We start from the raw sequence: 57,671 nt of genomic DNA, 5'->3' as shown, positions 1-57,671 counted from the left end.
TTATCGGATGGTGAGAATATGCCATTGGAGTTTATCGCCACTCTTACCTAGCGTGCAGCTTTCTACAGCCCAGAGATGCCCTGCCATGCCGCTAACCCTCACCCCAGAAAACACCCTGCCCTGCGACGGCCTTGCCGGCACGCTGATCGGCCGCGCCTGGATGCCCGGGCAGGTGGCCGGCCCCTCGCCCATCGTGCTGCGCGCCGATGGCGTGTTCGACCTGTCGCAACGCTTCGCCACGTTGAGCGAGCTGCTGGAGCAAGACGACCCATTGCAGGCGCTGCGGGCGACGCCCGGCGCCTTCGTGTGCAGCGTCGAGGCACTGCTTGCCAACACCGGCCCCCATGCCAACCCCGAACGCCCCTACCTACTGGCGCCGCTCGACCTGCAAGTGATCAAGGCCGCTGGAGTGACCTTTGCCGCCAGCATGATCGAGCGGGTGATCGAGGAGCAGGCCGGTGGCGACGCGAGCAGGGCCGAGGCGGTACGTGCCACTGTGCGCGCCGTGATCGGCGACAATCTGCGCACGGTCAAGCCGGGCTCCGACCAGGCCATGGCCCTCAAGGCCCTGCTGATCGAGCAAGGCATGTGGTCGCAGTACCTGGAAGTGGGAATCGGCCCGGATGCCGAGGTGTTCACCAAGGCGCCGATCCTGGCGGCGATAGGCACTGGCAACCTGATCGGCGTGCACCCAGGCTCGCAGTGGAACAATCCCGAGCCTGAAGTGGTGCTGGCGGTCGACAGCCGCGGGCGCATCCACGGCGCCACCCTGGGCAACGACGTCAACCTGCGCGACTTCGAGGGCCGCAGCGCCCTGCTGCTGAGCAAGGCCAAGGACAACAACGCCTCCTGCGCCATCGGGCCATTCATCCGCCTGTTCGACGAAGGCTTCGACCTCGACGCGGTACGCCAGTGCGTGGTCGACCTCAAGGTGCAAGGCGCCGACGGCTTCGTGCTGGCCGGTACCAGCTCGATGAACCAGATCAGCCGCGACCCGCAAGACATCGTGCAGCAGACTCTCAACGCCAACCACCAGTACCCCGACGGCTTCCTGCTGTTCCTTGGCACCCTGTTCGCCCCCACCGAAGACCGCGACCTCCCAGGCGCAGGCTTCACCCACAAGTCGGGCGACCAGGTGAGCATCGGCAGCCCGCTGCTGGGCGCCCTGCACAACCAGGTCACCGGCAGCGACCAGGCCGCCCCCTGGACCTTCGGGGTCGGCGCGCTGATGCGCAACCTGGCCGAGCGAGGCCTGTTGCAACACTGATGACCGTATTCACGAGACTCACTCATAACAATAAAAGCGAGGCTTGATATGACCGCAAAGGTCTCCCCCACGCCCGAACCGCGCCAACTGCGCCGGGCGATCTACACCGGTGCCATCGGCAGTGCCCTGGAGTACTACGACTTCGCCATCTACGGGCTGGCCTCGGCGCTGGTCTTCGGGCACATCTTCTTCCCGTCGCTGGGTACCACCGGCGCGCTGCTGGCAAGCTTTGCCACTTATGGCGCGGGCTTTCTGGCACGGCCGTTCGGCGGTCTGTTCTTCGGCTCGCTGGGCGATCGCAAGGGCCGCAAGCTGGTGCTGCTGCTGACCATCGCCCTGATGGGCACCGCCACCACCCTGATCGGCCTGCTACCCACCGGCCCGGTGGGTGCGGTGCTGCTGGTCCTGCTGCGCCTGCTGCAGGGCTTTGGCGCCGGCGCCGAGCAAACCGGGGCGGCCACCCTGATGGCCGAACTGGCCCCGCGCGAACGTCGCGGCTTTTACGCCGCCCTGCCCTTTATCGGTGTGTTCAGCGGCCTGGCGCTGGCGACCATTACCTTCCGGGTTCTGGATGCCTCGCTCACCCGCGAGCAACTGCTGGACTGGGGCTGGCGCCTGCCCTTCCTGGCCAGCGTGGTGTTGATCGGCATGGCCGTGTGGATTCGCCTCAAGCTCAAGGAGAGCCCGGTGTTCCAGCAGCTCAGCCAGAGCCAGCATGTGATCGAATCGCCGATGCGCGAAGTGCTGCGCAATGCGCGTCGGCCGCTGGCCGCCACCACCCTGATGCGCATGGCCGAAACCGGCTGCTCGACGCTCTATGCCACGGTGTCCATCGCCTTTCTCACCGGCTTTGCCAGCAGCCACCTGACCAATGGCGGCGGCAACCTCACCAGCATCGGCACCAATGCGGTACTGGCGGCGAGTATCCTGAGCGTCCTCACCACCCCGCTGTTCGGGGCCCTGTCGGACCGCTTCGGGCGCCTGGCCGTGTACCGGGGCGGGGCGCTGTTCTGCGCACTGTGGGCATTCCCGTCGTGGTGGATGATCGACAGCGGCGAGCCGCTGCTGGTATGCATCGCCGTGGTCGGAGGCTTTGCCTTCGGCGCCAACAGCATGCTCGGCGCCCAGTGCGCACACTTCACCGAACTGTTCGGCAACCGCTACCGCTACTCCGGGGTCGCCCTGGCGCGGGAAATCGGCGCCATGCTGTCGGGGGGCCTGGCGCCGATCCTGGGGATTTTCCTGGTCGGACTGGCCGGTGGTGCCTACTGGGTACTGGCGCTGTACACAATGGTGCTAGCCTGCCTGACCCTGCTGGGCACCCTGCTGTCGACCGAAACCCGTGGCCGCGACCTGACCGACCTCAATGACGCCGTTGGCCGTGGCGCCAACCTTCAGCCCTGCGCCAGCGCCCCGGCCTGGCAACGCTGAAGCTGCGCCCTTCAACTACAAGAGAGACAATCCATGAGCCATACGCCCAAACGCCACCTGCGCAGCCAACAATGGTTCGACGATCCGAGCCACGCCGACATGACCGCCCTCTACGTGGAGCGCTACATGAACTACGGCCTGACCCGCGACGAACTGCAATCGGGCCGACCGATCATCGGCATTGCCCAGACCGGCAGCGACCTGACTCCCTGCAACCGCCACCACATCGAACTGGCCCAGCGGGTCAAGGCCGGGATCCGCGATGCCGGCGGCATTCCCATGGAGTTCCCGGTCCACCCGATCGCCGAACAGAGCCGCCGCCCCACTGCAGCGCTGGACCGCAACCTGGCCTACCTTGGCCTGGTGGAGATCCTTCACGGCTACCCGCTCGATGGCGTGGTACTCACCACCGGCTGCGACAAAACCACCCCGGCCTGCCTGATGGCCGCCGCCACCACCGACCTGCCGGCCATCGTGCTGTCCGGTGGGCCGATGCTCGACGGCCATCACAAGGGCCAGCTGATCGGCTCGGGCACCGTGCTGTGGCATGCCCGAAACCTGCTGGCCGCCGGCGAAATCGACTACGAAGGGTTCATGGAGATGACCACCGCGGCGTCGCCGTCGGTGGGCCACTGCAATACGATGGGCACCGCCCTGTCGATGAATGCCCTGGCCGAGGCCCTGGGCATGTCGCTGCCCGGCTGCGCCAGTATTCCTGCGCCATACCGTGAACGAGGGCAAATGGCCTATGCCACCGGCAAGCGCATCTGCGAGCTGGTACTGCAGGATGTCCGCCCCTCGCACATCATGACCCGCGACAGCTTCGAGAACGCCATCGCCGTGGCCTCGGCCCTGGGCGCTTCGAGCAACTGCCCGCCGCACCTGATCGCCATCGCCCGGCACATGGGCATAGAACTGTCGCTGGAAGACTGGCAGCGGGTCGGCGAGAACGTGCCGCTGCTGGTCAACTGCATGCCGGCCGGCAAGTACCTGGGCGAAGGCTTCCACCGTGCTGGCGGCGTGCCTGCGGTAATGCACGAACTGCAGAAGGCCGGGCAACTGCGCGACCACTGCGCCACGGTCAGTGGCAAGACCATTGGCGAGGTGGTCCGCGATACCGTCACCAGCAATGCCGAGGTGATCCTGCCCTTCGAGGCGCCGCTCAAGCACCGTGCCGGTTTCATCGTGCTCAGCGGCAACTTCTTCGACAGTGCGATCATGAAGATGTCGGTGGTAGGCGATGCGTTTCGCAAGACCTACCTCTCCGAGCCGGGGGCCGAGAACAGCTTCGAGGCGCGGGCCATCGTCTTCGAAGGCCCGGAGGACTACCACGCGCGTATCGACGACCCGGCGCTGGATATCGATGAGCGCTGCATCCTGGTCATTCGTGGCGCGGGCACCGTCGGCTACCCCGGCAGCGCGGAAGTGGTGAACATGGCGCCACCGGCGGCGCTGATCAAACGCGGCATCGACTCGCTGCCCTGCCTGGGCGACGGCCGCCAGAGCGGCACCTCGGCCAGCCCGTCGATCCTCAACATGTCGCCGGAAGCGGCGGTAGGCGGTGGCCTGGCCCTGTTGCAGACCAACGACCGGCTGCGCGTCGACCTCAATGCCCGGCGCGTCGACCTGTTGGTGGACGAAGAAGAAGTCGCCCGCCGGCGTGCCGCCTGGCAGCCGAACATCAAGCCCTCGCAAACCCCGTGGCAAGAGCTGTACCGCCAGTTGGTGGGCCAACTGTCTACCGGTGGTTGCCTGGAACCGGCGACCCTGCACATGAATATCATCGCCCGCGAGGGTGGCATGCCGCGGCATTCGCACTGAGCCATCGCAGGGCACGTCGCACCGCCGCTCCCACTGGTTTACACAAAACCTGTGGGAGCCGGCTTGCCAGCGATGACGCCAATACATCCAGCAAATCTGCAGTTGCCTGGAATCCGGCCGCCATGCGGCCGATCACGGGCAAGCCCCGCTCCCGCAGGATTTGAGCAAGACAGTTGCTTGCACAGGATCCGCGAGTTCCCCTCCGTCGAAAAAGCCGATCCCCCACCCACCAGACGAAATCCGCTCTCTGACCTTTCGATTCGGGCCAAGTGAAGGCACAATGCGTGTCCTTTTTTTGGCCGGCCTTGCCGGAGGCCTCGAAATGATCAAAACGCCGTACTACCTCATCGACAAAACCAAGCTGCTGCGCAACATGGAGAAGATCGCCTACGTGCGCGAGCAGTCCGGGGCCAAGGCCCTGCTGGCACTCAAGTGCTTCGCCACCTGGTCGGTATTCGACCTGATGGAGCAGTACATGGACGGCACCACGTCCTCGTCGCTGTACGAGCTCAAGCTCGGTCGCCAGAAGTTCGCCGGCGAAGCCCACGCCTATAGCGTGGCCTGGGCCGACGACGAGATCGAGGAGATGCTCGAGAACTGCGACAAGATCATCTTCAACTCCATCGGCCAGCTGCAGCGCTTTGCCGAACAGTCCGAAGGCAAGGTCCGCGGCTTGCGCGTCAACCCGCAAGTCAGCAGCTCCGACTACCTGCTGGCCGACCCGGCCCGCCCGTTCAGCCGCCTTGGCGAATGGGACCCGGTCAAGGTCGAGCAAGTCATCGAGCAGATCTCCGGCTTCATGTTCCACAACAACTGCGAGAACGGCGACTTCGGCCTGTTCGACCAAATGCTGTGCACCATCGAGGAACGCTTCGGCCACCTGCTGCACAAGGTCGAGTGGGTGAGTCTTGGCGGTGGTATCCACTTCACCGGTGAAGACTATGCCCTGGACGCCTTCTGCGCGCGCCTCAAGGCATTCTCGGAAAAGTACGGCGTACAGGTCTACCTGGAGCCGGGCGAAGCGGCCATCACCCAGAGCGCGTCGCTGGAAGTCACCGTGCTCGACACCCTCTACAACGGCAAGCACCTGGCCGTGGTCGACAGCTCCATCGAAGCCCACATGCTCGACCTGCTGATCTATCGCCTCAACGCCAAGCTGGCGCCAAGCGCGGGCGAACACACCTACATGGTGTGCGGCAAGTCCTGCCTTGCCGGCGATATTTTCGGCGAATACCAATTTGATCGTCCGCTGGCCATCGGCGATCGGCTGTCGTTTGTTGACGCAGCGGGCTACACCATGGTCAAGAAAAACTGGTTCAACGGCCTGAAAATGCCGTCCATCGTAGTGAAACAACTCGACGGTACAGTCGAGGTGGTTCGTGAATTTGGGTTCGAAGACTACCTGTCCAGCCTCTCGTAAGCTGACAGAAAGGAGAGATAGCGAAATTGAAGAAGAACGTTCTTATCATTGGTGCAGGAGGTGTCGCCAAGGTGGTGGCCCACAAGTGCGCGCAGCACAACGACGAACTCGGTCGTATTGCTATCGCGTCGCGCAACATCTCCAAATGCCAGGCCATCATCGACAGCGTCAAGGCCAAGGGCAGCCTCAAGCAGCCCGCCGACATCAAGGCCTTCTCGCTGAACGCTCTGGATGTCGAGGCGACCAAGGCGCTGATCCGCGAGACTGAATCGCAGATCGTCATCAACGTCGGTTCCGCCTTCCTCAACATGTCGGTGCTGCGTGCCTGCATCGATACCGGCGTGGCCTACCTGGACACCGCCATTCATGAAGAACCGGGCAAGATTTGCGAGACGCCGCCCTGGTATGGCAACTACGAGTGGAAACACCTCGAGGAATGCCAGCAAAAGAACGTTACCGCCATCCTGGGCGTGGGTTTCGACCCGGGCGTTGTCAACGCCTATGCGGCCCTGGCCAAACAACAGTATTTCGACCGCATTGATTCGATCGACATTCTCGATGTCAATGCGGGCTCTCATGGCAAGTATTTCGCCACCAACTTCGACCCGGAAATCAACTTCCGCGAGTTCACAGGACAGGTGTGGAGCTGGCAGAACAGCCAGTGGACCAGCAACACCATGTTCGAGGTCAAGCGTACCGACGACCTGCCGGTCGTTGGCTCGCAAAACCTGTACCTGACCGGCCATGACGAAGTGCACTCGCTGTCGAAGAACCTCGACGTGCCGAACGTGCGCTTCTGGATGAGCTTCGGCGAGCACTACATCAACGTCTTCACCGTGCTGAAAAACCTTGGCCTGCTCTCCGAGCAACCGGTCAAGACAGCCGAAGGCCTGGAAGTGGTGCCGCTCAAAGTGGTCAAGGCGGTACTGCCCGACCCTGCCTCGCTGGCACCGGGCTACACCGGCAAGACCTGCATTGGCGACCTGGTCAAAGGCACCAAGGATGGCCAGCCACGCGAAGTGTTCATCTACAACGTGGCCGACCACGAAGAAGCCTACGCCGAGACCGACAGCCAGGGCATCTCCTACACCGCTGGCGTGCCGCCAGTGGCTGCAGCGCTGCTGGTCGCCCGTGGCGAGTGGGATGTACAGCGCATGGTCAACGTCGAGGAGCTGCCAGCCGAGCCGTTCCTCAAGGCGCTGGACGTGATGGGCCTGCCGACCCGCGTCAAGGACGAGAACGGTGATCGTCCCTGGAACTGAGTTGCTTCAGGTTCCGGTAAAACAAAATGCGCCCTGACGGGCGCATTTTGCTGTCTGTAGGAACCGGTTTGCCCCGCGATAGCGATCGCTCGGTCGCATCGCTCGCGGGGCAAGCCCGCTCCTACAAGGCCGGTGTACGCGGCGGGATCATCCGCTTGCTGCCGGTCGACTCGAAGGCCGATGCCAGGCGCAGCAGGCTTGAGTCGTCATAGGCTCGACCGGCAAAGGTCAGCCCTACCGGCATGCCGATGTCCGCCATCACGCCCATCGGCACGGTGACGGTCGGCACGCCCAGATGGCGAATGGCCAGATTGCCGTTGGCCACCCATACACCGTTGCTCCAGGCGATATCGGCCGAGACCGGGTTGACATCGGCATCGGCCGGGCCCACGTCGGCGACAGTCGGGAACAGCACCGCATCCAGGCCCAGGCGATCCATCCAGTCTTCCAGATCGATCTTGCGCGTCTTCTCCAGCCCACGCAGGCCATCGGGCACGGTGCTGATCTGGTCCCACGGCGTGATGCCGCGCTCGGCCATCTTCACGTACTCGTCCATGCCCGCGGCCAGGTCGCCTTCACGGTTGGGCAGCGTGCCCGGGTCGTGAGGAAAAATCAGCGGTCCGTCGACATCCACCAGGCGGTTCAACTTGGGATCGCCATTGGCCTGGAGGAAGTCGTCGAATGCCCAGGCGGTGAGGTCCCACAGCTCATGGTGGAGGAACTCCTTGGACACCAGGCCGCGGTTGTACACCGTCGGCGCACCCGGACGGTCACCCTCGCAGTTGGACACCAGCGGGAAGTCCACTTCGATCACTTCGGCACCTGCGGCCTCAAGCGCCTTGCGCGCCTGTTCCCACAGCGCGATCACCGTTGGGCGGGTATTGATGCGCTGGCCAGTCGGGCCACCGATACCCGGCGCCTCTGAGGTGCCCGCCTCAGGGTCGGCATTGATGTACATCTTGGGGATCCCCAGGCGCTTGCCCGCCAGCGTCTCGGCATTTGCCGCCAGTTCAAGGTAAGACACCGGGCGCACCGACTCCACACTCGGGATCGGCACCCAGGGTTGCAGGCGCCACAAGTCACCACGGCTATCCGGGTCGTGGGCCACGACAATATCGAGCACTTCAAGCAGGTCGTTCATGGTCCGGGCAAAGGGCACCACCACGTCCATGGTCGGCGTCAGCGGCCAGTTGCCACGCACCGAAATCACCCCGCGCGAGGGGGTGTAGGCACACAGGCCGTTGTTCGACGCAGGGCCCCGACCGCTGGACCAGGTTTCCTCTGCCAGGCCAAACGCGGCAAAGCTTGCCGCCGTGGCGGTACCGGCGCCGTTGGATGAACCCGAGGCAAAGGGTGCGGTGAGGTAACCGGCGTTGTACGGGCTCTCGGCCCGGCCATAGACACCACGCTGCATGCCGCCGTTGGCCATGGGCGGCATGTTGGTCTTGCCCAGGCAAATCGCGCCGCCAGCGCGCAGACGCTCGATGGTAAAGGCGTCACGGTAGGCAACCAGGTTGGCAAACGCCGGGCTGCCGGAGGCGGCGGTCAGGCCCTTGACCAGGTAGCTGTCCTTGGCGGTGTAGGGGATGCCGTCGAGTGGCCCCAGGGTCTGGCCCCTGGCGCGACGCTCATCACTGGCCCGGGCTTCCTCGAGCGCCTTGGGGTTACGCACTACCACCGCATTCAAGGCCGTGGCCGTGTCAGGGCCGTCGTAGGCATCGATCCGGGCAAGGTAGGCCTGGACCAGCTCTACTGCCGTTGTCTGGCCCGCTTCGAGCGCTGCGCGCAACTGGGCAATGGAAACCTCGGTGACCTCGATCATGCTGTTATCTCAAAATGGCTGTTCATGGCAGTTCTTGTTGCTTTGCAGTGCGCCAAAGGGCGGCGCGCAGGGCTGAGAGTGTAACGGATCAGCGATTGCGCTGGGCCCTGCTCTTTTCTGCACGGCAACGCGAATGTCAGGCCAGCCCCGCCCGGTTCTTGAGCAGCGCGATGATCCGCTGTCCAGGCTCCAGAAAGCCGTTGGCATCCAGTTGATACTCCTGAAGATCGCTGCTCATGGTCACCGTATCGCTGACGTTGCCACCCAGCACCCGCGCAACGTCCGGTGTAACCTCTACGACGATATCCGAGTGGCTGATGTACTGGCTGTGGTTCTCGGCATAGGAATACGTGAATGTGCCGGATTCGCGATTGCGCTGGATGATGTCGCCGATCTCGGGCTTCTGCTCGTTGATGCGATAACCCCAGAACGGCTTGTCCAGGCGATTGGTGAGGCGCGCCTTGATTGCATTGTTGACGAACACCGAGTGGCTGGAGGCGAATGCAAAGTTGGCGTAGGCCGGCCCGGCCTTGCGTACCACCCAGGAAATGAACGCCGCAGACCAAGGCACCTCGGTACCGTTGGCATAGCGGCTGCGACCGTCATAGGGCTCGCCGATGGCCGCCCACATTTCCCGCACGTACTTGTAATAGGGGTCTGTACGCTCATCGGCCTGGCCTTTTTCGAAACGCAGCCATTCATCCAGCGCGGCCCGCAGCAGCGCTTCGACTTCCGGGCGTACAGGCGCACGCAGGTATTTACCGAACACCACGCCTTGCTCGGCGCCGATCCCGACCTTACGCCAGCCGGCTTCAGTCGAAGCGCCCAGATCCACCACCCGCTCACCCAGGGTCAGGTCGCGCACGATTATGCCGTTGGGCGTTTGCCTGAGGCGCAATCCTTCAGTGGTAACAAGTCGGTCGGATCCGTCCAGCGCTTGGGCGACCGGCAACGACGGCGACCCGCCCAACGTTGCGTCCAGGTCTTCGTCCCAGGCCAGTTTCCCTACGCCGCTCTCATCGACCACAAAGGCGCCCAGCGCCTGGGCTGGCATCCGGATGATATTGCGGTCGTAGTTGACGCCTGAAGGTTCATGGCTGACATCGGGCGGCACCTGACGCATCGCCCAGCGATTGGCATAGAAAAACTGTTCGGTGCCAAGGAACGCCCGCGACATCGAGATCCACGCCACACTGATCAAGCCTTCGGCCAGCAGCTTGGAAAGCACCGCACCGCTGCCATAGGCACCGAGGGTAAAAGCGCTGCCGATCTCGTTTTTGACTGCCCGGAAGTAATCGAGTATCGGCCCATCGATTTGCTGGGGCCGGTAGTCGGCGTCGACCGCGAACAGGATCGTGCTGCCCTTGCCCTTGGGTTGCCCGATCAACTTGGCAAAATCGGCAGCGCTCTTGGCATTGTCCATGCCCTGCCGGGTGGAGAAATGGCTGATGTCCCGGCTGCTGTCCTGATACACCGGCAAGATCGCAAAACCTTCCTTGGACAGGAACTTCGCTTCGGCGACAGTGATGGTTTTGGGCCTGGCCGAGCTTGCATAGTAGCGAATGACCGTGTCGGCACCCTTGCTGCGCAAGAAGGCCAGGAACGCCTTGCCTGCGGTGGTGTTGAGCCTGGTGCTGACGTCCACTGCAGACCAACCTTCGGAGTTGGCGAAGTCTTCTTTGTACGACATACGTTCACCTCTCACCTACTTGGAGAAATCAACCGTATTCGCTCAACTTGAAGTCCCTGGTCTGCTGCAGCTTCGAGTTTTTCCAATCGTCTGCAGGAAAGTTGACAATGCAATCCGCCAGCGTGGGCCGGTCATCGTCCGTGGGTTACTGCTCAAAGGTGTTTTGCCATTCTCTTGACGATAGCCAATGAAGCGAGGAACCGACAGCCATTCAGCAATCAAATACCGGGTATTTCAACATTTAATTTGTGGATGGCACGGCCTTGTCTATATCGTGTCAATGCATCCCCACGCAGCGCCGGCCGGCGCTGCCAGGCACGGGGACACAACAACAAGTCGAGACTGTCCATGTCGAAATCTTCTTACTACGCCCCTCACGGTGGGCACCCGGCTCAGACCGAGCTGCTGACTGACCGTGCCATGTTCACCGAAGCCTATGCCGTAATCCCCAAGGGTGTGATGCGCGACATCGTCACCAGCCACCTGCCCTTCTGGGACAAGATGCGCATGTGGGTCATCGCCCGCCCGCTGACCGGCTTCTCGGAAACCTTTTCGCAGTACATCGTCGAGCTGGCGCCAGAAGGCGGCAGCGAGCGTCCTGAACTGGACAAGAACGCCGAAGCGGTACTGTTCGTCGTCGAAGGCGAAGTCGACATCACCCTGCAAGGCAAGCCGTACACCCTGAAAGAAGGTGGCTACGCCTTCATTCCGCCGGCGGCCGACTGGAGCCTGCGCAACACCAGCGGCAAGAACGTCACCTTCCACTGGATCCGCAAGCACTACCAGGTGGTAGAAGGCCTGGCCCTGCCAGAAGCGTTCGTGACCAACGAAAAAGACATCGAGCCGATCCCGATGCCCGGCACCGACGGCGCGTGGGTCACCACTCGCTTCGTCGACATGGCCGACATGCGCCACGACATGCACGTCAACATCGTGACCTTCCAGCCAGGCGGCGTGATTCCGTTCGCCGAAACCCACGTCATGGAACACGGCCTGTACGTACTGGAAGGTAAAGCGGTGTACCGCCTCAACCAGGACTGGGTCGAAGTCGAAGCCGGTGACTTCATGTGGCTGCGCGCCTTCTGCCCGCAAGCCTGCTACTCCGGCGGCCCAGGCCCGTTCCGCTACCTGCTGTACAAGGATGTGAACCGCCACATGAACCTGGTGCTGAACCCACAGCGTTAAGTCCAGGCTCGTTGCACAAAAGCCCGCCGTTACTGGCGGGCTTTTTTGTGTTTTCGGGGGAGGGTATGGCAGGGCTGACCTATGCTTGCACTATGAGGCCCCTACCCCTTTGCATCGCCCTTCAGGTCTTGCTGCTGTGCAGCAGCGTCCAGGCCGACACCTGGCATCTGGCCAAGGATGAGGACGGCATTCGGGTGTACCTGGATGACGTTGCAGGTTCGCACTACCAGCGTTTTCGCGGCGTGGCGCTGATCAAGGCCAGCGTGCGCACCTTGAGCGACCTGCAGGAAAACCTGCGGGTGGCCTGCAAATGGCTGTATGGCTGCGCCTCGATGCGTTTGCTGGAGGTCGACGGCGACAGCACCTGGGTCTACCTGACCACCGACTTGCCCTGGCCGGCCAGCCCCCGCGACATGGTGATCCGGGTACAGACCGAGCGCACCGACGACGGCGGGATGATCCGCCGCCTGAGTGCCGAGGCCGACAAGGCCGAGCAGGTACCGGGGCTGATCCGCGTCACTCAGCTCAAGGGCCAGTGGCTCCTGGTCCCGAAGGGCGAGCAATTGACCGAAGTGACCTACCAGCTGGAGGCCGAGCCTGCCGGCGACATCCCCTCATGGCTGGCCAACCAGTTCGTGATCGACGCACCGATGGTGTCGCTGCGCACCTTGCGCGCGGTAGCCGAGCGCCAGGGCGTGCGTGAACCGACCAGCGACCCAGGCGACCTCAAACCTCGTGCGCCTCAAGCAGACTCGCCAATACCCCCGCCAGCTCCTTGACCATTGGATCGGCCGTGGGCCGATGGACGATGACGATTTCATAGCTGTCGATCTCCGGTAGCCCGTTCTGTTGCCCCAGCACAACATGCTCGCGGGTTGCCGCACGCGGCGGCAGCAGGCTGATGCCCATGCCGTCGGCCACGGCCGCCTGGATACCACTCAGGCTCGAGCTGGTAAAGCTGATACGCCAGCGCCGGCCCATGCCTTCGATGGCGTTGATCATGTCATCGCGGTACAGGCCGCGCGGCGGAAAGGTCACCAGCGGGATCGGGTCGAGGTCGATAGAGGACGTGCTGGCGCTGTCGATCCATTGCAATTCCTCGGGCCAGCAGGCCACGCCTTCACGGCTGTTGCGCCGCTGCTTGAGCAGCACCAGGTCAAGTTCGCCGTTGTCGTAGCTCTGGCTCAGGTCGCGACAAAGGCCGCTGGTGACTTCCAGCTTGACCTGCTGGTACTTGCGGTTGAACGCCGACAAGGCGTTGGTGGTGCGCCCGCCGACAAAGTCCTCGGGTACTCCGAGGCGCACCGTCACCCCTACGGTCGCGCCGGCCAGGGCTTCGAGCATCTGGTCGTTCAAGGCCAGCATGTGCCGGGCGTAGCCAAGCAGCGTCTGACCGGCATCGGTGGGCAGCACGTCGCGGTTGCCGCGTACCAGAAGGCGGTGGCCGACCATGTCTTCCAGGCGCCGGACCTTCTGGCTCACCGTCGACTGGGTGGAGTGCAGCCGTGCCGCCGCCGTGGTAAAGCTGCCACAGTCGGCCACCACGACAATGGCCCTGAGCAAGTCGAGATCGAACAGCGATCTATTCGGTTTCACACTGATGTTCATGCGAATATTTAACTTCTAAATGCGTGACGTGATTTCTATCATGCGCCAACTCACGAAACAACACACGGAGACCGCCGAATGCGCCTTGAACACCTGAACGTTTTCTTCGCATTCCTGTTTGCCATGATGACCTCGCTCACTGCCAACGCCGAAGGCGGCGTGCTGGAAAGCCAACTGCGCGAAGCTGCCGAACAGGGCGATGCCACCCAGGTCAAACGCCTGCTCGACCAGGGCGCCAACCTCGAGGCCCGCGACAAACTGGGTCGCACCCCGCTGCTGCTGGCAACCCACGGCAACCGCATCGAGGCCGCCAAGGTACTGATCGAAGCCGGCGCCGACGTCAACGCCAAGGACAACATCGACGACAGCCCGTACCTGTACGCCGGTGCCCGCGGACTCGACCAGATCCTGCAACTGACCCTGCGCCACGGCGCCGACCTCAAGAGCACCAACCGCTACGGCGGCACGGCGCTGATCCCGGCCGCCGAGCGTGGGCATGTAGAGACGGTACGCACACTGATCGAGGCGGGCGTCGACGTGAACCACATCAATCGCCTGCACTGGACGGCGCTGATGGAGGCCATCGTGCTCAGCGATGGCGGCGCCCGGCATGTCGAGATCGTCGAGTTGCTGATCAAGGCCGGGGCCGATGTGAACATCGCCGACAAGGACGGCGTGACCCCGCTGGCCCATGCGCGCCAGCGCGGTTATACGGCGATGGAGAAGCTACTGCTGGCGGCGGGCGCCCGCGCCTGATCCGCGGGCACCGCCACAGGGGGCGCTAGTCCTGGCGAGGCTGGCGCTCTACCGCCACCGGCGGTGTCACTTGCTCGTCGCTGCTCACCGAACGCCGAAAGCCCTTGATCGACTCGCCCAGGTCGGCACCCAAGGTCTTCAAGCGCTTGCTGCCGAACACCAGCACCACCACGACCAGCAGAACCACCCAGTGTTTCCAGTCGAACACACCCATGATCCACCCTCCTTCGCTTACTCGATTTCTTCGTAGGGCAGGCCCACATAGTTTTCGGCGATATTGACCAGTCCGGCATGGGAGGTGAGGAAGTACTCGCGGTCGGCCTGCTGCATCTTGTGGTCCCAGGCGTCCTTGTGCTCGCCAAAGTCATGCAGCAGGTTGGTCATGAACCAGCTGAAGCGCTCGCCCTTCCATACCCGGCGCAGGGCCAGCTCCGAGTACTTCTCCAGCAGCTCGGTGCGCCCTTCGCCATATACCTTGACCAGGATCCGGTACAGGTAGCACACGTCGGAAGCCGCCAGGTTCAGGCCCTTGGCGCCGGTAGGCGGAACAATGTGCGCGGCGTCCCCCACCAGGAACAGCTTGCCGTACTGCATCGGCTCGACCACGTAGCTGCGCAGCGGCGCGATGCTCTTTTCCAGCGACGGCCCGGTGACCAGGCGCTCACCGACTTCCACAGGCAAGCGCGCCTTGAGCTCGTCCCAGAAGCGCTCGTCGGACCAGTCATCGACATGGTCGGTCAGTGGCACTTGCAGATAATAGCGGCTGCGGGTCAGCGAGCGCTGGCTGCACAGCACGAAGCCGCGGTCGTGGTGGGCATAGATCAGCTCATGGTTGACCGGCGGGGTATCGGACAGCAGACCGAGCCAGCCGAACGGATAGACGCGTTCGTAGTGAGTCAGCACCGACTCTGGAATGCTCTTGCGCGCCACCCCGTGGAAGCCGTCGCAACCGGCGATGTAGTCGCAGTCGATACGGTGGGTCTGCCCATCTTTCTCATAGGTGACGTAGGGCTGCTCACCCTTCATCTCGTGGGGCTGTACATTGTTGACCGAGTAAATGATCGGCGCGCCGCAGGCTTCGCGGGCCTGCATCAGGTCACGGGTGACTTCGGTCTGGCCGTAGACCATCACCGTCTTGCCACCGGTGAGCGCCTTGAGGTCGACGCGGATGCGCTTGCCGCCTACCAGCAGCTCGACACCATCGTGCACCAGGCCTTCGGCATCCATGCGCTCGGAAACACCGGCTTCGCGCAGCAGGTCGACCGTGCCCTGCTCGAGCACCCCGGCACGGATCCGGCCCAGGACGTAGTCCGGGGTCTGGCGTTCGAGAATTACCGTGGCGATGCCGGCCTTGTGCAGCAATTGGCCGAGCAACAGCCCGGAAGGACCTGCACCGATAATGGCTACCTGAGTCTTCATTGTTCTTGTCTCGCGTTGGGGGCTCCACACGCCGCCAGGGCAGCACCTGAAGCTTTTGTTGTTATTGACCCCTGCATTTTTGCTGACAAAAACCGCCAGAAAAGGTGATATTGCTCCGGTTAATTGCACTTTTGAACATTCAGTTCGATTATCGAACAACGTCCAAGTTACCCGGCAGGTTGCCCACAATGACAAGATCCAGCCTTCCCAGAATCCCGGTGTTCAAGCTGTACGGTGAAAACCAGGCCTGGCCGACACCCGACTTGCTGCACTGTGAATCCATTCCCAAGCGCAGCAGCCTGCACCACTGGGAGATCAAGCCGCACCGCCACGCCGACCTGTTCCAGCTGCTGTACGTGCGGCGCGGCCACGCCCGCCTCGAGATCGAAGGCAAGCGCAGCGACGTGCACGAGGCGGCCATCCAGGTCATCCCGCCGATGACCGTGCATGGCTTTCAGTTTTCCGCCGATATCGATGGCTACGTACTGACCCTCGGCGCCCCGTTGGTGGCGCAACTGGAAGCGCAACTCGGCGCCCCCTTGAGCGTGCTCGCCTCGATCGGCTGCTACCCGCTGGGCCGCGACCGCCACGCACTGCACACCCTGATCCACACACTGCACCAGGAATACGAAGGGAGCGCCCCTGCGCGGGATTTGCTGCTGCACTCACTGATTGCCAGCCTGATGGTCTGGATCAGCCGCCAGCGCCAGCAGAACACCCCGCCGGGCAACCGGGACGAGCGCAACCAGCAATTGCTGGGGCGCTACATCAAACTGGTGGAGCAGCACTACCGCGAGCACCTCTCGGTCGAACAATTCGCCCATCGCCTGGGCATCTCCAGCGTGCACCTGAACATCCTCTGCCGAGAGCTTGCCGGGCAAACGGCATTGCAGATCATCCACCAGCGCCTGCTGCTCGAAGCCCGGCGCAACCTGATCTACACCAACATGAGCATCAGCCAGCTGTCCGACAGCCTGGGCTTCAGCGACCCCACCTACTTCTCACGATTCTTCCGTCGCCTATGCGGCCAGACGCCCAATGCTTTTCGCCAGGCCGGCGCGGTAGGCCAGTAGATCGCCCGCACCTACAGGTACGACGCAGGCCGGCAAAGGCGCGGCCAATTGTGCTGTTGATCTTCCGGCCCCGTTAACCAGAAGGGCCGAACGGAGCTGTCGTGCAGGGGCTGGCGCGAAGCGCCTTCGACAAAGGCCGAAGATGCGAAGCGTAGTGAGGGGATCCGAAGCGCAGCGTAGGCCCCCTGGTCACCACAAATAATGGATAAGCCCCCAAGACTTTTATCCACCCCGCAGAATTTCCTTAACAAACTCCACCACCCAAACTCCAACCAAATACATAACCCATTGATAAACAACAATTTTAAACCTGGCACAAATATTGAGAAGGTCAATGTGAGCGTCGCTACCCGACGCATCACCCATAACAATAAGGCTGACCTTCCATGTTCAAAAACACCCCTCGCCACCTCACCGCCGGCCTGCTCCTGACCACCTGCGCCTTGCACGTCCACGCCACCGAAGGCGGCATCTCTTCCTGGCCCAATGGCATCGAAATCTACGGCATGGGCATCCTGCCGCCGCCAGGCACCTACGGCCAACTGTTCGCCGGCAACTACCTGGCCGACACCCTGCGCGACAACAGCGGCGCCAAGGCCGCCGACATCGACCTCCGAGTCACTACCCTGGCACCACGCCTGGTCTGGGTCACCGAGCAGAAAGTGTTCGGCGGCGACCTGGGCTTCCATGCCCTGCTACCCCTCAACGACATGCGCCTGAACGTCAAGAACGGCCCCCACGACCACAAGCGCGGCATTGGCGACGCCCACCTGGGCCCGGTGATCGGCTTTCACCCCAGCGACAAACTGCACATCGCCACCGGTGTCGATTTCGTCCTGCCCACAGCCAGCGAATACGACGAAGACGACCTGATCAACCTCGGCAACAACTACTACACCGTGCAAGCCGTGCTGGCCATGACCTACCTGGACCCCGACGGCCTGAACGCCGACATACGCCTGATGCACGACTACAACTTCGAAAACCGCGCCACCCACTACCAGTCCGGCCGCGAGCTGCACGCCGACTACACCTTGGGCTGGGGCATGGGCAATGGTTGGGTGCTGGGCGTTGGCGGGCATGCCTACCAGCAGATCAGCGATGATAAATGCAGCGCCAGCGACTGCGCGGCGGCCGCCCTGGTCGATGCCAACGATGGCAACCGCGGCCGTTCGTTCTCCATCGGCCCTGCCGTGCAATACAGCAGCAAGCAGGGCTGGATGTTCAGCGCCAAATGGCAGGACGACTCCGGCGTGCGCAACCGTACCGAAGGCCAGACCTACTGGTTCAAATTCACCACCGCGCTGTGAAACGAGCGCCCCGGGTCAGCTGCCCTTGAGCCGGTAGCTGACCTGGGCGCGGCTCATGCCGAGCATCTGCGCCGCCGCGGTGACATTGCCACCGGATCGCTCCAGAGCCAGTTGCACCAGGCGCCGCTCGATCTCTTCCAACGACGTCCCCAGCACCCGCTGCTGGCCGCTGAAGAACGCCTGCAGGCTGGCAAGCTCCGGCGCCCCGCCCTCGCCTGCCGGCATTGCACCGCCATCAGAGGCAGGCATCGACTCGGGCGCTACCTTGCCCATGGCCAGCCGCCCCTCGGTGGTCAGGCCGATGGCCGCCTCCATCAGCGGCGCACCGGCTTCGGCCAGGTGCACCACGTCCATCACCTCGCCGTCGCTGGCAGCGATCACGCCGCGCTCCACCAGGTTTTGCAGCTCACGAATGTTGCCGGGAAAACGGTAGGTCAACAGCGCGTTCACCAGGCGCATGCTGAAGCCCGCCAACTGGCGGCCATGACGCTGGCTGAAAGTGCGCAGGAAGTAGCTCATCAACAGCGGGATGTCTTCGCGCCGCTCACGCAGCGGCGGCAAATGAATGGGGAACACGTTCAGGCGATAGAACAGGTCTTCGCGAAAGCGCCCCGCCTCCACCTCACGACGCAGGTCCAGGTTCGTGGCAGCGATCACCCGCACATCCACCTGGATCGGCGCACTGCCGCCCACCCGCTCGATTTCACCTTCCTGCAGGGCGCGCAGGATCTTGCTTTGCGCATGCAGGCTCAAGGTGCCGATTTCATCCAGGAACAAGGTGCCGCCGTGGGCCCGCTCGAAGCGCCCGGGTCGCGAGCGTTCGGCACCGGTGTAGGCACCGCGCTCGACCCCAAACAGTTCGGCCTCCACCAGATTCTCCGGCAGCGTCGCGCAGTTGAGCGCCACCATCGGGATGTGCTGGCGGCTGCTGGCCTGGTGCAGGGTGCGGGCGAACAACTCCTTGCCCACCCCCGACTCACCGGTGAGCAACACCGTGGCCTGGGTCGGCGCCACCCGTTGCAGCAATTGGCTGGCGGCCACGAAGCTTGCCGAGATACCCACCAGTTGCTTGCCATCGGCAGGTACTTCAAGGTCCGCCACCGGTGTGTCGACCCCGGCGTGATAGGCACTGCGGCTGAGAAAATCACCGGGGTCCAGGTACGCCAGGTCGATATCGATGTCGTCCCACTGCTCGGCAGGCTTGCCGACGATCCGGCAAGCCGCATGGCCCATGGCCCGGCACTGGTGCTCGCGAAACACCACCAGGCGCCCGAGCAACGATGAGGCATAGCCACTGGCGTAGCCGATTTCCATCCAGCACGCCGGCTCCCCGCCCAGGCCATAGGCGGCGATGTGCTCATCGACTTCCAGGGAGTTGTGCCAGAGAAACTCGGAATAGAAATGACCGATGCTCGAATCGATCTCGAAGCGCACCACCTCGACATTCACCATGCCCTCGAGCATGTGCAGGCGCGGGCCTGCACTGTAGAGGCTGGCGTGATCGCCCTCGGGCCATTGCTCGCTGACCTGCGCGGCATCGCGGGCACCGGCCTGCCAGCCGATGCGGGTGAGCAGGCCACGGGCCTTGTCCAGGCCCAGGGCGTCGATCAGTTCGCGGCGAATGGCGCCAAATGCCGAGCCTTGCAGCAGCATCATGCGCTGGCCGCACAGCCAGATGCTGCCGTCCTGGGGGGCAAAGGCCACCGACTCGGCCAGTTGCTCGGCCGACGGCAGGCCGGTGCTGCCAAATTGATTGGTGCGATCGACGATCAGGCGCTTGTGGCGACCCAGCAGTTGTTTGAAGAACGCTTCGTCAACAGGCCGACCCGATTTGCCAGGTGTTGTAGGAGTCATAGGCAATATGTGCAAGGCAGAAGGTAAAGGCCTTCAGTATGCCCCCCGGCCCGCCGGGGTCAATCGACAGTCAGTCATAGCGCACAGACATCGCCTGAAAACGTCCGATAACCGCACGGATTTTTCACGGCCAAGCGGCGTTGTCGAGCTTTCTGCAAACGCCGACTTCTCTGCATAAATTTTCGCACCCGCAGCGCCTGCGCCTTGCCTACAACCCCTAAAAAAACACACAACATACTGTTTTTATTGAATTTTTATCGTCAACCAAGAGGTGGCACGATAGTTGTTAAGGGCTATTCATCGCAATGTCACAACAAAAGAGAGAAGCCGATGACACCTTCCCGCCCTGCCTACCAGAACCTTCATCTGCAGCCCTTGGCCGGCCAGTGGCGCGCCGGCAGTGCCGAGCGCTCGCTGACGGTGACCGACCCATTCAACCAGCAGGCCCTGCTGCACATTCCCCTGGCTACTCGCGAAGACCTCGATGCCGCCTACCGCGGCGCCCGACAGGTACAGCCCGAGTGGGCCGCGCACGCGCCAGCCGCCCGCAGCCAGGTAATGCTGGCGGCGGCGCGCATTTTCGATGAGCGCCGCGAAGAGATCATCGACTGGATCATCCGCGAGTCGGGCAGCACCCGGATCAAGGCCCAGATCGAATGGGGCGCCGCCCGCGCCATCATCCTCGAGTCGGCCAGCCTGCCCAGCCGCGTGCACGGGCGCATCGTCGCCTCGAACATCCCTGGCAAGGAAAGCCGCGTGTACCGCAAGCCCCTGGGTGTGATCGGGGTGATCAGCCCTTGGAACTTCCCCCTGCACCTGACTGCCCGCTCCCTGGCGCCTGCCCTGGCCCTGGGCAATACCGTGGTGGTCAAGCCGGCCAGCGACACCCCGGTCAGCGGCGGCCTGCTGCTGGCGCGTATCTTCGAAGAAGCCGGGCTGCCGGCAGGTGCCCTGAGCGTGGTGGTCGGTGCCGGCGCCGAGATCGGCGACGCCTTCGTCGAGCACCCGGTGCCGGCGTTCATTTCCTTCACCGGCTCCACCCAGGTGGGTCGCAACATCGGCCGCATCGCCAGCGGCGGCGAACACCTCAAGCACCTGGCCCTGGAGCTGGGCGGCAACAGCCCGTTCGTGGTGCTGGCCGATGCCGACCTGGAGCAGGCGGTCAATGCGGCCGTGGTCGGCAAGTTCCTGCACCAGGGCCAGATCTGCATGGCGGTCAACCGCATCATCGTCGAGCAACCGCTGCTCGCAGCCTTCACCGAGCGCTTCGTCGAGCGGGTCAAGGCCCTGCCGTATGGTGACCCGAGCCTGCCCGGCACGGTGATCGGCCCGGTCATCAATGAACGGCAACTGGCCGGCCTGCAGGACAAGATCGCCACCGCCCTGGCCGAAGGTGCGCACCTGCTCACCGGTGGCCAGGCCCAGGGCAACGTATTGCCCCCCCATGTGTTCGGCAACGTCACCGCCGACATGGACATCGCCCACGAGGAAATCTTCGGCCCGCTGGTGGGCATCCAGGCCGCGCGCGATGCCGAACATGCCCTGGAGCTGGCCAACCGCAGCGAGTACGGGCTGTCCAGCGCGGTGTTCAGCGCAAGCCTGGAGCGCGGAGTGCAGTTCGCCCAGCAGATCCATGCCGGCATGACCCACATCAACGACATCCCGGTCAACGACGAACCCAACGCACCCTTCGGTGGCGAGAAGAACTCGGGCCTTGGACGCTTCAACGGCGACTGGGCCATCGCGGAGTTCACCACCGATCACTGGATCACCGTACAGCACCACCCACGGGCCTATCCATTTTGATTGGCCACTCTCTCTGCGTTGCCCTACCCCATAACAATAAGGAGTCCGCAATGTCCCTACTGCCCAACCGCCAGGCTGTGCGACGGACCGTCAATGCCTGCCTTGCCCTGCCCCTGGTGCTGCTTGCCGGCAGCGCCGCCGCCGATGGCGACGGTGTGTGGAAAAGCGGCGAGAACGTCTACGCCAAAGTCTGCGGCCACTGCCACGAAGGCCAGGTTGGCCCGCAAATAAAAGGCCGGCAACTGCCGCCGGCGTACATCAGCGCCGTGGTGCGCAACGGCTTTCGGGCCATGCCGGCGTTCCCGGCCTCGTTCATCGACGACAACGCGCTGCAACAGGTGGGCGAGTACTTGTCCAAGTCCCCTGCCCCAGCTGCCAAACCCTGAGGGCCCGACCATGATGACTCTCCAACGTCGCGCGTTGCTCAAGGGCATGGCCGTGGGTGGCGCGGCCGGTGTAGCCATGGCCAGCTCGGGCCTGGGCCTGGCCAACAGCGTGCTGGGCCGCAGCGTCCCGGCGCAGTGCGCGAGCCTGGCCATTGTCAGCCCCGAGGTCGCAGGCTCTGCGTTTGTCCAGGGCCTGCAGGCAAGCCCGGCCAGCGCGCAACTGCAGGTACTGCCCAGCGGGCTCGAGCTGGCCTTTGTACAGGCCCTGCAACAACGCCTTGCCAACGGCAAGGGCCAGCGCCTGATCGGCCTGGTGGACGATGCCAGCGCCGCGCTGATCATTGACCTGGCCCGCAGCGCCGGCGCCCGCATCCAATGGCTGGGCCAGCACAGTGCAGCCGCTGATCGTACCGCTCACCAGTTGCTCAGCGCCCAGGCCGCTCATGGCTGCGCGCTGCAACTGGGCCACCAGCTGCATGTTTGCGGCCAGGGTTTCAGCCTGCACGAGCAGCGCCTGCACAGCCCGGCACCGACCCTGCAACTGGCCACCGCCCGCCGCGCCAAGGCCGGCGACCAATGGGCCGCCACCCTGGGTTACGCCCTGGCCGTACTGGGCAGCACCGACACCGGCCAGGCGCCGCTGATTGCCAGCCGCCCCTCGGCACTGACCGGCACCTACGTGTCGTTCTCGATCGCAGTCTGAAGGATTCCAACATGAGCCAAGCAACCGCCAACACCCTGCTGCCCCGCGGCGTCAACGACGCCAACTTCCAGCAAGCCATCGCTCAGTTCCGCGCCCTGCTGGGTGAAGAGAACGTCCTGGTCAAGGACGAGCAACTGATCCCCTACAACAAGATCATGATGGCCGTGGACAACGCCGAGCACGCGCCGTCTGCAGCCGTCACCGCTACCACCGTCGAGCAGGTGCAAGGGGTGGTGAAGATCTGCAACCAGTTCAAGGTGCCGGTCTGGACCATCTCCACCGGCCGCAACTTCGGTTACGGCTCGGCGGCCCCCGGCCAGCGCGGCCAGGTGATCCTCGATCTGAAGAAGATGAACAAGATCCTCCACGTCGACCCCGAGTTGTGCACCGCTTTGGTCGAGCCTGGCGTCACCTACCAGCAGCTCTACGACTACATCCAGGAGCACAATCTGCCGCTGATGCTGTCGTTCTCCGCGCCTTCGGCCATCGCCGGCCCCCTGGGCAACACCATGGACCGAGGCGTGGGCTATACCCCCTACGGCGAGCACTTCCTCATGCAGTGCGGCATGGAAGTGGTGCTGGCCAACGGCGACGTGTACCGCACCGGCATGGGCGGGGTAAAAGGCGACAATGCCTGGCAGGTGTTCAAGTGGGGCTACGGCCCGACCCTGGATGGCATGTTCACCCAGGCCAACTACGGTATCTGCACCAAGATGGGCTTCTGGCTGATGCCCAAGCCGCCGGTGTTCAAACCGTTCGAGATCAAGTTCGACAACCAGTCGGACATCGCCGAGATCGTCGAATTCATCCGCCCGCTACGCATCGCCCAGATCATTCCCAACTCGGTGGTGATCGCCGGCGTGCTGTGGGAAGCCTCCACCTGCAACACCCGTCGCAGCGACTACACCTCCGAGCCTGGCGCCACCTCCGACGCCATCCTCAAGCAGATCCAGAAAGACAAGAACCTCGGTGCCTGGAACGTCTATGCCGCGCTGTACGGCACCCAGGAGCAGGTCGATGTGAACTGGAAGATCGTCACCGGCGCCCTCAAGCAACTGGGCAAGGGCCGAATCGTCACCCAGGAGCAAGCCGGCGACACCCAGCCGTTCAAGTACCGTGCACAGTTGATGTCCGGGGTGCCCAACCTGCAGGAGTTCGGCCTGTACAACTGGCGCGGGGGTGGTGGCTCGATGTGGTTCGCGCCGGTCAGCCAGGCCCGAGGCAGCGAGTGCGACAAGCAACAGGCCCTGGCCAAGAGAATCCTCAATAAGCATGGCCTGGACTACGTCGGTGAGTTCATCGTCGGCTGGCGCGACATGCACCACGTGATCGACGTGCTGTACGACCGCAGCAGCCCCGAAGAAACCAAACGCGCCAATGCCTGCTTCGCCGAGCTGCTGGATGTGTTCGAGCAGGAAGGCTACGCCGTATACCGGGTCAACACTGCCTTCCAGGAGCGGGTGGCGCAGAGCTACGGGCCGGTCAAGCGCAAGCTTGAGCACACCCTCAAGCGTGCCCTGGACCCGAACAACATCCTGGCCCCCGGCAAGTCGGGCATCGACCTGGCCAACCCGTTCTGATCCTTTCGCTACCCCGCCAGGCCCCGCCTGGCGGACCGCTCTTGTCTACAGGAATACCCATGATCCACACGTACCTGATCACCGCCAGCGCCCTGCTGCTGGCCGCCCCCCTGTGCCTGGCCCAGGGCGACGCCGCCCAGGGCAAGGCCCTGTTCACGACCCAGTGCGGCTACTGCCACAGTGTCGAGGCCGGCAAGCACATGATGGGCCCCAGCCTGCTGGGCGTGGCCGGCAAGGCCAGCGCCCAGGCGCCGGGCTTCAACTATTCGCCCGTCTTCAAGGCTGCCGGCCTCACCTGGGACGACGCCAGCCTGGACCGCTGGCTGACCAATCCTGCCGCGATGGTCGCGGGCAACATGATGATGTTTCCGGGCCAGGCCGATGCCAAGGCCCGCGAGCACCTGATCGCCTACCTCAAACAGTTGAAATAACCGCGCCAGGCGACTGCGGGAGCACCCGGCAGGCGGGCGGCTTCGATCTATAATCACAGCTTCTTCAGCAGTGGATATACCCGATGCCGCCAAAGCCCCCGCCTGCGTCGCGATCACGCCTGTTCCTGCCGCTGGCCTGCGCGCGTCCCCGGCGCACGGTGATCCTGTGTTTTCTGGCGGCCTTCGTCATTACCGTGGTCCTTGCCGGGCGCCAGTACTGGCAGTTGCACCAGCGCGAACTGGAAGACCGCCAGCACAACCTGCATTTACAGGCGCTGGCCATCGAGACAGTGGTGTACCACGGCAAGAGCCAGCTGCAGTTTTTGCGCAGCATCGCCGAACGGGTACTGGTCGAGGCCCAGAACCAGCCATCGATGCGGCGCAACGATGCGATCGACCTGGCCGTGCGCAACAGCCATCAGCCGGTCTGGGGCTTGCCGGTGCCCAAGTCCGACGCCCCGATCCGCGCCATCGGCGATACCCAGCTGGCCACCGTGCAGGGCCTGAGCCGCGACCACGAACAGCTGGTCGAAGACCTGCACCTGTCGCGGGCCATGAGCCAGGTATTGCCGGCGCAGTTCCAGAGTGGCGGCAACCTTGAGCGGATCCTCTTCCTGACCACTTCCGGCATTGTCATTGCTTACCCGGCGATGCAGGACGCGCAGCTGGAACCGGTACTGCGCAAGTTCGCAAGCTCGCCGCTGATGCATCTGGGCCGTGCCTATAGCGAAGACCTGGACATCACCTTCCTCCCCTTGGCCGGCGGCGACTTCGGAAAGATCCCGCACCTGCTGCTCAGCGCCCCGGTGTACCTGAACGCGGTGATGCGCGGTGCGCTGATCTATGACCTGCCGCAGAACAAGGTACAGGAATACCTGTACCAGACCACCGAAGCAGACGAGCACCATGCCCTGATCGATGACCAGGGCAACCTGATCGCCTCCAGCGACCATGCCTTCAAACCCTACCAGGGCAACTGGCTGCAGACCTTGCCGGCCAGCCCCCGGCCTGTATCGCTGCAGACCCTGTTCCAGCGTGACCACGGTACGCTGGAACTCGACCAGGGCTACCTGCAGTACCGTGAGCTCGAAGGCATCGACCTGATGCTGGTCAACTACATCAGCGCCGACGACTTGCGCGCAGGGGTCAACAGCCAGATGGACAGCCTGTTCCTCGGTGTCTGGGTGCTGCTGGCACTGTTGATGATGCTCACCCTGTATGTGGTCGACCGGCTGTTCAAGGGCCAGTTGCGCCTGAACCGGCAACTGCGCGAGATAGGCCTGGTCGACAGCTTGACCCAGCTGGCCAACCGCCGGCGCCTGCAGGCTGACTTCGGCGGGTTGCTGCAGCGCCTGCAGCAGGATCAGCCGGTTGCCCTGTGGATGCTCGACATCGATCACTTCAAGAACATCAACGACAGCTGGGGCCACAGCGCCGGCGACGAGGTGATCAAGCACCTGGCCACCCTGCTACGCGCCCTGTTGCGCAACCAGGACCTGGTGGTGCGCTACGGCGGCGAAGAGTTCTGTGTGGTGATGCCCGAGACCTCGCTGACCGACGCCACCCGGCTGGCCGAACAACTGCGCAGCGCTACCGCCCAATCGGTGTGCGTGCCCGACGCCAGCACCCTACTGGCCAGCGCGCCGTCGCTGGAGATTCACCTGACCGTGTCGATTGGCGTGGCCGAACTGCGTGTCGACGGCTGCCAGGGCCTCGACGACCTGGTGGCCTGCGCAGACCGGCGCCTGTATGCGGCGAAGAAAAATGGCCGCAACTGCGTGGTCAATCACGACTGAGCAGCGTGCATGTTTTTTGTCGTCTGTGGCTTGCAGGGCCGCAGAACCCGAGCCTTAAGCTCGGCCGGGTGTGCCATAACGACAAAAAAACGGAGACACCATGCCCCTTCCCTCCCTGTTCCCACGGGCTCGCCTGGCGAGCCTGATTGCCCTCGCCTGCCTGGGCCAGCCTGTGTACGCCGACCCTGTCACCAGCGCCAGCCCGGCCAGCGCCGAGACCACACGCAGCAACGCCGCCGTGCTCCAGCAGCGGCCGTTCAGCGACGCCGCCGATTACGCCGCCGTCACTCGCGGCCTGGTCGCACCGTTCAAAGGCCAGGTGGTGGACGCCAATGGCCGGCCGGTATGGAGCCTGGCCAGCTATGAGTTCCTGAACAAGAAAGACAGCCCCGCCACGGTCAACCCGAGCCTCTGGCGCCTGGCCCAGCTCAACAGTCACGCCGGATTGTTCGAAGTGACTCCCGGCCTCTACCAGGTGCGCGGCATGGACCTGGCCAACATGACCATCATCGAAGGCGACGACGGGCTGATCATCATCGACCCGCTCACCGCCGTTGAAACTGCCCGCGCAGCCCTCGACCTGTACTACCAGAACCGCCCGCACAAACCGGTGGTGGCGGTGATCTACAGCCACACTCACACCGACCATTTCGGTGGCGTGCGCGGGGTGGTCGACGAAGCCGACGTCAAGGCCGGCAAGGTCAAGGTGCTGGCGCCATCCGGGTTCATGGAACACGTGATGAGCGAGAACGTCTATGCCGGCAACGCCATGAGCCGCCGCGCCCAGTACCAGTTCGGCCTGTACCTGCCGCGCAGTGAACAGGGCCAGGTGGATGCGGCCATCGGCAAGGCCGTGGCCGTCGGCGGCACCATCACCCTTATCCCGCCTACCGACCTGATCAGCCAGCCTTACGAGACCCGCCGCATTGCCGGCGTCGACCTCGAGTTCCAGCTCACCCCCGGCACCGAAGCACCATCGGAAATGAACCTCTACCTGCCCAAATTCAAGGCCCTGGGCATCGCCGAAAACGCCTCGCAGACCATGCACAACATCCTCACCCCGCGCGGTGCCCAGGTGCGTGACGCCAAGGCCTGGTCGCAGTACCTGGACGCGAGCCTGGGGCGCTACGGCGACAAGACCGAGGTGTTGTTCGGCCAGCACAACTGGCCGACCTGGGGCACCGAGTCGGTACGTACCCTGCTCGCCGACGAGCGCGACATGTATGCCTTCCTCAATGACCGCACCCTGCACCTGCTGAACCAGGGCCTGACGCCCATGGAAATCGCCCAGAACATGCAAACGCTGCCGGGCGAGCTGCAGAACAAGTGGTACACCCAGGGCTACTACGGTTCGCTCAGCCACAACTCACGGGCGGTGTACCAGCGCTACCTGGGCTTTTACGACGGCAACCCGGCCAACCTCAACCCGCTGCCACCGGTGGAAAGCGCACGCTTGACTGTCGAGGCCATGGGCGGCGGCGACGCCGTGCTGGGCAAAATCCGCGCGGCGATGGACAAGGGCGAATACCGCTGGGCAGCGCAACTGGGCAACCAATTGCTGTTCGCCGAGCCTGAGAACGCCAAGGCCCGTGCCATCCAGGCCGAAGCCCTGGACCAGCTGGGCTACCAGAGCGAGAACGCCAACTGGCGCAACATCTACCTGACCGGCGCGATGGAGTTGCGCAACGGCGTACCGAAGAACCCGGGCAGCTCGGTGTCGGCCGACATGGTGCGTGCACTGACCCCGCAGATGTTCTTCGACTTCATGGCGGTACGTGTAGACGTCGACAAAGCCGTGGGCCACGACATGAACCTCAACTGGCGCTTCAGCGAACCGGACCAGGTGTTCAACCTGACCTTGCGCAACGGCGTCCTGACCCACCGCGAAGGCTTCAACCCCAAGGCGGATGCAGGCCTGACCATGAGCAAGGCGACCCTCGAGCAGATCAGCCTCAAGCAGCTGGACTTCCCTGGCGCGATGCAAAAAGGACTGATCAAACTCGAAGGCAACGGGCAGAAATTCGCCGAGTTGCTGGGCACACTCGACACCTTCAGCCCGCAGTTCAACATCGTGACGCCTTGATCCCCCGACTTGCAGCAACAGCAGGCCTGTAGATTACGGCCGCTGTGCGGCCGATCGCCGGCAAGCCCGGCGCCCACACTGTGGGAGCGGATTCATCCGCGATCGGCCGCGCAGCGGTCGTAACACGGCAACACCGGATTCGCAGGCTGTAGCGGCCTCTCGGGGGCAAGCCCGCTCCTACAGGAGCGGGCCCGCTACGACCGACTACTTGGCCCATCTGCGCAATTCAGACGGCGTGTAGTCATCCGTCTTCGCCGTGAAGCCCACGCGCATCGGCGCTTTTTCTTCGTTGCTCAACCCACCCGCGTAATACCGTCCCGAGATCAGGTCGTAGGAGGTCTCCAGCACGTTGTAGGTGAAGTCGTGGTCGTAATGCTGGATCGCATGCAACTCCGAACTGCGCCACAGCTCCCCGCGGCTGTCGTACTGGTCCGCCTGGGCAATCTGCCAGCTGTCTTCATCCACATAGAAGCGACGCTTGCTGTAGATATGCCGCGCCCCCGGCTTGAGCGTGGCCTCCACGACCCACACCCGGTGCTTTTCGTAACGGGTATAGGCCGGGTTGATGTGATTGGGCTTGACCAGTTCGGCGAGGCTCACCGAACGGCTGCCGAGGCGATAGCTGTTGTAAGGAATCAGCAATTCCTGCTTGCCGACCAGCTTCCAGTCGAAGCGATCGGGCGCGCCATTGAAGCCATCGATGTTGTCGGCGGTGATCAACCCGTTGCTGTAGCGCGCACTGTTGTCGTACGCCAGCATCGGCGCACGCCGCACCCGGCGCTGGGCCGGCAGGTACTGCCAGGCCGAACGCGGTTCGCTGACCTGGTCGACCGGCTCGTGCACCAGCACGGTTTCGCCCGCCAGGCGCGCAGGTTCCAGCACCCGGCTCTTGAACATGAACAGCACATTGGACTTGGGCTCGAGGCCATTGACCGCTTCGGCAAAGCTCACCAGCGACTGCGCCCGAATGAAACTCGCCGCGCCGTTCTCGCGCACCAGGGCAATGCTGCTGAATCGCTCGTAGCTGCCACCGCGCCAGCGTGTCATGTGGTTCCACATCACTTCGATACCCTCGGTGGGCAGCGGGAAGGGAATGCCCCGCACATAGTCGTGCAGGCCGTTGCCGCCATCGGCCAGGGTGGTCTTGCCGGCGTTCACGCGGCTTTCGGCCAGTACCTCGGCCGGCAGCCGCGCAGTGCGGTGGCTGGGGTACACCGGCATCTGGAAGCTGGCCGGGAACCGCTTGAACATCGCCACCTGGCCAGGGCTGAGCAGCGCCTGGTACTGGGCCAGGTTCTGCGCGGTCACGGTGTACAGGGGCTTCTCGTTGGCAAACGGATCGCTGTAGCCGCCATTGCTGTCGATACTGCCGGCGCTCTTGTCGAGGCCGCCGGTCCAGGCCGGAATACTGCCGTCGGCATTGCCGGCGCGCTCCGAGCCCATCGGGGTGAGGGTCTTGTCCAGCGGGCCAAGGTCGTTGCTCTTGGCCTGGACCAGGGCACTGACACAGGTCAGGGCCAACAACAGGGGATGAATACGCATTGTTATTGTTCTCCTTAGAAATCGACCTTGAAACTGACCGAGGCGAAGTCGCGGTCATCCAGGGTGCTGTAGTCGTTGCTGCCAAAAAAACTGTTGTAGGCAAGCTCCACGCTGTAGTCGTTGAGGTAGTTGGCCGTCAGACTCAGACCCAGGGCCTGCTGGCCTTCCTGGAACGGCCCGACCGGATCGTAGGAATAGCCCTCGACGTCATGACGCCAGTTGACGGCAGGAATCAGGTTCACCCCCGGCAGCACGTCGCTGTACTCGAGGCTGGCGCGCAGCCGGTAGCCCCACGACCAGTCCGTGGTGAAGCCCTCGTCGGTGCAGTAGCGGTTGGTCACCCCCGAGGCTGGCGTGTTGCAGGCTGTGCCGTTGCGTGGTGCGCTGCGGCCAAACGCGGCGTTGCGCCCCAGGCGCTCATCGCCCAGGCCGTCGATATGCACCACCCCCACCTCGCCGAACAGGCTCAGGCGCGTGGCCCCCAGCACGTTGTCGATGGCCTGGGTGGCCGAGCCGGTCCACTGCCACACACCCTTGCGCTCCCAGGCATCCAATCGGTCGCCGGCACGAATGTTGAAGTCTGCCGGCAACTGCAGCCAGGAGCTGCCGGGCGCCCCCGACACCACTGCAGTGAGTACATCCGGCGGGTTGAACGACAGCGGCATGTTCGGCCGATAGCTCAGTTCGGTTGCCAGCGAGATCCCGCTGTAGGGCTCGACCCCGGTGAGGCTCACGCCATACAGGCGAATGTCCTCGGGAAAAGACGCCCCGTACGAAGGCCCCTGGCCGCCACCGGGAAAGGTGCCGGGCACGTTGAAATTGCGCGCATCCAGGCTCAGGTACGGCAAGCGCGAGTGGTAGTTGATGAAGTACAGCGCCGCCTCGGCATCGTTGAGCGACGGCAGCATCTGGCGCACGGCGAAGCCGAACTGGCCGGTGTCCGAAGGCGAGTCATTGCCTCGTGAGGTGGCGTACAGCCCACTGGCCTGCATCTGATCGTCGGTCAGGACCTGGCTCAGGTACAACGGCCCGCAACCGGGCTGGATCACATCGCTGGCGGCAAAGAAGGTGCCGCAGCCATCGAGCACGCTCGGGCGCCAGTTGTACTGATAGAAGCCTTCCAGGTTGAGGGTGTCGGTAATACCCAGGCTGAACGACAGCATCTCCACCGGCAGCTGGCCTTCCTTGATCTCGACACCCGGGCGGTTGAAGGCCGTGATGTCCAGCGGGTTGATCACGTTGATGCCGTTCTGGATCAACAGCGCCTCGCCCCACGAAAGCACCTGCTTGCCCAGCTTGACGTTGAGCGGATGACCGCCCACCTCGAAGTCTTTCCAGAGGTAGGCATCGAGCGCCTCGAGGCCCTGGAACTTGGCCAGGTCGTCCCAGCCACTGTCGTCGAAGTCCTTGAAGCGGCCATCGCGGGTTTCGTAGGCGTGGTCGTACCAGTACTTCAGGCGCAGGAAGGCACCCTGGCCCTGGCCATCGAGGCTCAGGTCGGTCAGGCCCTTGAAGGTCTGGGAGATCGGATCGCCCTTCTCGAAATTCAGGCGGTTGTCATCGGCGCTCACGCTGCTGCCATCGGCTGTCACGCCCTGGGCCTGCAAGGCGTTGGCGCGGGTCATCATGTGCCGGTTGGGGTGCTGGGTCGACCAGCTGCTACCCAGGCTCAAGGTGGTGCGGGTGGTGAAGCTCCAGTCGTCGTTGATGTCGAACGTGGTTGCCTGCGCCGGGGCGGCGATGCTGGCCAGCACCGCCAGCAACAGCGGTGAAGGTTTTTTACGGATGGCACACAGGCGCGCGCCTGCCGTTGCTGAGCTTGTTGTTGTCATTATCGAGCTCCATGAGGATTAGCAGCTCGATCAAGATGCCCAAGCGCCGACTGCCAGACGCAAGCGGCGCACGACAAAAAATAATCATCCGGATGAAGTGTCCGCAATCTGCAGGCGCGGGCTTGCCCCGCGATGGCGGTGGGTCGGTTCCATCGCCTCGCGGGGCAGGCCCGCGCCTACGCGAAACTGTTTGGGCGTCACCCCGAATTGCTTGCGAAACGCGCGGATGAAGTTGCTGGGCTGTCGATAGCCCAGGCGCTCGGCAATCCGCTCGATCGGCTGGTCTCCCGCCGCCAGCCAGTGCCGGGCCAGTTGCAGGCTGTCTTTGCGACCATCGTCGATCGCCCCGCCCTGCCATTGGCGCAACATGCTCTGGTGCAGGAACGTATTGGCGCCCGGCAACGGCAACTCCAGCGCCTGCGGGGCCAACTGCAGGCTCAACCACGGCCCCTCGGCAACCTCCACGCCCCATTCACGCAACCAGTCTCCCGCCGCCTGCTGCGGCTGCAACCGCACCTGGGTGAACATCTGCGCCGGCGTCCTGCCCGCACGCCGGGCGATGTTGCGCACCAGGCTCAACACCGCCGCATCGAGCATGTAGTAATGGGGCGTGTGCTGAAAACGACGCACATGCAGGACCGCCGAGCTATCGGAGTCGTCCAGGGTGACCAGCACGCAGTTGGTCACCAGTGGCAGGAAGCGGATGAAACAGTCGATGCTGGCGCGCACGGTGGCCGCCGAATCGAGCAGGATGTTCAGGCCCTGAAGGGAGCTGGTCGCCATGCCGCGCACCAGCTCGCAGCCAAAGGTGCGACCGGCGCCTGCCGCTTCGCATTCCAGCAGCAGTTGCTCCACCAGCAGCGCAGGCACTTCGCGGTGCCCCTCGAGCCAGGCAGGGTCGATCTGGGCCCGTTGCAAAAGGCGCTCGACGGGCAAGCCACACCCTTGGGCGTGGGCGACCAGGGTGCGGGTAAAGGCGCTGGAAACAAAAGCTGAAGCGAGCATGGCAGGCCACAAAAGCAAGTATGACCTTGACTTATGCCAGCCCTTGGACTATCGATCAAATGCATAAAAAGTATCTGCAACATGCAAAGGGTGCATGATGGACCTTCGACAACTGCGCCACTTCGTGGCCCTGGCCGACTACCGTGGTTTCGTGCGCGCCGCCGATGCCGTCAACCTCAGCCAGCCGGCCTTCAGCCGCAGCATCCAGACCCTGGAACGCGACCTGGATTGCGCCCTGGTCGAGCGCGGCAGCCGCGAGTTCCGCCTGACCGGCCAGGGCCAATTGGTGCTGCAACACGCCCGGCGCCTGCTGGCCGGCAGCCAGACCCTGCAGAGCGAATTGATGCAGTACAACGGCCTCGAAGGGGGGGAACTGAGCTTTGGCAGCGGCCCCTACCCGGCCCAGTTGCTGGTGCCCGAAGCCTTGGCGCAGTTCATCAACGACCACCCTTTGATCCGCACGCGCTTCCACATGGCCGACTGGGAGCAGCTGGGCATGTGGCTCAAGGAACAGCAGATCGAATTCTTCGTCGCCGACTCGCGCTACTTCGTCGACGACCCGCGCTACCAGGTACACCTGCTGCGCCGTCGGCGCGGTCGATTCTTCTGCCGTACCGGGCATCCCCTGGCAGACCTCGGTCCCCTCAAGCTCAGTGCCCTGCTCGACTACCCCGTCGCCGGCACGCGCATCCCGCCGATGATCCGCAAGATCCTCGCCCGCGCCCAGGGTGTCGATGACTTCCTCATCCGGGTGGAGTGTGCCCAGTTCGATGCCATCCGCCGGGTGGTTTCGCGTTCCGACACCATTGGCCTGGCCACCGAAGAGTCCCTGACCGAGTGGGTAGCCGCCGGCGAAATCCGCGTGCTGAGCTTTGTCGACATGAGCTCTGTCGACATGGAAGCCCGCGAGGACGATCTGCTGCTGCGCTTTGGCATCGTCAGCCGCGCCGGCGACTCCCTGACGCCGGCGGCGCAGGCTATGATCGACACGATCCTGCGAGTGGATCAGCACCTGCTGGCGAGCAATCCATGACCCGACTCCCCGCTACCCCGGCCAACGCTTTTTATGCCCCCACCCTGCTGCCGGCCATCGAAGAGCTGCAGGCCCGCGGCGTCGACCTGGCATCGATCGAAGCGGTGTTTCGCCGCAGCCTGTTCGAATTGCGCACGCCGTTCCTGCGGGTACCGCTGGTGATGTCGCGGCGCTTCTGGAGCCTTGCCCTGGCGTATACCGGTGACCCGCTGATAGGCCTGGCGGCCGGACGGCGTTTTGTCTCCACCACCACCAACGGCCTGACCTACCTGTTCGATGTGGCCGCCTCGCTGGAGAGTGCCTGCCACTACTTCGTCGAGTACTTCCCGTTCTTCAACGGCCACTTTCGCGCCTGCATCGAACGCAGCGAGCAGCGCATCACCCTGCGCCTGAACGATTGCGGCAGCCTCAAGGCCAGTGCGCCGATCACCGACTACATCCTCACCAGCCTGCTCAGCATGCTGCGCCGCAAGCTGTTGGCCAGTGGCGTCGAGCAGGACCCGATTCTCGCCATCAGCCTGGCCCACCCGGCCCCGGCCAATACCGCCGCGCACCCGCAGGCCTGGCGCGCACCGGTCAGTTGGGGCCATGGCGAACACGGCATCGAGCTCGATCCGCGACTGTTCAGCCAACCCTTGACGCCGGGCAACCAGGCACTGGAGCAGATGCTGGTGGCGCTGGTGCAACAAACCCAGCACAACAGCCGCCCGACCTTGCTGGAGCTGGCCAGCGATCACCTTGCCGTGCACCTGGCCGACAGCGAACGCTGGCTGCACTTCTGCCAGCGCCAGCACCTGTTGGAACGCACTGCAGCCCGGCGCCTGAAGGCGCTGGGCTGGAGTTTCAGCGAGTTACTGGACGAATACCGGCGCTACCGTGCCGAAGACTTGCTGCGTGGCAGTGAGCTGGAGCTGGTGCAGATCGCCGATCAGCTTGGCTACAGCGACGTGCAGAGCTTTCACCGCGCCTGCCTGCGCTGGTTCGACTGCGCGCCCGGCACCTACCGGACGCGCTGACCGGTCTCAGAGCACTTCGAACAGACCGGCGGCGCCCATGCCGCCGCCCACGCACATGCTCACCACCACGTACTTCACGCCACGGCGCCGGCCTTCGAGCAAGGCGTGGCCGACCATGCGCGCCCCGCTCATGCCGTAGGGGTGGCCGATGGCGATAGCGCCGCCGTTGACATTGAGCCGGGCCATATCGATGCCCAGGGTCTGCGCGCAATACAGCACCTGGCAGGCGAAGGCTTCGTTGATTTCCCACAGGCCGATGTCATCCACCGTCAGGCCGTGCTGACGCAACAGCTTGGGAATCGCCAATACCGGGCCGATGCCCATCTCCTCCGGTGCCAGGCCCGCCACGGTTATACCGCGGTACAGGCCCAGCGGCTGGATGCCCAGTTGCGCGGCCAGGCTGCCGCTCATCAGCACGCTGGCACTGGCGCCGTCAGACAGCTGGCTGGCGTTGCCGGCGGTGATACAGCCCCCTTCGAGCACCGGTGCCAAGGCCTGCAGGTCGGCCAGGGTGGTCTGCGGCCGGTTGCCTTCATCGCGGGTCAGGTGCACTTCTTCATGGCTGATCGCACCGCTGACCTTGTCGACGATTTTCTTGCGCACCGTCACCGGCACGATCTCCTCGGCGAACCACCCGGCTGCCTGCGCCGCGGCGGTGCGCTGCTGGGACTGCAGGCTGTAGGCGTCCTGGTCCTCGCGGCTGATGCCGTAGCGCTTGGCGACGAGCTCGGCGGTCTGCAGCATCGGCATGTAGGCATGCTCGGCCATGCGCAGGACGGTATCGTCCATCTCGGCGCTCGCCGCTTTCATGTGCGCGTTCTGTACCAGGCTGATCTGCTCCTGGCCGGCACCCACCGCAACGTGCATGCCGTCGATCATGATCTGCTTGGCGGCGATGGCGATGGCCATCAGGCCCGAGGCGCACTGGCGGTCGATGGTCTGGCCGCTGACCGACAGCGGCAAGCCAGCCGCCAGCGCCGACAGGCGCCCAAGGTTGGTCGACGCCGTACCGCCTTGCATCGCGGTGCCCATCACCAGGTCGTCGATCTGCCCCGGCTCGATCGCTACCCGCTCCACGGCGGCACGAATGGCCACGGCGCTCATCGAGGGCGACTTGAAGTCGTTGAAAGCCCCGCGAAAGGCCTTGGCGATCGGCGTGCGGGCGGTCGAGACAATCACGGCATCTTGCATGGCAAAGCACTCCAGGGTCAGTCACACAGCAAGCGGCCCAATGCCGCCCGCACAGGTTCAGGAACAGGCACCGGGCGATTGCTGGCGCGCTCGACGAAGACGTGGACAAACCGCCCCGCCGCGCACGCCTGGCGCTCCCCGGCCTTGAAAATGCCCAGTGCGTAATGCACCGAGCTGTTGCCCAGCTTGCTCACCGCCACACCTACCTCGATAGATTCGGGAAAGGCGATGGCGGCGAAGTAGTCGCAACTGGAATTGACCACATAGGCGATCACCTCGCCCTGGTGAATATCCAGACCACCGCCATCGATCAGGTAGGTGTTCACCGCGCTGTCGAAAAAGCTGTAGTAGACGACGTTGTTGACGTGGCCATAAACATCGTTGTCGTGCCAGCGCGTGGTGATCGGCTGGAAATGGGTAAACGCATCGCGCAGCGGTGGGCTCATCACAGGGGCCTCTCAATAGGCCGCGCGGTAGATCGCCAAGGCATCGGCCTGGCTGACCTCACGCGGGTTGTTGACCAGCAGGCGCTGCTGTTGCATGGCATCGCACGCCAACTGCTCCAGGCAGTCCTGCGGCACGCCGGCATCACGCAGGCGGCTGGGCAGGCCACAGCGCGGACCGAGCGCGGCCAACTCATCGACGAACTGCCCGGTCAGGCTGTGCGCATTCCCTGGCCGCAATCGCTCGCCCAGCAGCAACGGAGCCAGCTCGGCATACAAGGGTGCCGCAGCCTCGGCGTTAAAACGCAGCACATGAGGCAGCACCAGGGCATTGGACAACCCATGGGGGATATGAAAATGCCCACCCAGCGGATACGCCAGGGCATGCACCGCAGCCACCGGCGCATTGGCGAACGCCTGGCCGGCCAGGCACGCCCCCAGCAGCATGGCCTGGCGGGCCTCACGGTTGGTGCCATCGTGCACGGCCTGGTGGAGATTGCCGCAAAGCAGCCGCAGCGCCTCACGGGCCAGCAGGCTGGACAGCGGATTGCGCTTGAGCTTGCTGGTGAAGGCCTCGATGGCATGGACCATGGCGTCGATACCGGTGGCCGCGGTGACCGCCGGTGGCAGGCCGAGGGTCAGGTCTGCATCGAGCAGGGCAAGGTCGGGCAGCAACAGCGGCGACACCACGCCCATCTTGGTGTGCTCGCCAGTGGTGACAATGGCAATCGGCGTGACCTCCGAGCCGGTACCGGCGGTGGTCGGTACCTGGATCAGCGGCAGGCGCCGACCGCGCGCCTGATCGACACCGTAGAGGGCTTCAATGGGCTGTTGGCACTCCGGATGCGCCAGCAAGGCCACCAGCTTGGCAACGTCCATGGAGCTGCCGCCACCGAAGCCGACGATCAGCTCGGCCTGCATGGACCGGGCCTGCTGCACCACCTCCAGTACACAAGCCTGAGGGGGATCGGCCCGCACCTGGTCGAACACCTGCACCATCAGCCCCTGCCCGGCAAAGCCCGGTAGCAGCGGCTCCAGCAGCCCCAGGCGGACAATGCCCGGGTCGGTGACGATCAATACCGAGCGTGCGCCGCGTTCCCGGCACAGGCTGGCCAGGCGCGATGCACCACCAGCCTCACAGAGGATCTGCGCGGTAGTGGCAAAACTGAATGACTGCATGCGGCGTTCCTCATTGTTGTTGTGATGGTCCGCAGGGCTGCATCAAAAGGCGAAATCCGCCTGCGCCATGGCCATCAGGCAATCGGCACCGGCAAGCAGCGCCTCGCGATGGGCACCGGCCCGTGGCAACACCCGGCCCAGGTAGAAGTCCGCCGACTGCAGCTTGGCCTGGTAGAACGCCGCCTCGTCACTGCCGGCAACCAGTGCGGCACGGGCCTTGATCGCCGCTTGCAGCCACAACGCCGCCAACAGCACGTAGGCCGAGTACGCGAGGAAATCCACCGACACCGCGCCGATTTCCTGTGGGTCGCGTGCGCACGCGGTCAATACCGAAGCGGCCAGCGCCCGCCACTGCTCCAGGTACCCGCCGACCTTGTCCGCCAGCGCCGCCAGCGCCGGGTCCTGCTGCGCCTGTTCGACCTGGGCGGCCAGCTCCTCGATCATGCCGTGAAGCTCGGCAGCGCCATCGCCCAGCACCTTGCGCCGGATCAGGTCCAGCGCCTGGATACCGTTGGTGCCCTCGTACAACTGGGTGATGCGGCTGTCGCGCATCAGTTGCTCCATGCCCCACTCGCGAATGAAACCGTGGCCACCGTAAATTTGTACGCCGAGGCTTGCGACCTCCTGGCCGACATCGGTGAAGAACGCCTTGACGATGGGAATCAGCAACGCAGCGCGCTTCGAGGCGGCCTTGCGCCCCGCAGGCTCACTGGCGCCGTGCTCGAGGTCGAGCTGGCGAGCGGTGTAGGCGCCGAGCATGCGGCAACCTTCGCTGAGGGTCTTCTGGGTCAGCAGCATGCGCCGCACATCCGGGTGGACGATGATCGGGTCGGCCGGTTTATCCGGTGCCACCGCTCCCGCCAGGCCGCGCGACTGCAAACGCTCGCGGGCATAGGCCAGGCCACCCTGGAACGCCGCCTCGGCAATCCCCAGGCCCTGCAACCCGACCTGGAAGCGCGCGTCGTTCATCATGGTGAACATGCAGGCCAGCCCCTGGTTGGGTTCGCCCACCAGCCAGCCGGTGGCGCCGTCAAAATTCATCACGCAGGTGGACGCACCCTTGAGGCCCATCTTGTGCTCCAGGGCGCCGCATCCCAGGGCATTGCGCTCACCCGGCGTGCCGTCGGCCGCCAGCAGGTGCCTGGGCACCAGGAACAGGCTGATGCCCTTGACCCCTGGCGGCGCATCGGGCAACCGGGCAAGCACCAGGTGAATGATATTGGCGCTCAGGTCCTGCTCGCCGCCAGTGATGAAAATCTTGCTGCCGTGCAGCCGGTAGCTGCCATCGGCCTGGGGCTGGGCGCGGGTGCGCAGCAGGGCCAGATCGGTACCGGCCTGGGGCTCGGTCAGGCACATGGTTCCGGTCCACTCGCCGCTGACCAGGCGTGACAGGTAGGCCTGCTTGAGTTCAGGGCTGCCATGCCGGTCCAGCGCCAGCACCGTGCCCTCGGTCAACCCGGAATACGCCCGGAACGCCAGCGACGCGCCCATCAGCATCTCGTGGAAACTGGCCGAGACCATCTGCGGGAAGCCCTGGCCACCGAAATCCAGCGGCCCGGTCATGCTCGCCCAGCCCTGCTCTACATACAGCCGATACGCCTGGCCAAAGCCGTCCGGGGTGGTCACCTTGCCGTCCTGCAACCGGCAGCCCTGCTCGTCGCTGTTGCGATTGAGCGGCGCCACCACCTCGGCAGCGAAGCGCGCGGCCTCTTCCAGCACGCCGTCAATGGTCTCGCGGTCCAGGCCATTGCCCAGTTGCTCGCAGTGCCCCTGCACATCGAACAGCTCATGCAGCACGAATCGCATGTCGCGCAGCGGTGCCTGATAGCTCATACCCGGCCCTCCTGCACGTCGGCAAAGCTCTTGCCCGCAGCCACAAGCCGGGTGATCAGGGCGGCGGGTTTCCAATGCTCGCCGAGCATGCGCTGCAAGCGTTCCAGGCGTTCCTGGATCGATGCCAGGCCCTGGCCGTCGGCCCAGCTCATCGGCCCGCCCACCGCGGCTGGGAAGCCATAGCCGTTGAGGTAGACCAGGTCGACGTCATGGGCGTTGGCGGCGATGTTTTCCTGAAGGATTTTTGCGCCCTCGTTGACCAGGGCCAGCAGGCAACGCTCGACGACTTCCTGGTCGCTGATGGCATGGCGGCGATAGCCCAGGCCTTTGGCGACCTCCTCTACCAGCGCATCGACCTCGGCGTCGTGCCCGGCTTCGCGGCTGCCTTGGGCATAGCGGTAATAGCCGCGCGCGGATTTCTGGCCGAAGCGGCCCAGGTCGCAGAGGGCGTTGTCCACCTGCACCAGCGGGCTGTCCATGCCTTGCCCGGCCAACTGCCGAGCCCGCCATTCCAGGTCGATGCCGACCACGTCGTACATGCGAAACGGCCCCATGGCAAAGCCGAAGGCCTGCAGCGCGCCGTCCACCTGATGGGGCAAGGCCCCTTCGAGCAGCATCTTGCGGGCCTCGTCGGCGTAGGTCTTGAGCATGCGGTTGCCGATAAAACCGCGGCAGTTGCCGGACACCACCGCCACCTTGCCCAGGCGTTGGCCCAGAACAAGCGCAGCCTCCAGCACGGCAGGCGCGGTCTGCGCACCGCGAACGATTTCAAGCAGCTTCATGATGTGCGCCGGGCTGAAGAAATGCAGGCCCAGCACCTGCTCCGGGCGCCGGGTAACGGCGGCAATGGCATCGACATCCAGGGCCGAGGTATTGCTGGCCAGGATCGCGCCGGGCTTGAGGGTGGTGTCCAGGGTGCGGAAGATTTCCTGCTTGAGCTCGAGGTTCTCGTACACCGCCTCGATCACCAGGTCGACATCGGCCAGCGCCGCGTAGCTGTCCACCGCTTGCACACGGGCCAGGTTCTGCTCGGCCTGGGCTTCGCTGATACGCCCCTTGACCACCTGCTGGGCCCAGGTGTCGGCGGCCACCTTGAGGCCGGCGGTGACCATCTGCGCATTGCTGTCGAGCCACAACACCGGAATACCGGCACTGGCCAGGCTGATGACAATACCCCGGCCCATGGTACCGGCGCCTACCACTGCTGCCTGTTGCACATCGAATCCGTTACTCACACCTGGCACTCCCAAATCGTCATGAAGGATTGCCGACACCCTAAGCAGCTGCCTACTATTTGAGAAATTTCATTTTCATATGCCTGATATTGGTTAGATGAATATATCCAACTTCGACCTCAACCTGCTGCGCATCCTCGACGTGCTCCTGCGCGAGCAGAACGTCTCGCGCGCCGCCGAACGCCTGGCCCTCAGCCAGCCCACCGTCAGCAACGCCCTGGCGCGCCTGCGCGAACTGCTCGACGACCCGTTGCTGGTACGCGTCGGCCGGCGCATGCAGCCCACGCCCCGGGCCCTGGCGCTGGAAGGCCCCATTCGTGCCGCCTTGCTGCAGATCGAACAGACCCTCAGCGTGGGCGACAGCTTCGACCCGTTGCACAGCCGCCAGCACTTTCGCCTGGCCATGACCGACTTTGTCGAACAGCTGTGCATGCCGACCCTGCTGGTGCGCCTGCAGGACTGCGCGCCGAACCTGCGCCTGGACGTGGCAACACTGGCGCCGAGCCTGCCGGTGGATGCCCTGGACCGTGGCAGCCTCGACCTGGTACTGGGCCGCTTCGACGAAGTCCCGGCGCGCTTTGCGCGTCATCACTGGCGCAGCGAGACCTTGCAGATCGCCGTGCGGCGCGACCATCCGCAGGTGCAGGGCAGACTGGACCTGGACACCTTCCTGGGCTTGCGCCACCTGTGGGTGTATGGCGGCCAGACACGCGGCATGGTGGACCAGTGGCTGGGAGAACAAGGGCTGGCCCGGCAGATCGTCTACACCACCCCCAACTACCTGCAGGCCGCGCACCTGGTGGCGGCGACCGACCTGTGCGTCGTATTGCCCACCCAAGTGGCACGCCACTTCGCGGCACTGATGCCGCTGCAACTGTTCGACCTGCCGTTTGCCCTGGAGGCCTTCGACGTGGACCTGGTGTACCTGGCCCAGCGCGGGCGCGAGCGGGCACTGGAGTGGTTGGTGGGCGAGATACTGAGCATTTGACCGGAGTCGGCTTCAAAGGACCTGTGGGAACGGATTCACCCGCGATCGACCACGAAGCAGTCGTAACACGGCAACACCGGATCTACAGGCTGTACCGGCCTGTCGCGGATGCCCGCTCCTACAGCTACCGACTGTTACCTCTGTGGTGGCTGTGAGCGGGAGGGCTTTGGCCCTGCCGGATTCCTAACTTACCGGTTCGCCAGGCAGCCACTGCCTGATCGCCAGGTAAGAGCGGAATTGCCCCGTGAAAGAGGTACGGCCTGCTTACCCTGCTTTGCCTGGATTACGGCCGCATTGCGGCCGATCGCGGGCAAGCCCGCTCCCACAGATACCGCGCAGGCCAGCAAGAGCGCAGCGAATTGTGCTTTTGATTTTGATCTTGATCTTGCTTTTGATCTTCAGGCCCCGTTAACCAGAAGGGCCGAACGGAGGTGTCGTGGAGGGGCTAGCGCGCAGCGCCTTCGGCGAATGCCGAAGATGCGAAGCGTAGAGTTGCTTGCAACTCGTAGCTCGCATTGCCCCGTAGCGACACCGCACTGAGGGGACCCGAAGCGCAGCGTAGGGCCCCTGGTGGGGCGAGAATTTTTTGCTTACTTTTTTTTCGACTGAAAAAGTAAGGCGCCAAGGGCGCAAAGGTGACTCGACATCACCACAAACAATGGATCAACACACAAGACCTTATCGCGGGCCAAGCCCACTCAGCTGCCGGCTGTTACCTATGTGCGTGAACTGAATTGTTACCTATGTGGTGGCTGCCTGATCGCCAGGTAGGAGCGTCGGTACAGCCTGCTTACCCTGCTTTGCCTGGATTACGGCCGCATTGCGGCCAATCGCGGGCAAGCCCGCTCCCACAGATACCGCGCAGGCCAGCAAGAGCGCAGCGAATTGTGCTTTTGATTTTGATCTTCAGGCCCCGTTAACCAGAAGGGCCGAACGGAGGTGTCGTGGAGGGGCTAGCGCGCAGCGCCTTCGGCGAATGCCGAAGATGCGAAGCGTAGAGTTGCTTGCAACTCGTAGCTCGCATTGCCCCGTAGCGACACCGCACTGAGGGGACCCGAAGCGCAGCGTAGGGCCCCTGGTGGGGCGAGAATTTTTTGCTTACTTTTTTTTCGACTGAAAAAAAGTAAGGCGCCGTAAGGGCGCAAAGGTGACTCGACATCACCACAAACAATGGATCAACACACAAGACCTCATCGCGGGCCAAGCCCACTCAGCTGCCGGCTGTTACCTATGCGCGTGAACTGATTTGTTACCTATGTGGCTGAGCCATACCCTAGTCAGCACCAAGTCCTAGGACCTATCCTACGCAACCTGTCGACCTCAGTTACTTGCCGGGGGAAAGACTTCGCCCTAGGCTCCCTCGGTCACTGAATACTCGGTGATCGGGTTTGGCGACCTGGCAAAATGATACTGACAGAACGCTTCCATTTTTTATGGCGGCTATGTGCGGGAGGGTTTCGACCCTGCCGGGTTTCTCCAGTGTCGTCCCGGTTCGCCAACCCGCACATGGCTGCCACCCATTCGTTTGGCGACGGTGCAGTGGCAGCTCCAACACGACCTGGAGTTGACCATGAAAAAACTCGTCCCCGATCCCCCCACATTGCAGCTCACCCAAACCACCGAGACCAGCGTCAACAGCTGCCCGGAACACCCTCCCCTGTTCAACGTACGCGCAGGCGTGAGTGCCGAAGATGCACTGGTGCACGCCTTGCTGTACCTCAAATGCGCCAGCACCACCGTTGGCCAGGCGGTGCAGCACACCAGCGAAGCGGGTCGAGGATTTGTGTGGTCAACCCAGCATTCAGTTGAAATGGCCAGAGCGCTGATCGATGCCTTGCTCGACGGCCTGGAGCAAGCCCAGGAAACCACTGCCTGATCGCCAGGTAGGAGCGGAATTGCCCCGAGAAAGAGGTACAGCCTGCTTACCCTGCTTTGCCTGGATTACGGCCGCATTGCGGCCGATCGCGGGCAAGCCCGCTCCCACAGGTACCGCGCAGGCCAGCAAGAGCGCAGCGATTTGTGCTCTTGATCTTCAGGCCCCGTTAACCAGAAGGGCCGAACAGAGGTGTCGTGGAGGGGCTAGCGCGCAGCGCCTTCGGCGAATGCCGAAGATGCGAAGCGTAGAGTTGCTTGCAACTCGTAGCTCGCATTGCCCCGTAGCGACACCGCAGTGAGGGGACCCGAAGCGCAGCGTAGGGCCCCTGGTGGGGCGAGAATTTTTTGCTTACTTTTTTTTCGACTGAAAAAAAGTAAGGCGCCGTAAGGGCGCAAAGGTGAACCGGCATCCCCTTGGCAAATGGATATGCTCACCACCCCTTAAAACCCAAATAAAGGTGTGGCCTGGATTACGACCGCTTTGCGGCCGATCACGGGCAAGCCCGCTCCCACAGGTACCGCGCAAGCTTACTTTTTTCGACTGAAAAAAAGTAAGGCGCCGTAGGGGCGCAAAGGTGACTCGACATCACCACAAATAATGGATATGCCCCCTACCGCAACGTCTGCAACCCCTGAAAACTCGGCATCATCACACAAGCCGGACAACTGCGGTCCTTGGCCGGCGTCACCGTCAACGCCGCATACACCACAATCACAACACTCAACAGCGGTACACAGTAGGCTCGAAGGCTTTTTATTTTCATTATCGGCACTCCCGCAACCAGATCAACGCAACACGCCGGCCCCAGGCTGCCCCGGGGCCGACAGCCACTCAACGCTCGTCGACCGTCACAATCTCGCGACGCTCGGCCATGCTCGCCGGCACCAGGTCCTCATCGGTGAAAAACTGCTGGTACCACTCGCGCAACTGGTACACCGGACCATCGTTCTCGGCCAGCACCGGCTTGTCGATACGGATCTTGTGCTTCCAGATATCCACGTCCTGGTAGAACGACGCCCGGTTACCCATCACATAGGCCTGGGCCACCTCGCGGTTCTGCTCCTCGCTCCAGCCCGGCACGCGCTTGACCATGCAGCCAAAGCGCAGCTGGAAGCTGTCCGGCGTCACCGGCACGTGACTGTTGAGCAGAATCGCATGCACCCGCACATCACCAAACATCGAGCTCAGGTGGGTGAAGTGCGTCGCCGGGCCGTAGTAGGCCGACGGCGCGATCAGGTCGCCGCCCAGGCGCTCGGAGTCGCCGTGGAAAATCTGCCGGCCGATATGGCCTTCGAACACGTTGGCAAAGTACTTGGTCGGGGTGCCATGCACCGGACCGAAATGCTGGGCATCGACCAGGTTGTCGACCAGCTCGCGCGGGTTGGTTTCGATGAGCATGGTGTCGATGTTCCACTCATGAATCCACTCGTCGCTGTCCATCTCCTCCAGGTGCGGGATCACCACGCCCTCTTTCGGCGCTCGCCCCTCGGGGTTGTTCCACACGAACAGCAGGTTGTTCTCTTCGCAGGTCAACCAGCTGCGGGTCTTGGCCTTGGGCGGGATGCGCTTGCAGTACGGGATCTCCACGCACTTGCCGGTGGTGTCGTACTTCCAGTGGTGGAAGGGGCACACCACGGTATCGTTCTCGATGGTGCCCTGGGAAAGGTCGGCGCCCATGTGCGGGCAGTAGGCATCGAGGATGCTGATCGCGCCCTCGCTGTTGGCGAACGCCACCAGGCGGGTGCCGAAGATGTTCAGGGTGTGCAGCTTGCCGTCACGGTAGGCGGCAGCATCGCCCAGGCAGTGCCAGCCACGCGCGTAGCGGTGGGTGCGCTGGGTGCTTTCGATGCTTAATTCAGCGAGTTTCGTCATGTTCTTGTTCTTCCTCTGGTGGAAACCCCGGGTCGAGCCTTGCCGGACCAGGCCGCCGGCGCAATCCCCTACCCGACATCATTGAGCAGCCCTTGCGGGCTGCTCATCGTTCAAACGGACTAGATCGACAACGACGCCCTACTGCCCTGCCCGGCGCGCAGCCTCGGGGCCGAAGTCACGCGGGCTGAAACCACCTTTGTTGAGCATGTAGCCGTTGCGCTGCTCGTTGATCAGGTTGAACGCCAGGTAGCTGCCCGCGTTGAGGTCGTGGTAGAGGCCAACCCCGGCCTGGGGCACCTGGGTTTCATAGGCGTAGAAGTAGTTGACCATCGAGGTGCGCCACAGCTCGCCACGGTTGTCGTAGTTGTCGGCGAGCATCGGGAACCAGGTGTCTTCGTCGATGTACAACTTGCGCTTGCCGTACAGGTGGCGATACCCGGGCTTGAGGGTGCCTTCGAGTTCCCAGACCCGATGACGCTCGTAGCGCATGGCCTCGGGGTTGATGTGCCCCGGGGTCAGCAGGTCGGCGTACTTGAGGTTGGCCGCGTGCAGGCGGTAGGTGTTGTAGGGGATGAACATTTCGCGCTTGCCGACGATCTTCCAGTCGTAGCGCTGGCCGGAGCCGTTGAACAGGCGCACCTCGTCCACGGTGATCGAGCCCCCGGAGCCGGGGAAGGCCATGTCGAAGCCATAGCCCGGCGACTGGCGTACCCGCCGGGTTCCGGGGTCGTAGCGCCAGCTCTGGCGCGGCTCGGTCTTGTCGTTCCAGAACTCGGTGCCGGTGTTGATCTCGCCCTTGTCACGCTGGGGCAGCAGGGTTTCGTTGAGGTAGAACGAGGAGTTGCCCACGGTGTCGCCGACCTTGCCCGGCTGCAGCGCCGGCGCCAGGTTGCGCGAGTGCACCCGCCCCCAGTTGATGTTGCCGTCCTTGAGCACATAGGCGTTGTCGGAGACATATTCCTCGGTCCAGGCCCGCAAGGTGAAGGTCGAGGCATTCTTGAGCAGCTCAAGGCCATTGCGCGGCACCGGGAACGGCGTGCCGCCGGTCTTGCCCACGACCCCTTCGCCTTCGTCCACCAGACGCGCGACGCTGGCATTCTCGCGCGTTGCCTCGCACACCGAGTCGGCAAAGCGGAAATCCCGGTGGGTTGGATAGACCGGCATCTTGTAGGTTTGCGGGTAGAGCTTGAACAAGGCCTTCTGGCCGTCCGACAGGTACTCGGCGTATTGCGCAAGGTTGGCCGAGGTGATCACGAACAATGGCTTCTCGTCCGGATACGGATCGACCGGATGATGGCCGGTGCCCTGGAACTGCACCTGTGGCGGCACCCCCAGCCACTTGCCGCTGTAGGGCGGAATGCTGCCATCGGCGTTGCCGCTTTTATCGGCGCCAATGCAGGTCAGCTCGCTGCCCAGGCGCGCCGCATCTTCCGGGGCGGCTTGTACGGAGCCCGCACAGGCTGTGCCCAGCAATACGGCCAGCAGCCAATGATGGCGGCTGCCGTGGGCCTTGAGGTGGGGTGGATTACGCTCGGTCATTGTTGTTCTCCGTGGTTTTCCGGTAGCGGTGACCCAGTATTGGCAGTGGCTCAAAGCCCCACATCGTCTGCTCGGACTAACGCATTTTTACCCGACCGCCTTGACCACCGGCGGCAAGGCCCCGGGCGGCCCCAGGGCCACCACGCTGTTGAGCAGAATGCGCACCAGCTCCGTCTGGCGCCGCACCCCGGTCTTGAGAAGATCGAGCGCAAATGCGCACGGGCCGTGTTGCGGCGAATGTTCAACACCTCGGAGGCCTCCTCCAGCGACAGGCCGTTGGCAAGCTCCATGGCCAGGCCGGTTTCCGCCGGGGTCAGGTTGTACAGCTGCGCGGTGGCCAGGTTGCTGACCAGCGACTTGCCCACCGCATCGCGCACGTACACCACCACGGTCGGCTGACCCTTGCCCTCGACCCACTCCTGGGACGGGATCAGCTCCACCACCACGCCCAGGTTGACCTGGCCTGACGGTCGCGAAATCGACAAGGCAGCGGCATTGCAATGGCCGACATCGCCTTGACGCGCACGCTGGAAGGCGTCGCGCACCAGGCGCGTGAGCTCGCGGTTGTCACTGGGATAGGTGGCCTCCAGGCGCCCGCCCACCAGTTTCAGGCCGTCGTTGCTGTCGAGGATGTCGCGGGCCACCGGGTTGAGCTGCAGCACACTGCCGCTTTCATCGAGCACGATGGTGGCCACCGACAAGCGACTGATGGCCTGGAAATACAGACTGCCCAGCGACTCGCTGCGGTCCAGTTGCGCGTGCAAGTGCAGGGCCCGGCGCAGGTGCGGCAGCAACATGGCACACAATGCCCGCTCGCAGTCGTTGAACCTGGGCTGGTCGCGGCGGCGGTTGATGCGTATGCGCAGCTTGCCGCCGTCGGGCATGCTGATATCGGCGCCGAGCATCTGGAAGCAGCCATAGGGCTGGCAGTACAACAGGTAGAACGAAGAGCCCAGCCACTCGGCCTCGGTCATCAGGTCGTCGATGGTGAACACCTGGTCCAGCGGCAGGCTGTTGAAGGGTGTCGACTTGCTGTAATAGGCGTAGTGCTGAATCTCCCCGGCGCCGCTGACCTCCCCCACCGCCAGCATCGGCGACAGGTAGGGTTCATCGACCGCGCGCAGTATCAATGTGACGATATTGGCCTGGAACAGCAGCTGCAGCTTGCGTAGCGACTCGGCTACCCGGCGGGTATCCAGGGCGCCGTCGTACAGCTCGCCAATCAACTGCTCGTAGCTCTCCAGATCCAGCCCCATCTGCGCCAGCACCTGCGAATTCTGCATAGGAACCCCCCGTGATTATTTTTGTTGGAGCGGGCTTGCCCCGCGATGCGCGGTGACGGTCTGATCGTATAGCGGGGCAAGCCCGCTCCTACCAACCAGTGGCCGGCCCTGGTTGAACCAGGCGGCCAGGGCCGGCAGCAGGAATATCGCACCGAGTACGTTGACCAGGAACATGAAGGCCAAAAGAATGCCCATGTCGGCCTGCAGCTTGAGCGGTGCAAAGGCCCAGGTACCGACGCCGATGGCCATGGTCAGGGCCGTGAACACCGCCGCCGTGCCCCGTTGGCACATGGCCCGGTAGAACGCCTCGCGCAGACCGGCGCCCTCGGCCATCTCATGCTGGATGCGCTCGTACAGGTAGATGCCGTAGTCCACCCCCACCCCCACGCCCAGGGCCATGACCGGCAAGGTGGCGACCTTCAGGCCGATGCCTAGCATGGCCATCAGCGCATTGCACAGAATCGCCACCACCCCCAGCGGCACCAGGATGCACAACACCGCCCGCAGCGAGCGGAAGGTCAGCAGGCAGAACAACGCCACCGAACAGAACAGCGCCGCCAGCATGATCACCTCGGCATGCTTGACCGCCTCGTTGGAGGCCGCCATCACCCCGACGTTGCCGCCGGCCAGCTTGAACGTCACCTGCGGTGCCTTGATCCCGGCAATGATGCGTTTGGCCTCGTTGACCACATGGAACACCGTCGCCCCTTCGTGATCGTTGAGAAATACCAGGATCTGCATGCGCTGGCAGCCTTCGGTCACCAGCCCCGAGTCGGGCGAATAAGCCAGCGAGCCTTGCTGCAGGCCCCGTGACGACCCCGGAATGGCCGACCAGCGCGGGTTGCCCTCGTTGTTGCCGGCGATCATTTCCTTGCCCATGCCGGCGACGCTCTGCACCGACTGCACCCCGGCGACGGCACGCATCTGGAAGTCGAAGGCCTCGACGGCGCGCATCACCTGCGGGTTGAGGCAGGCCTCGGTGCCGGCGTTGGTCTGCACGAACACCGACAGCACATCCAGGCCGATGGAATAGCTGCCGATGATCCGCTGGTTGTCCTGGTTGTAGCGCGAGTCGGCGCGCAGCTCCGGCGCGCCCACGCCGATATCGCCCACTTCGAGCTGGCGCGCCTTGAGCACGCCGGCGCCCAGCAACACCAGGCTGACCGCGAACACCGCCAGCGCCGGACGCGGTTCGGCCAGGGCCGACAAGCGCCACCACAAGGCATGCCGGCGGGTCTGCACATCGGCAGTACGCTTGGCGGGCGCCAGTTGCAGGCCGGCCAGGATCAGCGGCAAGAGCATCTTGTTGGTGACGATCATCAGCATGACGCCGATGCAGGCGGTCACGCCCAGTTCATGGACGATGGGAATGTCGATCAGCATGATCACGGCGAAGCCCAGGGCATTCATCAACAGGGCCAGGGCGCCGGGAATGAAGATCGCGCAAAACGCCTTGTGCGCGGCCCGGCGCGCGTCGCAGCCGGCCAGCACTTCCTGGCGCCAGGCATTGCTCATCTGCACGGCATGGGACACTCCGATGGAAAAAATCAGGAACGGCACCAGCACCGACATCGGGTCGATGCCCAGCCCCAGCAGGGGCAGCAGGCCCAGCAGCCACACCACCGGCAGCAACGCCACCACCAGGGCCACCAGGGTCAGGGCCAGCGAACGGGTGTACAGCCACAGCAGCGCGGCAGTGATCACAAAGGCCACGGCGAAGAACATCAGCACCGTGTTCAGGCCCTCGACCACATCGCCGACCAGCTTGGCAAAGCCCACCACGTTGATTTCGATGGTGTCGCTGTTGTAGCGGGCCCGGATATCTTCCAGGCGCTGGGCGATCTCGACGTACGACACCGGCTGGCCGGTCTTGGGGTCGGTGTCCTGCAGGTCGGCCCGCACCAGCGCCGAGCGCTGGTCATTGGCCAGCAGCCGTCCGACCTGCCCGGCGCGGGCGGCGTTGCTGCGCACCTTGGCCAGGTCTTGCGGGGTACCGGCGTACTGCGGCGGTACCACCAGATCACCCACGTAGCCTTCCTCGGTGATCTCCACATAACGCACGTTGGGCGTGAACAGCGAGGTCACGCTGGGGCGGCTGACCCCGGAGATGAAGAACACATCGTCGGTGACCTTCTGCAACACATCGAGGAACTCGGGGTTGTAGATGTCGCCCTCGCCTTTCCAGCGCACGTTCACCAGCAGGCGGTTGGCACCGGTGAACACCCGGCTGAAGTCGAGGAAGTTGAGCATGTACTCATGGCGCACCGGAATCTGCTTGTTGAACCCCGGGTCCAGGCGCACCTGGGTGGCGCTGTAGCCAAGGCCCAGGCTCAACAGCAGGAACAATGCCAGCCAGGCGCGGCGGTGATTGAGCAATAGATCGGCGCAGCCCTGCACGCAGCGCTGCAGCCGGGTGGTAGTCGAAGTCATGGGAAGCTCACTGTGCATGGGCGGCAAGGCCGCTGTCCGGTCCCTGGGAAACACCGCGTTCACCGGCCACCAACAGGTGCCGGGCATTGAGGGCCACTGCCGAGGTCAGGGTGCCCAGGCCACTGCGCCGGGTGCTGTCGAGCAGGCGCCCCTGGGCATCGAGGTGCACCAGCTGGCTGCCGGCGCCCACCAATACCACCCCGGCTTCACCCGGCAGGCGCGCATGGCCGTAGATCGGCTGAGCACTGTCGAGCGCGACATGCTGCCAGCTGTCGCCGAAGTCCTCGCTGCGAAACACCTGGCCGCGCATGCCATAGGCGACCCAATGCGAGGCCGAGAGGCTGACCACGCCGAACAGCGAACCGTTGTAGAACGCCGGCAGCTGCTGCCAGGTCGCCCCGCCATCGTCGCTGCGCAGCACCAGGCCCTGCTCGCCCACCAGCATGCGTCGCCCCTGGCGGTCGCCGTCCATGCCGTTGAAGTGGGCGCCGTCGCCTGGCAACTCCCGCGCCTGCCAGTGCTGGCCGGCATCGCTGGACTCCAGGTACTTGCCATAGCTGCCGTAGGCCACCACCTGCTGACCGTCGCCACTCCAGACGCCCAGCAAGGGCTCGCCGAGCTCGGCGTCGTAGCGGCTTTCCTGCCAGCTGTTGCCGCTGTCGGCCGAGCGCAGGATCCAACCGTCGTGACCGACCGCCACCAGCACCTCGGGGCTCAAGGCGATCAGCCCGGTCAGGGTCGCCTCACGCTCGGCCGAGACCCGCGCGGCCTGCCATGAGCGGCCACTGTCGAGGCTGCTGAGCAAGGTACCGCGCTCGCCCGCGGCCAACAGCTGCGGGCCGTTGACCAACAGGGCATTGACCTGCACCCGGTCGACCTGCAACTGGGTGGCGGCCAGCGGGGCCGGGTTGCGTGGGGCAAAAGCGAAAGCCACGGCGGCCAGGATCACGCCGCTGACAGCGTATCCGATCAGCTGGCGCATACCGGGCTCCGGGAAATGAGTCGTGAAGGGAGGCACATGGGGCGTCGATCCTGTTGTTATTGTTGACAGGATCATCAGCTCGCCCCACATACCCAACATCGTCCAAATGGCTTAGTCAGTCCAGCTCGAACAGCCCTGCGGCGCCCATCCCGCCGCCAATGCACATGGCTACCACCACATAGCGAGCGCCACGACGACGCCCTTCGAGCAAGGCATGGCCGACCATGCGCGCGCCCGACATACCGAATGGATGGCCGATGGCAATGGCCCCGCCATTGACGTTCAAACGCTCCGCCGGGATGCCCAGGGCATCACGGCAATGCAGCACCTGGCAGGCAAATGCCTCGTTGATTTCCCACAGGCCGATGTCAGCCACGCTCAGGCCAAAGCGCTTGAGCAGCTTGGGCACCGCCAGTACCGGGCCGATGCCCATTTCTTCCGGCGCGCAGCCGGCCACGGCGATGCCGCGGTAGATACCCAGCGGCGCCAGGCCCCGGCGGCGGGCTTCGGCGCGGCTCATCAGCAGGCTGGCGGCAGCGCCGTCGGAGAACTGCGAGGCGTTGCCGGCGGTGACGAATTCGCCCTGCTCGACCCACTGGCCGTCTTTCCACACCGGCTTGAGCGCGGTCAGGTCTTCAAGCCGGGTACCGGGGCGGTTGCACTCGTCGCGGTCGACCCAGATCGACTCATGCCCGGCGGGTTTGCCTTCCTTGTCCAGCAGCAGCTTGTTGACGGTCAGCCCGACGATCTCATCATCGAACAATCCGGCCTGCTGGGCCGCCGCCGTGCGCTGCTGGCTCTGCAGGCTGTACTGATCCTGGGCGGCGCGGCTGATGGCGTAGCGGCGCGAGACAATCTCGGCGGTCTCGATCATCGGGATATAGGCGCTGGGCATCACCTCCAGCACCGCTTCGGAACGGGCCCGGTAGCTGTTCTTGTGCTTGGTCTGGGTCAGCGACAGCGACTCGACGCCACCGCCGATGGCGATGTTCATCTCACCGGCCATGATGCCCTTGGCGGCCACGCCGATACTCATCAGACCCGAGGCGCACATGCGGTCCAGGGCCATGCCCGGCACGCTGTCGGGCAACCCTGCGGTGTAGGCACACAGGCGACCGATGTTGTAGCCCTGGGTACCCTGCTGCACGGCGGCGCCCATGATCACGTCCTCGACGGCATCGGCCTCGATTCCGGCGCGGTCGAGCACCGCGCGCACTACATGGCCGCCCAGTACCGGCGCCTCGGTGTCGTTGAACGAGCCGCGAAAGGATTTGGCCAGCGCCGTACGGGCGGTGGCGACGATAACAACTTCATGCTGGTCCATGGACGGGTTCACTCGCTGACAGGGTTGAAGGTGTAGCGGCTGATGGTGTCGACCACACAGCCCGGGCGCTCCTGGCCCTCGATCTCGACGCTCACGCGCACCACCTGCTGCACGGCGGTGCCGATGGCCTCGGCGCGCAGCACTTCAGCGCGCCCGCGTACTCGCGAGCCCACCGGCACCGGCGCGGGAAAGCGCACCCGGTCGCAGCCGTAGTTCACGCCCATGGCCAGGTTGTCGACGCGCATCAGTTGCGGCAAAAACAGATTGGCCAGGGCCTGGGTCAGGTAGCCGTGGGCGATGCAGGCGCCAAACGGGCCGCTGGCGGCGCGCTCGGGGTCGACGTGAATCCACTGGTGATCGCCGGTGGCTTCGGCGAACAGGTTGATCCGCTCCTGGCTGATGGTCAGCCAGTCGGTGCAGCCCAGGTCCATGCCCTGGGCATCGAGCAGCGCCTGGGCGCTGGTGAATACATGGGTCATCGGCGCGTCCTCAGGCTTGTTGGGAACTGACCGACAGCACTTCGCCGACCATGTAGGAGGCGTAGTCGCTAGCCAGGAACATCATCACGTTGGCCACCTCCCATACCTCGGCGGCGCGGCCAAAGGCCTCGCGCCCGGCGAGGCTGGCCAGCAGTTCTTCGCTGGAGGCTTTCTTGAGGAAGTCATGCAGGGCGATCGAGGGCGACACGGCATTGATCCGCACCCCGAACTCGGCGGCTTCCACGGCACTGCAGCGGGTCAGTGCCATGACCCCGGCCTTGGCCGCGGCGTAGTGGGCCTGTTCCTTCTGCGCGCGCCAGCCGAGCACCGAAGCGTTGTTGACGATCACCCCGGTACCGCGGGGTTGCATACGCGCCAGCATCGCGCGGGTCATGCGCATAGTGCCGGTGAGGGTCACGTCGAGCACCTTGGACCACTCCTGGTCGGTCATCTCGACCACGCGCTTCTGCCCGCCGAGGCCTGCGTTGTTGATCAACACATCGACCCCACCGAGGGCGCTTTCGGCGCTGGTGACCAGGGCCTGGACCTGCTCTTCACACGTTACGTCGCACAACTGGCCGTAGACCGCCTGCAGACCGGTTTGGGCCTTGAGCCGCTCCACGGCTTCTTCCAGCCGGCGTGGGTGAACATCTGAAATCATCAGCGCCCGGCAGCCCTCTTCGGCACTGCGCCGGGCAGCGGCAAAACCGATACCGGCGCCGGCGGCGGCGGTGATCAGCACAGACTTGCCGGCCAGTAACTGGTGGCCGGGCACATAGGGGGGAGCTTGTTTCACAGCGGTAATCTCCAGGGGCTCTTTAGGCAAACAGGTATAAAGCCTTGGCCTGGAGGGAACATCGTCAAAACGGGGTATGGATCGCTGGCAAGACCAGCCTCCACAGGTTCGGCGCAGGCCCGCAAGAGCGCAGCGATTGTGGCTGTTGGCTTGTTGTGGGCTGGCTTGTTGTGGGAGCTGGCTTGCTGTGGGAGCTGGCTTGCCAGCGATGCGGCCAGCAAGAGTGCAGCGAATTGAGTGATCTACCGGCCTCATTAACCAGCGTAGGGCCCCTGGTGGGGCGAGAATTTTTTGCCCGCCCCACCCAAAGCAATCAGCTACCCCAAACCTTCTGCGCCCCCGGCGCCTGGGCAAGGATCTCATCCACAACAACCCCCACCTCCTCCACCCGCCACGCAGCGCCCTTGTCGCGGGTAACCCCGGTGCGCCAACCATCGCCCAGCGAAATCCGCCCACCCTGGCTCTCGAACACCTGTCCGGTCACATGCCCGGACTGCTCGCTACCCAGCCACACCACCAACGGTGCCACGTTTTCCGGCGCCCAGGCATCGAAACTGCCATCCTCCGGCTTCTTCACCAGCTCCGGCATCGCGCCCTCGGTCATCGCCGTGCGCGCCGCCGGCGCCAGCGCGTTGGCCGTCACTCCATAGCGCCCCAGCTCCGCCGCCTGCACCAGGGTCAGCGAGGCAATTCCGCCCTTGGCCGCGGAGTAGTTGGACTGGCCGATCGACCCCTGCAAGCCGGCCCCGGAACTGGTGTTGATGATCCGCCCCGCCACCGGGGTACCCGCCTTGGCCAGGTCGCGCCAACGCCGCGCCAGCACATTGGCCAGGCAGTAATGCCCCTTCAGATGCACGCGCATCACCGTGTCCCAGTCATCTTCCGACAAGCTCAGGAACAATCGGTCACGCAGCACCCCGGCATTGTTGACCACCACATGCACCTCGCCGAAGGCCGCCAGCGCGGCATCGACGATACGCTGGGCACAGTCCAGGGTGGTGATGTCATCGCTGTTGGCGATGGCCTGGCCACCGGCCGCCCGGATCTGCCCGACCACATCGCGAGCCGCTTCATCGCGAATATCGTTGACCACGACATTCGCGCCCTCGGCGGCGAACGCCAGGGCATAGGCGCGGCCCAAGCCGCCGCCTGCGCCGGTGATAATTACGGTACGACCGCTACACATTGCCATGTGGCACTCCTGACATTCAAAGACGTTCAATGATGGTGACGTTGGCCTGGCCGCCGCCTTCGCACATGGTCTGCAGGCCGTAGCGGCCGCCCGTGCACTCAAGCTCGTTGAGCAGCGTGGTCATCAGCCGCGCACCGGTGGCGCCCAAGGGATGACCCAGGGCGATGGCGCCGCCATTGACGTTGGTGCGCGCCGGGTCGTAGTCCAGTTCCTTGGCCCAGGCCATCACCACCGAGGCAAAGGCCTCGTTGATTTCCACCCGGTCGATATCGGCCATGCGCAAGCCGGCCTTTTGCAGGGCCTTGCGGGTTGCGGCAATCGGCGCGGTGAGGTGCCAGATCGGGTCGTCGCCCATGACCGTGAGGTGATGGATACGCGCCCGTGGGGTCAGGTCGTAGCGCTTGAGGGCCGCCTCCGACACCACCAGCAGCGCCGCCGAGGCGTCGCAGGTCTGGCTGGAAACGGCGGCCGTAATCCGCGGAAACTGCGGGTCCACCGGCTCCAGGCTGGCCATTTTTTCCAGGCTGGTCTGGCGTGGGGTTTCATCCTGGCGCAGCTCGCCGTAGGCCACGATTTCGCGATCGAAACGGCCACTTTCGATGGCCGCCAGGGCCCGCTGGTGGCTTTGCAGGGCGAACGCCTCCATCTGTTCGCGGCTCAGCTGCCAGTGTTCGGCAATGCGCTGGGCGGCATAGAACTGGTTCACAGGCTGATCGCCAAAGCGCTTGCGCCAGCCAACGCTGCCGCTGAACGGGTCGGGAAAACCCAGCGGCTGGCCAGCCAGCATCGCCGAGCTGATCGGGATGCGTGTCATGGTTTGCACGCCGCCCACGGCGACCACGTCCTGGGTGCCGCTCATCACCGCCTGGGCGGCAAAATGCACGGCCTGCTGGGACGAGCCACACTGGCGGTCCACCGTGGTGCCCGGCACGCACAGCGGCAGGCCGGCGGCCAGCCAACTGGTACGGGCAATGTCGCCGGCCTGGGCGCCGATGGTGTCGACGCAGCCGAAAATCACATCGTCGTAGTCTTCGGCGGGAATGGCGTTGCGCTGCACCAGCGCCTTGAGCACGTGGGCGCCCAGGTCGATGGCGTGAACCTCCGACAACGCGCCCTTGCGCTTGCCGGTCGGGCTGCGCAGGGCATCAACGATATAAGCCTGGGGCATGGATCAGTCCTCGAAAGTATGGCCCGGACCCAGCCGGGCACCGGCGGCGAACAGGTAGTCGCCGACGCGGGATTTATGAAAACCACGGTCGCCCCAGGCCGCGTCCAGCGACCAGGCACGCTTCATGAACATCTGCAGGTCGACTTCCCAGGTGTAGCCCATGGCGCCGTGCACCTGGATGCCCTTGCGCGCGGCCAGCCAGCTGGCCTCGCAGCAGGCCAGGCGCGCCTGGGACACCCAGCGCCCGGCACTGGCATCCCCCCGGGCCAGGCCATGGGCGGCGCGGTACAGCACCGGCTTGGCCTGCTCGATCTGGCGGGCGACATCGGCCAGGTGGTGTTTGACCGCCTGGAAGCTGCCGATCGGCTTGCCGAACTGCTTGCGCTGGGCCACATAGTCCACCGACAGGTCCAGCATGCGCTGGGCCAGGCCCAGCAGTTGCCCGGCCACCGACAACGCACCACGGTCGAGCAAGCGTGCCTGCAAGGCATGGCCCTGCTCGCCGTCGATCAGCAAGGTCGCCGCGCTGGCGCGCCAGCTGACCCGGCCCAGGCGCCGCGAGGCGTCGATGCTGGGGTTGGCCTCGACGTCCACTTCGGCACGGGGTATTGCGTGAATGGCGTCGCCGTCGCAGAGGATCAGTACTTCGGCCAGCTGCGCATCACTGACCAGCGGGTTGATCGGATGGCCGATGGCCAGGCGCACACTGCCCTCGGCAATCCGCGGCAGC

At 64.3% G+C, this 57,671-nt stretch carries 45 protein-coding genes and 1 pseudogene (1 of these 46 cut by a window edge); 21 read left to right on the top strand and 25 right to left on the bottom strand.

Translation table 11 applies throughout. The features are described 5' to 3' along the window. Nucleotides 1-85: 85 nt before the first annotated feature. The 5 genes from NPS58_RS05250 to NPS58_RS05230 all read left to right on the top strand — a co-directional run bounded on the left by NPS58_RS05250 (nucleotide 86) and on the right by NPS58_RS05230 (nucleotide 7,201). Nucleotides 86-1,267, top strand: a complete 1,182-nt coding sequence (locus NPS58_RS05250) for a fumarylacetoacetate hydrolase family protein (protein ID WP_274114159.1) — start codon at nucleotides 86-88, stop codon at nucleotides 1,265-1,267. Between the two features lie 48 nt (nucleotides 1,268-1,315). Next, nucleotides 1,316-2,698, top strand: coding sequence for an MFS transporter (locus tag NPS58_RS05245; RefSeq protein ID WP_274114157.1), 1,383 nt, complete (start codon nucleotides 1,316-1,318; stop codon nucleotides 2,696-2,698). Between the two features lie 33 nt (nucleotides 2,699-2,731). Then, entirely contained in the window at nucleotides 2,732-4,519 is a 1,788-nt protein-coding gene (locus tag NPS58_RS05240) for an IlvD/Edd family dehydratase (RefSeq protein WP_274114155.1), read from the top strand. Nucleotides 4,520-4,841: 322 nt separating this feature from the next. Continuing rightward, complete coding sequence (locus NPS58_RS05235) at nucleotides 4,842-5,939, top strand: carboxynorspermidine decarboxylase (protein ID WP_274114153.1); 1,098 nt, start codon at nucleotides 4,842-4,844, stop codon at nucleotides 5,937-5,939. A gap of 26 nt (nucleotides 5,940-5,965) precedes the next feature. After that, nucleotides 5,966-7,201: a saccharopine dehydrogenase family protein gene (locus NPS58_RS05230; protein ID WP_264653033.1), complete on the top strand. Its 1,236-nt coding sequence runs from the start codon at nucleotides 5,966-5,968 to the stop codon at nucleotides 7,199-7,201. Nucleotides 7,202-7,322: 121 nt separating this feature from the next. Here NPS58_RS05230 and NPS58_RS05225 read toward each other — a convergent pair whose 3' ends face one another. Continuing rightward, complete coding sequence (locus tag NPS58_RS05225; RefSeq protein WP_274114149.1) at nucleotides 7,323-9,023, bottom strand: amidase; 1,701 nt, start codon at nucleotides 9,021-9,023, stop codon at nucleotides 7,323-7,325. 136 nt (nucleotides 9,024-9,159) lie between these two features. Next, a complete protein-coding gene (locus tag NPS58_RS05220; protein WP_274114147.1) occupies nucleotides 9,160-10,713 on the bottom strand; it encodes a DUF2272 domain-containing protein in 1,554 nt (517 codons plus the stop codon). 348 nt (nucleotides 10,714-11,061) lie between these two features. On the opposite strand from NPS58_RS05220, the gene NPS58_RS05215 reads away from it, so the two are divergent. Both NPS58_RS05215 and NPS58_RS05210 read left to right on the top strand, forming a co-directional pair. Further along, nucleotides 11,062-11,898, top strand: a complete 837-nt coding sequence (locus NPS58_RS05215) for a bifunctional allantoicase/(S)-ureidoglycine aminohydrolase (RefSeq protein WP_028944847.1) — start codon at nucleotides 11,062-11,064, stop codon at nucleotides 11,896-11,898. A 92-nt stretch (nucleotides 11,899-11,990) separates the two neighbouring features. Continuing rightward, on the top strand, nucleotides 11,991-12,677 hold the full coding sequence (locus NPS58_RS05210) for an START domain-containing protein (RefSeq protein ID WP_274114145.1): 687 nt from the start codon (nucleotides 11,991-11,993) through the stop codon (nucleotides 12,675-12,677). Here the strand turns inward: NPS58_RS05210 and NPS58_RS05205 are convergent. Next, nucleotides 12,625-13,506 (bottom strand): LysR substrate-binding domain-containing protein, encoded by an 882-nt coding sequence (locus NPS58_RS05205; RefSeq protein ID WP_274114144.1) that lies wholly within the window; start codon nucleotides 13,504-13,506, stop codon nucleotides 12,625-12,627. The two genes, NPS58_RS05210 and NPS58_RS05205, sit on opposite strands and share 53 nt — an antisense overlap. A 123-nt stretch (nucleotides 13,507-13,629) precedes the next feature. Here NPS58_RS05205 and NPS58_RS05200 point away from each other — a divergent pair, with 123 nt between their 5' ends. Further along, nucleotides 13,630-14,262, top strand: a complete 633-nt coding sequence (locus NPS58_RS05200; protein WP_274115364.1) for an ankyrin repeat domain-containing protein — start codon at nucleotides 13,630-13,632, stop codon at nucleotides 14,260-14,262. Nucleotides 14,263-14,287: 25 nt separating this feature from the next. Here NPS58_RS05200 and tatA read toward each other — a convergent pair whose 3' ends face one another. Next, on the bottom strand, nucleotides 14,288-14,476 hold the full coding sequence (gene tatA / locus NPS58_RS05195) for a twin-arginine translocase TatA/TatE family subunit (protein ID WP_274114142.1): 189 nt from the start codon (nucleotides 14,474-14,476) through the stop codon (nucleotides 14,288-14,290). A gap of 17 nt (nucleotides 14,477-14,493) precedes the next feature. Then, nucleotides 14,494-15,681 (bottom strand): 4-hydroxybenzoate 3-monooxygenase, encoded by a 1,188-nt coding sequence (pobA, locus tag NPS58_RS05190; protein WP_274114140.1) that lies wholly within the window; start codon nucleotides 15,679-15,681, stop codon nucleotides 14,494-14,496. Between the two features lie 188 nt (nucleotides 15,682-15,869). Here pobA and NPS58_RS05185 point away from each other — a divergent pair, with 188 nt between their 5' ends. After that, the gene (locus tag NPS58_RS05185) at nucleotides 15,870-16,754 is read left to right on the top strand and encodes a helix-turn-helix domain-containing protein (RefSeq protein ID WP_274114138.1); all 885 of its coding nucleotides are present in this window, start codon (nucleotides 15,870-15,872) and stop codon (nucleotides 16,752-16,754) included. Between the two features lie 386 nt (nucleotides 16,755-17,140). Continuing rightward, nucleotides 17,141-18,064, top strand: coding sequence for a SphA family protein (locus NPS58_RS05180; protein ID WP_274114136.1), 924 nt, complete (start codon nucleotides 17,141-17,143; stop codon nucleotides 18,062-18,064). A gap of 15 nt (nucleotides 18,065-18,079) precedes the next feature. Here NPS58_RS05180 and NPS58_RS05175 read toward each other — a convergent pair whose 3' ends face one another. After that, nucleotides 18,080-19,918, bottom strand: a complete 1,839-nt coding sequence (locus NPS58_RS05175) for a sigma-54-dependent Fis family transcriptional regulator (protein WP_274114134.1) — start codon at nucleotides 19,916-19,918, stop codon at nucleotides 18,080-18,082. A gap of 330 nt (nucleotides 19,919-20,248) precedes the next feature. Between NPS58_RS05175 and pchA the strand changes: the two genes are divergently transcribed. The 7 genes from pchA to NPS58_RS05140 all read left to right on the top strand — a co-directional run bounded on the left by pchA (nucleotide 20,249) and on the right by NPS58_RS05140 (nucleotide 28,703). After that, on the top strand, nucleotides 20,249-21,724 hold the full coding sequence (gene pchA / locus NPS58_RS05170) for a 4-hydroxybenzaldehyde dehydrogenase (protein WP_274114132.1): 1,476 nt from the start codon (nucleotides 20,249-20,251) through the stop codon (nucleotides 21,722-21,724). 50 nt (nucleotides 21,725-21,774) lie between these two features. Further along, nucleotides 21,775-22,110, top strand: a complete 336-nt coding sequence (locus NPS58_RS05165; RefSeq protein WP_274114130.1) for a c-type cytochrome — start codon at nucleotides 21,775-21,777, stop codon at nucleotides 22,108-22,110. A 10-nt stretch (nucleotides 22,111-22,120) separates the two neighbouring features. Next, a complete protein-coding gene (locus NPS58_RS05160; protein WP_337994256.1) occupies nucleotides 22,121-22,813 on the top strand; it encodes a hypothetical protein in 693 nt (230 codons plus the stop codon). A gap of 11 nt (nucleotides 22,814-22,824) precedes the next feature. Next, nucleotides 22,825-24,393 carry an FAD-binding oxidoreductase gene (locus NPS58_RS05155; protein WP_274114129.1) on the top strand — a complete coding sequence of 523 codons (1,569 nt, stop codon included), beginning with the start codon at nucleotides 22,825-22,827 and terminating at the stop codon, nucleotides 24,391-24,393. A gap of 59 nt (nucleotides 24,394-24,452) precedes the next feature. Beyond that, nucleotides 24,453-24,824 (top strand): c-type cytochrome, encoded by a 372-nt coding sequence (locus tag NPS58_RS05150; RefSeq protein ID WP_274114127.1) that lies wholly within the window; start codon nucleotides 24,453-24,455, stop codon nucleotides 24,822-24,824. Between the two features lie 83 nt (nucleotides 24,825-24,907). Further along, entirely contained in the window at nucleotides 24,908-26,620 is a 1,713-nt protein-coding gene (locus tag NPS58_RS05145) for a diguanylate cyclase (protein ID WP_274114125.1), read from the top strand. 100 nt (nucleotides 26,621-26,720) lie between these two features. Next, nucleotides 26,721-28,703, top strand: coding sequence for an alkyl/aryl-sulfatase (locus tag NPS58_RS05140; RefSeq protein WP_274114123.1), 1,983 nt, complete (start codon nucleotides 26,721-26,723; stop codon nucleotides 28,701-28,703). Nucleotides 28,704-28,907: 204 nt separating this feature from the next. Here the strand turns inward: NPS58_RS05140 and NPS58_RS05135 are convergent, their stop codons facing one another. The 3 genes from NPS58_RS05135 to NPS58_RS05125 form a co-directional block, all read right to left on the bottom strand. Next, on the bottom strand, nucleotides 28,908-30,245 hold the full coding sequence (locus NPS58_RS05135; protein WP_274114121.1) for a DUF1329 domain-containing protein: 1,338 nt from the start codon (nucleotides 30,243-30,245) through the stop codon (nucleotides 28,908-28,910). Between the two features lie 14 nt (nucleotides 30,246-30,259). Next, a complete protein-coding gene (locus NPS58_RS05130) occupies nucleotides 30,260-32,077 on the bottom strand; it encodes a DUF1302 domain-containing protein (RefSeq protein WP_274114119.1) in 1,818 nt (605 codons plus the stop codon). An 84-nt stretch (nucleotides 32,078-32,161) separates the two neighbouring features. Continuing rightward, a complete protein-coding gene (locus tag NPS58_RS05125) occupies nucleotides 32,162-33,082 on the bottom strand; it encodes an AraC family transcriptional regulator (RefSeq protein WP_274114117.1) in 921 nt (306 codons plus the stop codon). Nucleotides 33,083-33,179: 97 nt separating this feature from the next. Between NPS58_RS05125 and NPS58_RS05120 the strand changes: the two genes are divergently transcribed. Together NPS58_RS05120 and NPS58_RS05115 are read left to right on the top strand one after the other, a co-directional pair. Continuing rightward, nucleotides 33,180-34,115 carry a LysR family transcriptional regulator gene (locus NPS58_RS05120; RefSeq protein WP_274114116.1) on the top strand — a complete coding sequence of 312 codons (936 nt, stop codon included), beginning with the start codon at nucleotides 33,180-33,182 and terminating at the stop codon, nucleotides 34,113-34,115. After that, nucleotides 34,112-35,131, top strand: a complete 1,020-nt coding sequence (locus NPS58_RS05115; protein WP_274114114.1) for an AraC family transcriptional regulator — start codon at nucleotides 34,112-34,114, stop codon at nucleotides 35,129-35,131. The genes NPS58_RS05120 and NPS58_RS05115 overlap by 4 nt, the downstream gene beginning before the upstream one ends. 6 nt (nucleotides 35,132-35,137) lie before the next feature. Here NPS58_RS05115 and NPS58_RS05110 read toward each other — a convergent pair whose 3' ends face one another. From NPS58_RS05110 to NPS58_RS05090, 5 genes are read right to left on the bottom strand one after another with little or no spacing between them, the layout of a single operon-like run. Beyond that, complete coding sequence (locus NPS58_RS05110; RefSeq protein WP_274114112.1) at nucleotides 35,138-36,322, bottom strand: acetyl-CoA C-acyltransferase; 1,185 nt, start codon at nucleotides 36,320-36,322, stop codon at nucleotides 35,138-35,140. A 17-nt stretch (nucleotides 36,323-36,339) separates the two neighbouring features. Then, complete coding sequence (locus tag NPS58_RS05105) at nucleotides 36,340-36,768, bottom strand: acyl-CoA thioesterase (protein ID WP_274114110.1); 429 nt, start codon at nucleotides 36,766-36,768, stop codon at nucleotides 36,340-36,342. Nucleotides 36,769-36,780: 12 nt separating this feature from the next. Next, nucleotides 36,781-37,944, bottom strand: a complete 1,164-nt coding sequence (locus NPS58_RS05100; RefSeq protein ID WP_274114108.1) for an iron-containing alcohol dehydrogenase — start codon at nucleotides 37,942-37,944, stop codon at nucleotides 36,781-36,783. A 42-nt stretch (nucleotides 37,945-37,986) separates the two neighbouring features. Beyond that, nucleotides 37,987-39,777, bottom strand: a complete 1,791-nt coding sequence (locus NPS58_RS05095; RefSeq protein ID WP_274114106.1) for an acyl-CoA dehydrogenase C-terminal domain-containing protein — start codon at nucleotides 39,775-39,777, stop codon at nucleotides 37,987-37,989. Then, complete coding sequence (locus NPS58_RS05090; RefSeq protein ID WP_425313052.1) at nucleotides 39,774-40,961, bottom strand: 3-hydroxyacyl-CoA dehydrogenase NAD-binding domain-containing protein; 1,188 nt, start codon at nucleotides 40,959-40,961, stop codon at nucleotides 39,774-39,776. The genes NPS58_RS05095 and NPS58_RS05090 overlap by 4 nt, the downstream gene beginning before the upstream one ends. Before the next feature lie 148 nt (nucleotides 40,962-41,109). Between NPS58_RS05090 and NPS58_RS05085 the strand changes: the two genes are divergently transcribed. Beyond that, nucleotides 41,110-42,000, top strand: a complete 891-nt coding sequence (locus NPS58_RS05085) for a LysR family transcriptional regulator (RefSeq protein ID WP_274114102.1) — start codon at nucleotides 41,110-41,112, stop codon at nucleotides 41,998-42,000. A 1,570-nt stretch (nucleotides 42,001-43,570) separates the two neighbouring features. Further along, entirely contained in the window at nucleotides 43,571-43,876 is a 306-nt protein-coding gene (locus NPS58_RS05080; RefSeq protein WP_274114100.1) for a DUF6124 family protein, read from the top strand. Between the two features lie 831 nt (nucleotides 43,877-44,707). Here the strand turns inward: NPS58_RS05080 and NPS58_RS05075 are convergent. From NPS58_RS05075 to NPS58_RS05025, 11 genes and pseudogenes are all read right to left on the bottom strand, one after another. After that, complete coding sequence (locus tag NPS58_RS05075; protein ID WP_274114098.1) at nucleotides 44,708-45,748, bottom strand: Rieske 2Fe-2S domain-containing protein; 1,041 nt, start codon at nucleotides 45,746-45,748, stop codon at nucleotides 44,708-44,710. 138 nt (nucleotides 45,749-45,886) lie between these two features. Beyond that, entirely contained in the window at nucleotides 45,887-47,287 is a 1,401-nt protein-coding gene (locus tag NPS58_RS05070; RefSeq protein WP_274114096.1) for a DUF1329 domain-containing protein, read from the bottom strand. A gap of 87 nt (nucleotides 47,288-47,374) precedes the next feature. After that, nucleotides 47,375-48,570: pseudogene (locus tag NPS58_RS05065) on the bottom strand (helix-turn-helix transcriptional regulator). A gap of 15 nt (nucleotides 48,571-48,585) precedes the next feature. Then, nucleotides 48,586-51,000 (bottom strand): efflux RND transporter permease subunit, encoded by a 2,415-nt coding sequence (locus NPS58_RS05060; protein ID WP_274114094.1) that lies wholly within the window; start codon nucleotides 50,998-51,000, stop codon nucleotides 48,586-48,588. A 7-nt stretch (nucleotides 51,001-51,007) separates the two neighbouring features. Further along, the gene (locus NPS58_RS05055; protein WP_274114092.1) at nucleotides 51,008-51,982 is read right to left on the bottom strand and encodes a WD40/YVTN/BNR-like repeat-containing protein; all 975 of its coding nucleotides are present in this window, start codon (nucleotides 51,980-51,982) and stop codon (nucleotides 51,008-51,010) included. Between the two features lie 115 nt (nucleotides 51,983-52,097). Beyond that, nucleotides 52,098-53,306 carry an acetyl-CoA C-acyltransferase gene (locus NPS58_RS05050; RefSeq protein ID WP_274114090.1) on the bottom strand — a complete coding sequence of 403 codons (1,209 nt, stop codon included), beginning with the start codon at nucleotides 53,304-53,306 and terminating at the stop codon, nucleotides 52,098-52,100. A gap of 8 nt (nucleotides 53,307-53,314) precedes the next feature. Beyond that, entirely contained in the window at nucleotides 53,315-53,785 is a 471-nt protein-coding gene (locus NPS58_RS05045) for a MaoC family dehydratase (protein ID WP_274114088.1), read from the bottom strand. Nucleotides 53,786-53,795: 10 nt separating this feature from the next. Continuing rightward, nucleotides 53,796-54,581, bottom strand: a complete 786-nt coding sequence (locus tag NPS58_RS05040) for an SDR family oxidoreductase (protein WP_274114086.1) — start codon at nucleotides 54,579-54,581, stop codon at nucleotides 53,796-53,798. 313 nt (nucleotides 54,582-54,894) lie between these two features. After that, complete coding sequence (locus NPS58_RS05035; RefSeq protein ID WP_274114084.1) at nucleotides 54,895-55,773, bottom strand: SDR family oxidoreductase; 879 nt, start codon at nucleotides 55,771-55,773, stop codon at nucleotides 54,895-54,897. A gap of 16 nt (nucleotides 55,774-55,789) precedes the next feature. Continuing rightward, complete coding sequence (locus NPS58_RS05030) at nucleotides 55,790-56,941, bottom strand: acetyl-CoA C-acetyltransferase (RefSeq protein ID WP_274114082.1); 1,152 nt, start codon at nucleotides 56,939-56,941, stop codon at nucleotides 55,790-55,792. A 3-nt stretch (nucleotides 56,942-56,944) separates the two neighbouring features. After that, nucleotides 56,945-57,671, bottom strand: partial view of an acyl-CoA dehydrogenase family protein gene (locus tag NPS58_RS05025; protein ID WP_274114080.1) — the 3' portion only. The gene runs 332 nt beyond the window's last position; the window shows 727 of its 1,059 coding nt (coding positions 333-1,059); the start codon falls outside the window, past its right edge — the gene reads right to left on this strand; the stop codon is at nucleotides 56,945-56,947.

This window comes from Pseudomonas putida (assembly GCF_028682455.1).
Lineage (GTDB): Bacteria > Pseudomonadota > Gammaproteobacteria > Pseudomonadales > Pseudomonadaceae > Aquipseudomonas > Aquipseudomonas putida_AA.
The sequence above is the reverse complement of the archived record's forward strand: the minus strand, read 5'-3'. Positions and strand labels throughout refer to the sequence as shown.

Coding starts and splice junctions, on each gene's coding strand:
- NPS58_RS05060 (WP_274114094.1), bottom strand. CDS start 51,000: ATGACTTCGACTACCACCCGGCTGCAGCGCTGCGTGCAGGGCTGCGCC.
- NPS58_RS05070 (WP_274114096.1), bottom strand. CDS start 47,287: ATGACCGAGCGTAATCCACCCCACCTCAAGGCCCACGGCAGCCGCCAT.
- NPS58_RS05135 (WP_274114121.1), bottom strand. CDS start 30,245: ATGCGTATTCATCCCCTGTTGTTGGCCCTGACCTGTGTCAGTGCCCTG.
- NPS58_RS05145 (WP_274114125.1), top strand. CDS start 24,908: ATGCCGCCAAAGCCCCCGCCTGCGTCGCGATCACGCCTGTTCCTGCCG.
- NPS58_RS05155 (WP_274114129.1), top strand. CDS start 22,825: ATGAGCCAAGCAACCGCCAACACCCTGCTGCCCCGCGGCGTCAACGAC.
- NPS58_RS05105 (WP_274114110.1), bottom strand. CDS start 36,768: ATGAGCCCACCGCTGCGCGATGCGTTTACCCATTTCCAGCCGATCACC.
- NPS58_RS05225 (WP_274114149.1), bottom strand. CDS start 9,023: ATGATCGAGGTCACCGAGGTTTCCATTGCCCAGTTGCGCGCAGCGCTC.
- NPS58_RS05045 (WP_274114088.1), bottom strand. CDS start 53,785: ATGACCCATGTATTCACCAGCGCCCAGGCGCTGCTCGATGCCCAGGGC.
- NPS58_RS05140 (WP_274114123.1), top strand. CDS start 26,721: ATGCCCCTTCCCTCCCTGTTCCCACGGGCTCGCCTGGCGAGCCTGATT.
- NPS58_RS05115 (WP_274114114.1), top strand. CDS start 34,112: ATGACCCGACTCCCCGCTACCCCGGCCAACGCTTTTTATGCCCCCACC.
- NPS58_RS05050 (WP_274114090.1), bottom strand. CDS start 53,306: ATGGACCAGCATGAAGTTGTTATCGTCGCCACCGCCCGTACGGCGCTG.
- NPS58_RS05160 (WP_337994256.1), top strand. CDS start 22,121: ATGATGACTCTCCAACGTCGCGCGTTGCTCAAGGGCATGGCCGTGGGT.
- NPS58_RS05200 (WP_274115364.1), top strand. CDS start 13,630: ATGATGACCTCGCTCACTGCCAACGCCGAAGGCGGCGTGCTGGAAAGC.
- NPS58_RS05165 (WP_274114130.1), top strand. CDS start 21,775: ATGTCCCTACTGCCCAACCGCCAGGCTGTGCGACGGACCGTCAATGCC.
- NPS58_RS05210 (WP_274114145.1), top strand. CDS start 11,991: ATGAGGCCCCTACCCCTTTGCATCGCCCTTCAGGTCTTGCTGCTGTGC.
- NPS58_RS05055 (WP_274114092.1), bottom strand. CDS start 51,982: ATGCGCCAGCTGATCGGATACGCTGTCAGCGGCGTGATCCTGGCCGCC.
- NPS58_RS05215 (WP_028944847.1), top strand. CDS start 11,062: ATGTCGAAATCTTCTTACTACGCCCCTCACGGTGGGCACCCGGCTCAG.
- NPS58_RS05180 (WP_274114136.1), top strand. CDS start 17,141: ATGTTCAAAAACACCCCTCGCCACCTCACCGCCGGCCTGCTCCTGACC.
- NPS58_RS05090 (WP_425313052.1), bottom strand. CDS start 40,961: ATGGGCCGGGGTATTGTCATCAGCCTGGCCAGTGCCGGTATTCCGGTG.
- NPS58_RS05125 (WP_274114117.1), bottom strand. CDS start 33,082: ATGCTCGCTTCAGCTTTTGTTTCCAGCGCCTTTACCCGCACCCTGGTC.
- NPS58_RS05120 (WP_274114116.1), top strand. CDS start 33,180: ATGGACCTTCGACAACTGCGCCACTTCGTGGCCCTGGCCGACTACCGT.
- pchA (WP_274114132.1), top strand. CDS start 20,249: ATGACACCTTCCCGCCCTGCCTACCAGAACCTTCATCTGCAGCCCTTG.
- NPS58_RS05095 (WP_274114106.1), bottom strand. CDS start 39,777: ATGAGCTATCAGGCACCGCTGCGCGACATGCGATTCGTGCTGCATGAG.
- NPS58_RS05245 (WP_274114157.1), top strand. CDS start 1,316: ATGACCGCAAAGGTCTCCCCCACGCCCGAACCGCGCCAACTGCGCCGG.
- NPS58_RS05075 (WP_274114098.1), bottom strand. CDS start 45,748: ATGACGAAACTCGCTGAATTAAGCATCGAAAGCACCCAGCGCACCCAC.
- NPS58_RS05080 (WP_274114100.1), top strand. CDS start 43,571: ATGAAAAAACTCGTCCCCGATCCCCCCACATTGCAGCTCACCCAAACC.
- pobA (WP_274114140.1), bottom strand. CDS start 15,681: ATGAAGACTCAGGTAGCCATTATCGGTGCAGGTCCTTCCGGGCTGTTG.
- tatA (WP_274114142.1), bottom strand. CDS start 14,476: ATGGGTGTGTTCGACTGGAAACACTGGGTGGTTCTGCTGGTCGTGGTG.
- NPS58_RS05130 (WP_274114119.1), bottom strand. CDS start 32,077: ATGACAACAACAAGCTCAGCAACGGCAGGCGCGCGCCTGTGTGCCATC.
- NPS58_RS05030 (WP_274114082.1), bottom strand. CDS start 56,941: ATGCCCCAGGCTTATATCGTTGATGCCCTGCGCAGCCCGACCGGCAAG.
- NPS58_RS05175 (WP_274114134.1), bottom strand. CDS start 19,918: ATGACTCCTACAACACCTGGCAAATCGGGTCGGCCTGTTGACGAAGCG.
- NPS58_RS05185 (WP_274114138.1), top strand. CDS start 15,870: ATGACAAGATCCAGCCTTCCCAGAATCCCGGTGTTCAAGCTGTACGGT.
- NPS58_RS05205 (WP_274114144.1), bottom strand. CDS start 13,506: ATGAACATCAGTGTGAAACCGAATAGATCGCTGTTCGATCTCGACTTG.
- NPS58_RS05235 (WP_274114153.1), top strand. CDS start 4,842: ATGATCAAAACGCCGTACTACCTCATCGACAAAACCAAGCTGCTGCGC.
- NPS58_RS05150 (WP_274114127.1), top strand. CDS start 24,453: ATGATCCACACGTACCTGATCACCGCCAGCGCCCTGCTGCTGGCCGCC.
- NPS58_RS05035 (WP_274114084.1), bottom strand. CDS start 55,773: ATGGCAATGTGTAGCGGTCGTACCGTAATTATCACCGGCGCAGGCGGC.
- NPS58_RS05085 (WP_274114102.1), top strand. CDS start 41,110: ATGAATATATCCAACTTCGACCTCAACCTGCTGCGCATCCTCGACGTG.
- NPS58_RS05240 (WP_274114155.1), top strand. CDS start 2,732: ATGAGCCATACGCCCAAACGCCACCTGCGCAGCCAACAATGGTTCGAC.
- NPS58_RS05220 (WP_274114147.1), bottom strand. CDS start 10,713: ATGTCGTACAAAGAAGACTTCGCCAACTCCGAAGGTTGGTCTGCAGTG.
- NPS58_RS05100 (WP_274114108.1), bottom strand. CDS start 37,944: ATGCAGTCATTCAGTTTTGCCACTACCGCGCAGATCCTCTGTGAGGCT.
- NPS58_RS05250 (WP_274114159.1), top strand. CDS start 86: ATGCCGCTAACCCTCACCCCAGAAAACACCCTGCCCTGCGACGGCCTT.
- NPS58_RS05110 (WP_274114112.1), bottom strand. CDS start 36,322: ATGCAAGATGCCGTGATTGTCTCGACCGCCCGCACGCCGATCGCCAAG.